Origin of the sequence: Pseudoalteromonas sp. Z9A5 (assembly GCF_011378875.1) — a bacterium.
Lineage (GTDB): Bacteria > Pseudomonadota > Gammaproteobacteria > Enterobacterales > Alteromonadaceae > Pseudoalteromonas.
Genome location: NZ_WTLC01000012.1, coordinates 57,672 through 106,051, shown reverse-complemented (window position 1 = coordinate 106,051; position 48,380 = coordinate 57,672). Strand labels below are relative to the sequence as shown.

The 48,380-nt window shown below is 36.4% G+C and carries 45 protein-coding genes and 3 pseudogenes; 27 read left to right on the top strand and 21 right to left on the bottom strand.

Translation table 11 applies throughout. From position 1 onward, the window contains the following. The first annotated feature begins 187 nt into the window (after positions 1-187). The 3 genes from GQR56_RS08410 (at position 188) to GQR56_RS21640 (ending at position 1,248) form a co-directional block, all read left to right on the top strand. Positions 188-583 (top strand): DNA/RNA non-specific endonuclease, encoded by a 396-nt coding sequence (locus GQR56_RS08410; protein WP_240920922.1) that lies wholly within the window; start codon positions 188-190, stop codon positions 581-583. A 2-nt stretch (positions 584-585) separates the two neighbouring features. Then, positions 586-885, top strand: coding sequence for a hypothetical protein (locus GQR56_RS08405; protein WP_166110323.1), 300 nt, complete (start codon positions 586-588; stop codon positions 883-885). Between the two features lie 240 nt (positions 886-1,125). Continuing rightward, complete coding sequence (locus tag GQR56_RS21640) at positions 1,126-1,248, top strand: hypothetical protein (protein WP_277344302.1); 123 nt, start codon at positions 1,126-1,128, stop codon at positions 1,246-1,248. Between the two features lie 287 nt (positions 1,249-1,535). Here the strand turns inward: GQR56_RS21640 and GQR56_RS08395 are convergent, their stop codons facing one another. Further along, the gene (locus GQR56_RS08395; protein ID WP_166110320.1) at positions 1,536-1,958 is read right to left on the bottom strand and encodes a hypothetical protein; all 423 of its coding nucleotides are present in this window, start codon (positions 1,956-1,958) and stop codon (positions 1,536-1,538) included. 605 nt (positions 1,959-2,563) lie between these two features. On the opposite strand from GQR56_RS08395, the gene GQR56_RS08390 reads away from it, so the two are divergent. Continuing rightward, complete coding sequence (locus GQR56_RS08390) at positions 2,564-5,068, top strand: metallophosphoesterase family protein (RefSeq protein WP_166110317.1); 2,505 nt, start codon at positions 2,564-2,566, stop codon at positions 5,066-5,068. A 210-nt stretch (positions 5,069-5,278) separates the two neighbouring features. On the opposite strand, the gene GQR56_RS08385 is transcribed toward GQR56_RS08390, so the two are convergent. The 10 genes and pseudogenes from GQR56_RS08385 to GQR56_RS08340 form a co-directional block, all read right to left on the bottom strand. Beyond that, a complete protein-coding gene (locus GQR56_RS08385) occupies positions 5,279-5,959 on the bottom strand; it encodes a hypothetical protein (protein ID WP_166110314.1) in 681 nt (226 codons plus the stop codon). Between the two features lie 144 nt (positions 5,960-6,103). Beyond that, positions 6,104-6,351, bottom strand: a pseudogene (locus GQR56_RS21695) (DUF1272 domain-containing protein). A gap of 647 nt (positions 6,352-6,998) precedes the next feature. After that, a complete protein-coding gene (locus GQR56_RS08375; RefSeq protein ID WP_166110311.1) occupies positions 6,999-7,730 on the bottom strand; it encodes a glutaredoxin in 732 nt (243 codons plus the stop codon). A 28-nt stretch (positions 7,731-7,758) separates the two neighbouring features. Continuing rightward, positions 7,759-8,271: a DUF305 domain-containing protein gene (locus GQR56_RS08370; RefSeq protein WP_166110308.1), complete on the bottom strand. Its 513-nt coding sequence runs from the start codon at positions 8,269-8,271 to the stop codon at positions 7,759-7,761. A gap of 134 nt (positions 8,272-8,405) precedes the next feature. Then, complete coding sequence (locus GQR56_RS08365; protein ID WP_166110305.1) at positions 8,406-8,924, bottom strand: DUF411 domain-containing protein; 519 nt, start codon at positions 8,922-8,924, stop codon at positions 8,406-8,408. A gap of 10 nt (positions 8,925-8,934) precedes the next feature. Continuing rightward, entirely contained in the window at positions 8,935-9,423 is a 489-nt protein-coding gene (locus GQR56_RS08360; RefSeq protein WP_166110302.1) for a nuclear transport factor 2 family protein, read from the bottom strand. 23 nt (positions 9,424-9,446) lie between these two features. Further along, entirely contained in the window at positions 9,447-10,355 is a 909-nt protein-coding gene (locus tag GQR56_RS08355; protein WP_166110299.1) for a CopD family protein, read from the bottom strand. An 11-nt stretch (positions 10,356-10,366) separates the two neighbouring features. Beyond that, entirely contained in the window at positions 10,367-10,774 is a 408-nt protein-coding gene (locus GQR56_RS08350) for a copper resistance CopC family protein (RefSeq protein ID WP_010554094.1), read from the bottom strand. Between the two features lie 22 nt (positions 10,775-10,796). Then, positions 10,797-11,660 carry a copper resistance protein B gene (locus GQR56_RS08345; protein WP_024610724.1) on the bottom strand — a complete coding sequence of 288 codons (864 nt, stop codon included), beginning with the start codon at positions 11,658-11,660 and terminating at the stop codon, positions 10,797-10,799. Continuing rightward, positions 11,657-13,480 (bottom strand): copper resistance system multicopper oxidase, encoded by a 1,824-nt coding sequence (locus GQR56_RS08340; protein WP_166110296.1) that lies wholly within the window; start codon positions 13,478-13,480, stop codon positions 11,657-11,659. The genes GQR56_RS08345 and GQR56_RS08340 overlap by 4 nt, the downstream gene beginning before the upstream one ends. A gap of 166 nt (positions 13,481-13,646) precedes the next feature. On the opposite strand from GQR56_RS08340, the gene GQR56_RS08335 reads away from it, so the two are divergent. Further along, positions 13,647-14,333, top strand: a complete 687-nt coding sequence (locus tag GQR56_RS08335; protein WP_024610726.1) for a heavy metal response regulator transcription factor — start codon at positions 13,647-13,649, stop codon at positions 14,331-14,333. Continuing rightward, positions 14,323-15,720, top strand: coding sequence for a heavy metal sensor histidine kinase (locus GQR56_RS08330; protein WP_024610727.1), 1,398 nt, complete (start codon positions 14,323-14,325; stop codon positions 15,718-15,720). The genes GQR56_RS08335 and GQR56_RS08330 overlap by 11 nt, the downstream gene beginning before the upstream one ends. 68 nt (positions 15,721-15,788) lie before the next feature. On the opposite strand, the gene GQR56_RS08325 is transcribed toward GQR56_RS08330, so the two are convergent. Next, positions 15,789-16,418, bottom strand: coding sequence for a hemolysin III family protein (locus tag GQR56_RS08325; RefSeq protein WP_024610728.1), 630 nt, complete (start codon positions 16,416-16,418; stop codon positions 15,789-15,791). Positions 16,419-17,149: 731 nt separating this feature from the next. Here GQR56_RS08325 and GQR56_RS08320 point away from each other — a divergent pair. After that, positions 17,150-17,512 (top strand): hypothetical protein, encoded by a 363-nt coding sequence (locus GQR56_RS08320; RefSeq protein WP_166110293.1) that lies wholly within the window; start codon positions 17,150-17,152, stop codon positions 17,510-17,512. A 418-nt stretch (positions 17,513-17,930) separates the two neighbouring features. Further along, a complete protein-coding gene (locus tag GQR56_RS08315) occupies positions 17,931-19,418 on the top strand; it encodes a cellulase family glycosylhydrolase (protein WP_166110290.1) in 1,488 nt (495 codons plus the stop codon). Between the two features lie 119 nt (positions 19,419-19,537). Here GQR56_RS08315 and GQR56_RS08310 read toward each other — a convergent pair whose 3' ends face one another. Continuing rightward, entirely contained in the window at positions 19,538-21,223 is a 1,686-nt protein-coding gene (locus GQR56_RS08310; RefSeq protein WP_166110287.1) for an alkaline phosphatase D family protein, read from the bottom strand. Between the two features lie 279 nt (positions 21,224-21,502). On the opposite strand from GQR56_RS08310, the gene GQR56_RS08305 reads away from it, so the two are divergent. The 15 genes from GQR56_RS08305 (at position 21,503) to GQR56_RS08235 (ending at position 32,788) form a co-directional block, all read left to right on the top strand. After that, the gene (locus GQR56_RS08305) at positions 21,503-21,775 is read left to right on the top strand and encodes a hypothetical protein (protein WP_024610732.1); all 273 of its coding nucleotides are present in this window, start codon (positions 21,503-21,505) and stop codon (positions 21,773-21,775) included. A 235-nt stretch (positions 21,776-22,010) separates the two neighbouring features. Further along, on the top strand, positions 22,011-22,589 hold the full coding sequence (locus GQR56_RS08300; protein ID WP_024610733.1) for an LON peptidase substrate-binding domain-containing protein: 579 nt from the start codon (positions 22,011-22,013) through the stop codon (positions 22,587-22,589). 69 nt (positions 22,590-22,658) lie between these two features. Continuing rightward, positions 22,659-23,282: a sigma-70 family RNA polymerase sigma factor gene (locus tag GQR56_RS08295; RefSeq protein WP_024610734.1), complete on the top strand. Its 624-nt coding sequence runs from the start codon at positions 22,659-22,661 to the stop codon at positions 23,280-23,282. Beyond that, positions 23,275-23,955 (top strand): ChrR family anti-sigma-E factor, encoded by a 681-nt coding sequence (locus tag GQR56_RS08290; RefSeq protein ID WP_024610735.1) that lies wholly within the window; start codon positions 23,275-23,277, stop codon positions 23,953-23,955. Before GQR56_RS08295 ends, GQR56_RS08290 begins: the two co-directional genes overlap by 8 nt. 8 nt (positions 23,956-23,963) lie before the next feature. Further along, a complete protein-coding gene (locus tag GQR56_RS08285) occupies positions 23,964-24,917 on the top strand; it encodes a DUF523 and DUF1722 domain-containing protein (protein ID WP_024610736.1) in 954 nt (317 codons plus the stop codon). After that, positions 24,917-26,311, top strand: a complete 1,395-nt coding sequence (gene phrB / locus GQR56_RS08280) for a deoxyribodipyrimidine photo-lyase (RefSeq protein WP_166110282.1) — start codon at positions 24,917-24,919, stop codon at positions 26,309-26,311. The genes GQR56_RS08285 and phrB overlap by 1 nt, the downstream gene beginning before the upstream one ends. Before the next feature lies 1 nt (position 26,312). Next, the gene (locus GQR56_RS08275) at positions 26,313-26,741 is read left to right on the top strand and encodes a nuclear transport factor 2 family protein (RefSeq protein ID WP_166110279.1); all 429 of its coding nucleotides are present in this window, start codon (positions 26,313-26,315) and stop codon (positions 26,739-26,741) included. A gap of 2 nt (positions 26,742-26,743) precedes the next feature. Further along, a complete protein-coding gene (locus tag GQR56_RS08270; protein ID WP_024610739.1) occupies positions 26,744-27,454 on the top strand; it encodes an SDR family NAD(P)-dependent oxidoreductase in 711 nt (236 codons plus the stop codon). Next, positions 27,451-28,707: an FAD-dependent oxidoreductase gene (locus GQR56_RS08265; RefSeq protein WP_166110276.1), complete on the top strand. Its 1,257-nt coding sequence runs from the start codon at positions 27,451-27,453 to the stop codon at positions 28,705-28,707. Before GQR56_RS08270 ends, GQR56_RS08265 begins: the two co-directional genes overlap by 4 nt. After that, positions 28,700-29,443, top strand: a complete 744-nt coding sequence (locus tag GQR56_RS08260) for a DUF1365 domain-containing protein (RefSeq protein ID WP_166110273.1) — start codon at positions 28,700-28,702, stop codon at positions 29,441-29,443. The genes GQR56_RS08265 and GQR56_RS08260 overlap by 8 nt, the downstream gene beginning before the upstream one ends. Positions 29,444-29,482: 39 nt before the next feature. Beyond that, positions 29,483-30,745 carry a cyclopropane-fatty-acyl-phospholipid synthase family protein gene (locus tag GQR56_RS08255; RefSeq protein ID WP_024610742.1) on the top strand — a complete coding sequence of 421 codons (1,263 nt, stop codon included), beginning with the start codon at positions 29,483-29,485 and terminating at the stop codon, positions 30,743-30,745. Further along, a complete protein-coding gene (locus GQR56_RS08250) occupies positions 30,720-31,223 on the top strand; it encodes a DUF2878 domain-containing protein (RefSeq protein WP_166110270.1) in 504 nt (167 codons plus the stop codon). Before GQR56_RS08255 ends, GQR56_RS08250 begins: the two co-directional genes overlap by 26 nt. 144 nt (positions 31,224-31,367) lie before the next feature. Further along, positions 31,368-31,763 carry a chalcone isomerase family protein gene (locus tag GQR56_RS08245; protein ID WP_139015432.1) on the top strand — a complete coding sequence of 132 codons (396 nt, stop codon included), beginning with the start codon at positions 31,368-31,370 and terminating at the stop codon, positions 31,761-31,763. A gap of 1 nt (position 31,764) precedes the next feature. Continuing rightward, positions 31,765-32,304: a DUF3833 domain-containing protein gene (locus tag GQR56_RS08240; RefSeq protein ID WP_024610745.1), complete on the top strand. Its 540-nt coding sequence runs from the start codon at positions 31,765-31,767 to the stop codon at positions 32,302-32,304. A 208-nt stretch (positions 32,305-32,512) separates the two neighbouring features. After that, entirely contained in the window at positions 32,513-32,788 is a 276-nt protein-coding gene (locus GQR56_RS08235; protein ID WP_024610746.1) for an HU family DNA-binding protein, read from the top strand. Positions 32,789-32,879: 91 nt separating this feature from the next. Here the strand turns inward: GQR56_RS08235 and ilvN are convergent, their stop codons facing one another. Further along, on the bottom strand, positions 32,880-33,377 hold the full coding sequence (ilvN, locus tag GQR56_RS08230; RefSeq protein WP_024610747.1) for an acetolactate synthase small subunit: 498 nt from the start codon (positions 33,375-33,377) through the stop codon (positions 32,880-32,882). Next, positions 33,377-35,101, bottom strand: coding sequence for an acetolactate synthase 3 large subunit (locus GQR56_RS08225; protein ID WP_024610748.1), 1,725 nt, complete (start codon positions 35,099-35,101; stop codon positions 33,377-33,379). Before GQR56_RS08225 ends, ilvN begins: the two co-directional genes overlap by 1 nt. Before the next feature lie 742 nt (positions 35,102-35,843). On the opposite strand from GQR56_RS08225, the pseudogene GQR56_RS21480 reads away from it, so the two are divergent. Then, a pseudogene (locus tag GQR56_RS21480) lies at positions 35,844-36,088 on the top strand (IS4 family transposase); the annotation flags it as partial. Positions 36,089-36,238: 150 nt separating this feature from the next. On the opposite strand, the gene GQR56_RS08220 reads toward GQR56_RS21480, so the two are convergent. The 6 genes from GQR56_RS08220 to GQR56_RS08195 form a co-directional block, all read right to left on the bottom strand. Continuing rightward, complete coding sequence (locus GQR56_RS08220) at positions 36,239-37,246, bottom strand: isocitrate dehydrogenase (protein WP_024610749.1); 1,008 nt, start codon at positions 37,244-37,246, stop codon at positions 36,239-36,241. A gap of 186 nt (positions 37,247-37,432) precedes the next feature. Then, positions 37,433-39,121, bottom strand: a complete 1,689-nt coding sequence (locus tag GQR56_RS08215; RefSeq protein WP_166110329.1) for a hypothetical protein — start codon at positions 39,119-39,121, stop codon at positions 37,433-37,435. Positions 39,122-39,128: 7 nt separating this feature from the next. Then, positions 39,129-39,515 carry a DUF3192 domain-containing protein gene (locus GQR56_RS08210; protein WP_024610751.1) on the bottom strand — a complete coding sequence of 129 codons (387 nt, stop codon included), beginning with the start codon at positions 39,513-39,515 and terminating at the stop codon, positions 39,129-39,131. A gap of 69 nt (positions 39,516-39,584) precedes the next feature. Further along, the gene (gene xni, locus GQR56_RS08205) at positions 39,585-40,358 is read right to left on the bottom strand and encodes a flap endonuclease Xni (RefSeq protein ID WP_166110267.1); all 774 of its coding nucleotides are present in this window, start codon (positions 40,356-40,358) and stop codon (positions 39,585-39,587) included. A 10-nt stretch (positions 40,359-40,368) separates the two neighbouring features. Beyond that, positions 40,369-41,712, bottom strand: coding sequence for a nucleotide 5'-monophosphate nucleosidase PpnN (ppnN, locus tag GQR56_RS08200; RefSeq protein ID WP_166110262.1), 1,344 nt, complete (start codon positions 41,710-41,712; stop codon positions 40,369-40,371). 72 nt (positions 41,713-41,784) lie between these two features. Next, complete coding sequence (locus tag GQR56_RS08195; RefSeq protein WP_166110259.1) at positions 41,785-43,320, bottom strand: GGDEF domain-containing protein; 1,536 nt, start codon at positions 43,318-43,320, stop codon at positions 41,785-41,787. Positions 43,321-43,524: 204 nt separating this feature from the next. Between GQR56_RS08195 and GQR56_RS08190 the strand changes: the two genes are divergently transcribed. From GQR56_RS08190 to GQR56_RS08180, 3 genes and pseudogenes are all read left to right on the top strand, one after another. Then, complete coding sequence (locus tag GQR56_RS08190) at positions 43,525-45,312, top strand: PDZ domain-containing protein (protein WP_166110256.1); 1,788 nt, start codon at positions 43,525-43,527, stop codon at positions 45,310-45,312. 180 nt (positions 45,313-45,492) lie between these two features. Further along, positions 45,493-47,583 carry a bifunctional diguanylate cyclase/phosphodiesterase gene (locus GQR56_RS08185; protein ID WP_166110254.1) on the top strand — a complete coding sequence of 697 codons (2,091 nt, stop codon included), beginning with the start codon at positions 45,493-45,495 and terminating at the stop codon, positions 47,581-47,583. 79 nt (positions 47,584-47,662) lie between these two features. After that, positions 47,663-47,967 (top strand): annotated as a pseudogene (locus tag GQR56_RS08180) (S46 family peptidase); the annotation flags it as partial. Between the last annotated feature and the right edge of the window lie 413 nt (positions 47,968-48,380).

Here is a 48,380-nt window from a genome sequence, read left to right as displayed (position 1 = left end):
TGCTAATTTTCATGACGGACGTTCCCTTTTAACTGAGTGTGAGTTAATACCAGTTTGGCGCATTGACGCCGTTTTGGGGAGCGTCCATCTCATCATCCATCCTAAATTTGCACTTCCAATTAGAATCTAGGCCACAGTTTTATTTTTTAATTAGAGTGGCTGTCTAGTTTAGCTTTTTGATGATGGGATGACTTACAAGACCGATGACTTAGGTCGAGGGGTAAGTTCTTCAGGTAAATTACGTCTTAATGCAGGAGGTAATCGTTTTTATGATGACCGTAAAATTGGTCATCAAGGTAATACGGATGATATTGCCTTTCATGCCGGAGCTGACCAGTTTGGCTTTCAAGGAGGGGCTTTAAACCTTTCTCCTGGAAATAAATTTTTAAACAACAAGGAGTATGCTGCGTTTGAAAGAGAGCTGAAAGGCCATCTTCAACAGGGAGGGTCTGTATATGCAGATTTCAAAACAGTATTTAATGCAGGAAATAGCACAGTTAGGCCTGATAAATATGTAGTTAAATATCGTTTAGATAATGGCGAATGGCAGAAACGAATATTTTTCAATAAGGAAGGGGGTTGATTTTGCAGTTTAATGATCCGGTAGAGTATTACCAAGCAATTGCGAACGAATTAAATGAAATTATTAATGAACCATGGGTTTCAATTGAAGTTGAAGCTAAATTATTTGCAGATTCAATAAATCTTAAAATTGTATTTTTTCGTACTGATGGTTCGAGAGAAAGTGATGTGGATGAGATCATGCTACCTGAGTATTTTTATGAATTAGCAAAAGTAGTGAGTAATGAGGAGAAAGGTCTCTATAAGCAGTGTGATTTTATATTGAATAATAACGGGAAATTTGACGTTAATTTTGAGTATTAAATAGTCCTCAAAAAATATCAAGGAGTCAGCAAACTTGATTTGATGATATTTTACAGTTACTTGATAAATTCCAAGGGGGGAAGTGTTTTACTTCTTTGTTGATTAAGGAGCTTATTTGATAAAAACAACCTAATTGAAGCACTGTGAAATAACAAAGACACCTACTTTAAATAGTGGGTGTTAATTTACTACTAACACGTTGTACTTAAACAACATAACACTCAAAAAAAGGACATTTCGATGCCAGCAATGAAATTAAGCCAATCTGTAGGGATTGGCGGCGCAAATAAACCAGAAGATGTAAAAGAAGTACAAGTCGCTTTAAATTCACTTCTTTCTCTTATATTACCTACCAAAAAATAGTTGTAGACAAGCGTTTAGGCTCACGCCCTGAAAACTCTAAAACGGTCGCAGCTATTAAGTTATTTCAAAGCAAAGTGGTAAATATGGTACGCCTAGATGGAAAAATAGAGCAAATGGTCGTACACATAGAAAAATCAAAAGTCGCGAGAAGTCGCGAGGGTTAAATCTTGATTTCATATATCATAATTTCTCATACTCTGAGCAGAACTCATAGCCAGAAGCGGTCATTCAAAAGTAGAGTGGCAAAAGGCAAGCGGTGCCCTCCAGTTTCCTGCATTTTTCTACTTTCAGATTACACCTGACTTTTTACCCAAATGGCAAGACCAAGTATCTGAACCATGATGCAAAGCTGGAACATACTTGCAAAATGCACCAACCGTTTTTTGCTGTGAATTCTTATATATTAATTTTGTTGCCGTTTCGCCTTCAAATTCAACGATAACTTTTTCATCTACATTAATAAAGAGCGGTAGGGGTATACCAAGCCCAATAAAAAACCCATTAATGCTTTCGTCTGTAGCTTTGTAGTACCAAACTTCTTTTTTTTGTCCAGACTTTATTTTGATAGGTTCACCAAATTGCTTTTTAACTTCTGATTTAGTTAAAGAAACACTTTCCTCTTTATCATGAGAATACACAACTCCTGCACCGATGCATCCTGAGATAGATATTGCAAAAACAACAGTGAAAAAAATTCGTAAAATAGCCACTTATCAATCCTTAATTAGCTAAAAAGTACCATTATTAAATGGTGGTTAATTAAATATGACATATATTCAACTTGATTAGTACGTTTTAAATTTGAAAAGGTTGTCGAACATTGGTGATAGTTATTGGTTTTGAGCACTCCCAATCTATAAGAATATCATTTCCCTCAAATGATAGAATTTTAAAACTAAATGATGTCAGTCCTTATATTTTGCATGTTGATACAAGTTTTATTAATGCCCGTACTTTGCCTAATTTCGAATGAGTGTCACACGTGTTCGACCCTATAAAAAATGAGAGAAAAGGCACGCCAAAACGATCTTTGCTTTTTACGTCATTTTTATAAACTCTAAAGTCTAAATATTCTCTCTACCATTGAAGACAGTGCAACCTATTGATTTGTTGTCTTTATCTCAATCATTTACTGGTTGGTTTTCACTTTTTATACCATTAATAATTAATGTGGCAGTTGGGTTAATTTTGTTGTTAATTTATATTTCCATAAAATTGTAATATTTCCCCTGTACCTTATTTACTTTATTTCTATTTGGCAGCTGTGAAGCTAAGTTGCCATAAAATTATAATTAAATAATAGGTAAATACCCTAATGAAGGCTTTAACCAAAACCGCTCTAATAGTTGTTATTTCAAATGCTCTTTTTGCGTGTGGTTCTGATAACTCAAATACAACAGAAAGTACTGAGCAAGTTGAAAATGAAACTACGGTAAGTACTACTCTGACGCAAGGTGCTAATAAACTAGCAGAAAACAATAGCGATAATGTTTGGCGTTTTGCTGTTATACCCGATACGCAAGGCCGAGATGATGATGATTATAAACAAACAATTACACACACCTACGATGGTATAACGTTATCTGTCGATATTGGATATGACGTTAATAATGATGACATTTTTGATGGCGAAGGTTGGAAGATTGACGTGTCTGACCCGTATAACGCTATTTTTGTTGATGAAAATGGAGAGCCTCTTGCTACCGGCGACGTGCCTGTTGAAGTCGCAAGTAGCGAACGCGCTGATACGCCTTATGATTTTAAACACCTTCCTGCTTTATTAGTTGACCCTATTGTTTCTAAAATAAAAGAAGAGGGGGTTTCAGTTGTACTTGCTGTTGGCGATATGACTGATGTACGTACAGAAAACGAATACGTCGAATGGATGAACAAAGTAGGCACACCGTTAAGCGAAGCCGGAATGACTGTTTTACCTGTGCGTGGGAATCACGAAATTGTAGACGGTTATGATTGGCTAAGTTGGTTTACTACTTCAGTAGATACGACAGATAATCGCTCTGTTAATAATATGGATAATGGTATTGATGCATATACCGATGCCGATTCACAGCAATACGATCAAGGGTACAATTTGTATCAACAATACCCAGGAACACTGTTAAGCAAAGGGTTAGAAAGTGGCGAGATAGTGGGCTACGAAGGTATTGAAGATCTTATGTACTATACCGTTCAAAACAATACGTTATTTATTGCTATAGACTTTTATGCCAGTGATTTAGTGTCTGTTAACTATGAAGGTACTTGGCTTCTTATTTATGATTGGTTAAAAAATGTTTTAGAAACAAAAGGGACTACGGTTGATCATATTGTAATGTTTGGTCATGAAGCTTTATCAACCAAAAAGCGTCCGTCTGTTTATAATTATGATGAATATTTTGACTATATTAGTTCATTAAAAAGTGATGGCACTAGTGGAGATGAGGATGAAACTGAGCCAGGTATATTAGGGCTTGATACTGGTCAATTAGGTTATTTACAGCTGCAAGATGAGTCTTCTCCTGGCTTAATGGATAACGTCCTTAATTTATTGAGTGAATATAAAGTTAACTATATTGCTGGGCACGATCATCAATACTCTCGTAGCTTAATTCATCCAGACAATTCGAATCCATCCGTTGGCTTTACACAGATTGTTGCGGGTAATGCATCTTGGAAAGCGTATAACAATCGTTATGGTATTCATGATAAATATGAAACGGGTTTAGCGCAGGATAATTTTGCTCAAGTTGGTGACTACGAAGGAACAAATAGTCAGTACACTAAAGATTTAACTAAGTATGAAAAATCAAACAAAATTTCATTTGTGATTGTTGAAGTTAATGGTCGTCAAATTACGTTTAAAAACTATTATGCACCTGTAAATTTCTCAGAAGCTGATATGAACATGGGAACATATTGGGACGAATCTCAAAATGCATGGGTGCAATATGATGTTGATTCAACAGGTAAAACCATTGAAGAAATTATCCCTATTGAATGGAGTGTCGGGGATAGCGCAAGCTATACGAGTGATGCGCTACAGCGTGTTGTTTCTCCTTATGAATCTTATTGGACAACAACAAAAACACCTGATGAAGCAGGTTATATTGGTACTGAAGCGGCTATTTTAGATGGTTTTAATTTAACGTATAACAGTGTTGAAGTGTTAACAACCGATACCCAAGATAAAAAGCAGGTAGGGGTTGATGCAAACTATCAAGATGATTTAGGGACAGGTAAAGGGGAATATACAACGTTTGCTGATGCTTATAGTATTCCTCGTAAAGAACAAGCAATGAACGAATTGTTGTCATTGAGCTGGTTTACTGACGATGATGCTACGACTGTATCTGATATTTTGCACATTAATGGTAACTTAAACCAAGATGGCTCATATAAAAACACCAACGGATTTGTGCAAACACGTTCTCCTTCAGAGTTATTTTATGATAAAGATGCAGTGGAAACTGATAATCCAACAAATGTTATTCGAGATGGCGTAATCACAGCTGAAGATGACGCTGACGCAATGGCGATTGCTATGACTGCTCCAGAAGGAGTTGATTTATCTACTTTAACCATTGGTCGATACAACGAAGAAACGGGTGTTTGGGATACGTTTTTAGATGAAAACTGTTTTACTGCCACATCTTACTCGGATGACTTTAGTGTTATGTTCCAATCGGGTTTTGGTAGTACGCCTAGTGATGTAAGCAGCAGTTGTGGGACTTATTTATGGGGTTATAATCATAACAACAACTCTGTTTGGGGTTTTACCCATAAAGATGGTCGATTTGCGTTGGTTTTAAAAGTGGATTAAGTGACGTCGTTTTTTGTTTGATTTGGTTTCTTTGTAGTAATTAGGGTGAATGCGATCCTAATTACTACATTGTTTTATATATTAGTGTTTTAATAGCGAGATGACTCATTAACGCCAAGGGGAGGGCTATATCAATGGGGAGTCATATTATTTTAAAATGCTCTGCACACATAGCTTAGTTATAAACCGTAAAGTACAGGTAAAAGTATATTACCCTTTTACGCTTTCCATATAGTGAAAAATATCTACGATCTCTTGCACTATTGCTATATTTACCTTCAGGTTTTCAATATTATTTTCTATAAAATCAAAATTGTTTTTTATATATTCATCGTCATTTCTTTCTAAGTAGTTTATGAAATGTTGTTGCAACGTTGTCGGGCTACCGTAATGACCATAATATCTGTTCAAAAAACTAGGAGTAAGAAAATCTTTTTGATTTTCCATTCTCATTTGTAAATTGTTTAGATGTTCAACTTCTAAATCTATATCGTCGATGTACAGTGGATATAAGTCCCTTATTAACGGAACTGCCTTAGATATAATGAGAGACAGACCATCACGTAACGCTTCATCATTTATTTTTCTTTCATCATCATTAAGTTCTAAAAAGTCTTTTTTCGAGCTTTTAATATTTCGTAAATTAAAAAAAGTGACTGCAATCACTCTCCACTCTGCCTTTTGCATGTAGTCAGTATAGTTCATGTACTTATCGAAGTTTTTATCATCTGTGTTATTTGTATAGTTAAGATAAACCGAATAATGGGTTCGCCCTAAGTTGTCCTTTTCATTTTTATCCGCTTTATAATTATCGCCATTTGTTCTTATTTTAGGCACTGATTTTATCAGCTTATTAACTGCCAAATGTAAAGATGCCATTAGTTCATTCATAAAAATTCCTTAAGTAAAATTTTGAGCTCAGTAATATAGCTTTTAAGTAAAACGTGTAGCCTCACAAGGGGCTTTAACGGACTATATAACTGATTGAGAAGCATAAACATAGCTCACTTCTTTGGTGTCTATATTATGTGTTTATTATGTATGTGGCGTACAGCTACGGTCTTTTAAAATACGTTTAGTTGATGCAGGGTGGTCTTTTAATGCTGAAATTGGTCTTATTGGTCGGGTAACAAAATTCCCACCACAATTAGGACATTGATTATTTAAAATTGTTCCACACAATTTGTACAAAAAGTGCATTCAAAAGAACAGATATCCGCTTCTATTGAGTTTGGGGGTAAATCCTTATTGCAACATTCACAGTTAGGTCTTAATTCTAACATTTAAATCTCTATTTTAAGAACATATAGCACTTAGATAATAAGGTAAGTAATGATTGGCTATATGTTGGATTTTACCAACGTTAAGCGGGATGACTCAATTGTGAGTCAATATTTTTGATGTTTCCTCAAAAATATTTATATGTATATTGCTCATTACTTTTAGTGATTGAACAGACGATTTAAGCTTGTTTTTTCATCATCAATTAATAAGAGAAATTTTGAAGAACCTGAAATATAACTTTCAAAATCAAATAACGAAATAGGTTCAACATACCATTTATGCGTAGAGTAAAGCTCTTCGATACTTCGTTGATTTATTTAACCAATAGCTTATTCGTATTTGCTTTAATATTGTTTTTTAATGCCACGCCCATAAACTTTGCTCTCAGAGCTGAAGGTATTTGTAATAGGCGCGCACAAACTATGTAGTGGTCAATAAAATAATTAATGATTTACAGCCCAAAATAATCTTGGAATATAAATAAGATTAGAAATTGTGACACAGTCTGGTTGAAACTAGATGATGCCTTAAAGGTGTCAGAGCAAATTGATGGGGTTTAAGTTCAGGCATATACCAGACTCAGTTACTGAGTCTGGTATATGCTATAAAAAAGCTCGTTATTATATTTTTAAATTAAAGCTGTTGTTTACCTAACAAACATCCAAATACCGGCAGCTATCATAAATAAGTTTTCTGTTAGGGAGATAAACCCTAGTGGTACGTTACTGTCACCGCCTACACACGCACATTTTAGCTCTCGTTTATCTATATAGACTGCTTTTATCACTGAAACAGCCCCAACCCCACCTATAAATAATGAAATAGGGGCAATAACATAGGCTGGTAATCCGGCTATCATTCCAATGCCAACAAATGCTTCTAAAAATGGGTAAACATAAGCGTACCTAACTACTTTCATAGCGACTAAATCATAGGTTATAAATGAATTAGTAAAGCTAAATAAGTCTTGAAGCTTTTGTATTGCTAACACTGCCATTGTTAGGGCTACAAACAGTTCAGCGGTTTGCATTGATAATAAGCTATTATCCGATGCAAAACTAAATGCCACACTAAGCAAAAAACTAACTGAAAAAATCGCAATTACGGGGGTGTAAGTTGTGCCTTGTTGAGCAGCTTGTGGCTTATTAAAGTAATCGCGTAAATCGTCGTAGCCACCAATACGTTTATTATCAATTAATGTTTGAGGTGTAGTTTCTACACTGTGTTGTTTTTTAAATTCATCTGTTTGCTCTCGAGAAGTTAAAAGCTGATCATCAACTGTATATCTCTCTCGCTCTAGTAGGTCTTTTGATTTTAAACCAAACGGACAAATATGCTCATCTGTTGCCATTCTAAAAAGTTGGGCTGATTTACTCATGCTTTACTCCTTATGTTATGTGGTTTATTTATTTATTTGAATTGAAATTTGGAACCGCTCTTAATTGTGCTTGAGCATTGGTTTGTGCAATGCCGTTTTGCTCTATATCTTTTAGGAGCCATTGCATTTCTTTTATTTCTCGCTCTTGGGCTTCAATTATATTTGTAGCTAGCTTTTGAACGCGTTTATCTTTGATTTTTGATCTGTCACTGGTGAGTATGGCAATTGAGTGATGTGGGATCATCGCCGACATCCATGAGCTATCAGCAACAGTCGCTTGTGAGCGAACTAAAAATAAACTTCCCGCAAATACGGCAACACTAGCAATGAGTACTGCTATATTTTTCTTTTTATCTTTATACATATTGAGCATGAAAAGCAGCATTATCACTGCCATCGCGGCTCCCATATAAAGCGCCATATAAGTACGAGTTTCACTAAAATAAACATGACTAAGTTGGTAGGTGTTCAAATACATCAATACAAACATGGTTATTGTGGATGTTGCTATCATTAAACAAAATTTTGAATAGTGTGACATTGTATTGCTCCTTGTAAGTTACCTATTTTATTTTTACATGTGAGTAATTTTTACACTATTAAACTCACAAATTAGTGTTTTCTGGTATGTAAAATAAGTATTTAATAATTAACTCAAAAAATTATGCCGTTAAGCTAAAATTGCTCGTTAGATTTACTTATGTATCTGTAGGTTTCTTCATTTGAGTTGTTAGTGAGTAGTTCAATATTATATTTGTGAAATATACCCTTCATTTCCATTCCTGGAGTGCCAATAGGCATTCCTGGTACACTTAAACCTGTAATGTGCGGTGCGTGTTGCCCAGATAAAAATTGTTTTATATATTTAGCGGGAACATGACCTTCAAATACAAATCCATCGGCTGAAACGGCTGTATGGCATGAACGCATATTAGGTTTTATTTGATACTGAGATTTAATCGACCCCATATCATTAACGTTAATTACTTTTGTTTGAATATTGTTTTCGCTCAAATGAGCAATCCACTTATTACAACATCCACAATTTTTACTTTTATAAACGGTAAGCTCAATTTTAGGTTTTTCTGAATTATCATAAGTTATTAATGCTTTATGTTGTTTTTCGATACTTATTGTAGAAAATGACATAGTTAACGATAAAAATAACGCTGAGGTAATGTAGATTACTCGCATTGTTAACTCCTTAATTTGACCAATGAATATGAGTGATTTTCCAACCTGTATCGGTGTTTTTTAATGTGATTGATTCCATTCCCATAGACTTAATATCTTTTCCTTTGTACTTTCCTTGAGTTTCACTTCTTGAAACTGAGTAAGCTATGTCTCCATTTGTGTAAACTTTATGCTCTAGTAGTTCACTATTAACTGCACTTAAGAATTTCATATCCGCTATCATATGATGGTTCGCGTATTCATCTGCAGAACGCTCAACACTTCCGCCTTCAAAAATGATGACATCGTCGGCTAGTAATTTACGTGCAGCTTCGCGATTGCCTTGTTTTAGAGATGCATGAAATAGGCTGACTGTCTTTGCAGCTTCGCTATCAACATTGACAAAAGCCCAGCCTTTTTTTGAATGTTCTTCATCGCTATGTGCACTAACAGCAAAAGAACTAACAGCGCTAAAAATTAGTAGCAATAAAATTTTTAAGTTAGAGGATTTAATTAACATACGTTTTCCTTTTTTATTAATCGTTAAACAGGCGGACCAACAAGTGTGGTAAATACACTTGTTGTAATAAGCACAAACAGGGCAATTACTATTTCAACAGTAATCGAACGTTTTAATATACTTATATGGTGTTGTTGAGTGATTTGCGGGACTAAAAAAAGCTTATGCCATGCACCTAGTAACAGCATCGCGCTGACGAGTAACAGCTTTAATAAAATTAGTTGCCCATAATTTGATGTAAACAATGCAGAAAATGACTCTAGGTACTGCAGGAGCAGAGTTAAGCCCGAAATAAGCAGTACAAATACAATAACAATAGCGAGTTGACCAAAGTAATGCATTAACCGCTTTACTTCACTGGTAGGTAGTAAAGTGCAGCTTTTGTAAAGCGGCCACAATGACCCTAACCAGCTCGCAATGGCAATAAGGTGAAAGGTTAAAATACTTTTCACTAACCCATTTTCATTTGCACTGTGCCCAGTAAAAGTGAAGCTATAAGCGATAAACCCAAGCATGATTAGTATAACGGCACCGTTTTTATAACCTGCTACGTTATCATCTGATTCCACATTCCACATACATGCGCTAATTAGAGCAATAATAAGCGCTGGTATTCTAAACGTTGCTTGGTCACCTATGACTGATTGCCAAACAATTTCAAGCATAAAGGGGTCAAACATTCCCATAAAGCCTGATTCAGCCATTGCTCCAGCTTCTATTGGTACTTGTAAAAGTGCAGCAATACTACCTGTAACTACACACGTAATTTGCCAACGTTTTAAGAACTGATAAAAGCTAATTAAGTGATGCCCTGCAACATTACTGTTGCCACACATAAAGCGCATTAATAAAGTGCCCGCAAGCCCTGCAATTGCGATATAGCTTGCTAGTTTTAATAATAGTAAGAGTACTGACCATTCACTTAATTGCATTATGTTGCTACTTAATGATTATGTTTGCTGTGGGTATTAGATTGTTCTTGCATCATCTTATGCGATTCACTTTTGTGTACCATAAATCTAAACGTGTCGGTCATTTTATGTCCATCACCACCGAGTGCTGTCCATTTAACCGTGTAAGTGCCTTGGGCTAGGCTCGGTAATGACCAACTAAAGTCTGTGCTTGGGGTGGAGCTGGGTTTGAAATCAAAGTTTATTGATTTATTTTTTTCATCTTTGATGATGACTTTTGCTAGCCTTACTTCACCACCAAAAGTTAACGAAAGTTGCTCTGGGCTTTTCATTAACATGGCTTCTTGCGCAGGTGTTGATTGCTTGAGTGATATATGCGCTGATGCGGAAAATGTAAGCACTAAACCTAAAATGGCTACTGCAGAATTAAAAAACTTCATAATTACCTCTTATTTAAAATGATTAAAACCAAAATTTAATACCCGCAACAAATGCGGTGTTGTTGCTACTTTGTCCACTTGATGTGGCATAGTCGGCGGTATTGCCAAATTTATTGCTCCATTCAACGCCAATATAGGGCGCAAACTGGCGTGTAAATTCATAACGAACCCTAACGCCAATCGCGCTGCTTGATAGGCCACTTCCAAGTTCGTTTTGTTTATCGTTTTTGCCATAAAGTGTAATTTCGGCTCGCGGTTGTATAATTAGCTTTTGCGTGAGTAGTAGTTCGTACTCTGCCTCTAACGTAAATGCGGTATTGCCTCGCTCACCTACGTACGCTGTCATATCAAGTTCAAACCAATAAGGGGCTAAACCTTGTAAGCCAAAAGCCAACCATTGCCGATTTTCACCTTCTTTATTGTAATCAAGACGAACACCTGCTTGAGTATCCCAATATGCTGATACGGCGTGCCCCCATAAAATATCGGTTTGGTTTTCTTCAATACTTCCTTCGCTGAAATCACCCTCGGTTTTAATTACCAATCGATCAAAGGTAGTGCCGTACCATGCTTGTAAGTCAAACACACCTGCGTTTGCTTGCTCGTTATATTCAAGACGATCGCCTAGTAATGCGTAAAATGGATGCTCATCAGCGAGTGTTAATCGCTCATTGCCCTCAAGCGCATATGGGCCTTCTGTTAAAGTTGTTCCCGCAGAGTAAGCATGAGGGTCTCTTGCATCTTTAGGTGCACTTCCTCCTTGTGGTTGCATCTTAGCGCTATTCATTTGTGCCATTTCACTTTGCGCTAATAAAGGGAAACTAATTAATGAAGCCCCAGTTAACATTAATAAACCTAATGATTTAGATAGTTTTAATTGTTTCATGATACGACTACCTCTCTAAACATACCGGCATCCATATGGAATAATAAATGGCAATGCCAAGCCCAGCGACCTACATCGTGAGGGGTGGTTAAAAAGCTGATTCTTTGTGCGGGTTGAACAGGAATCGTATGACGTCGCACTTGAACATCACCTTGCTCGTTTTCTAAATCACTCCACATACCATGCAAATGCATAGGGTGCGTCATCATGGTATCGTTTTGTAAAATAACTCTTAAACGTTGGTTATGCTTCATATGCACTGGCGTGCTGTTACCAAATTCTAAGCCATCAAATGACCAGCTATAACGCTCCATGTTGCCGGTTAAATGCAGTTCAATTTCAGCTTCTGGCTCTTGCTGGTTAGTGATCCCTTCAAGTGAGTGTAAATCTGCAAGTGTTAAAACACGGCGACCATTTTTACGTAAACCAATACCAGGATCATCAAGATTTGTTCTAGGCATATCAACGCGCATATCAACTGAAGCTCCATACTCCGTTTTTGCATGACGCACTTTAGAGCTGGCAACCGCCAATGGGTTTTCAGACATACCATGTTTGCTATGATCCATCGCCATTGCACCGTGCCCCATAGCGCTATGATCCATTTCTTTAGAGTTCATACCTGACATGCCAGCCATACCAGCCATTGCAGAATGCTCACCGCCGTGGGTCATATTGCCCATCATATCGGTCATCGTTAACCATTCAACAGGGTCAAGTGCAGGTACTGGCGCATCAATATTAGGCGAGCTTGATAAAGTTCCTTTTGCGTAACCAGAGCGATCCATACTTTGAGCAAAAATAGTATAGGCATCATTTTTAGGCTCAACAATTACGTCGTAGGTTTCACCAGGGCCGAATCTAAATTCATCAACTGTCACTGGTTCAACGTTTTGCCCATCTGCTTGTACAACCGTGAGCTTTAGCTCGGGGATACGCACGTCAAAAAAGCTATTACTAGAACCATTAATAAACCTTAACCTAAGCTTTTCACCGGCTTTAAATAATCCACGCCAGTTTGCCATTGGAGTACTACCGTTCATTAAAAAAGTCATTGCTGATGCAGATAAATCAGCTAAATCTGTAGGATTCATTCGCATCTGATTCCACATTTTTCGGCGCTGTAGAGCATTTGAAATACTGCTGCTTGAAACGTCATCGAAAAACTCTGGGACAGTGGGTTGATTGAAGTTAAATACATCACTCTGTACTTTTAATTTACGGAACAGCGCCATTGGGTCATCATCAGTCCAATCAGATAATTGAATAACATGCTCGTTATCTGCACTAATAATATCGTTTTCTCGCGGTTCAATAATTAATGCACCGTACATGCCTGTCATTTCTTGAAAGCCACTATGTGAGTGATACCAATATGTACCGCTTTGTTGCAGTTTAAATTTATAAACAAAGGTTTCGCCCGGCATAATGCCTTTAAAGCTGACACCTGGTACGCCATCCATTTGATACGGTAAAATAATGCCATGCCAATGAATTGAACTCGGTACTGATAACTTATTTGTTACTCTAATAGTAACGTCATCGCCTTCTTTTAGGCGCAAGGTCGGGGCGGGTATAGATCCATTGATAGTTGTCGCCATACGTACTACGCCAGTAAAGTTAACCGGCGATTCATCTATAACCAGATCAATTACTTTGCCGCTAAGTTCGGGCACAGTGCCTGTTATTGTTCCTGCTACTAAAGATGATGCAGCATGTAATACACTCGGAAAAGCAGCAAGTACACCTCCTGCAATTAAGCCTTGAACAAATCGTCTTCGTGGTGTGCTAACCTGTTGTGATGACTTTTTAAACCCCATTTCCTTACTCCTTCATAGCAGAATATGTATTGAGTATAGAAAATAGACCTGTCTTTAACATGACGCGAACATTACAAAGTTGTAATCTTGGTGTCATGTTGCTGTAGTGACAGATACTGCATAATATTTGCAGAGGTAGTTGTTAGGACTTTAATGAAGGAATTGTATGCGCTTATTAGTTGTTGAAGATGAAGCAAAAACGGGAGATTATTTAAAACAGGGACTAAGTGAAGCTGGTTTTCAGGTTTCTTTGGCACGCAATGGTCTTGACGGTCATCACCTAGCAATGACCGAATTATTTGATGTAATAATACTTGATGTCATGTTACCTGACGTATCCGGTTGGAAAATTTTACAGTCGCTACGTGAAGCAGATAACAAAACCCCAGTACTATTTTTATCTGCTCGCGATAGCATAGATGATAGAGTAAAGGGGCTCGAACTTGGTGCTGATGACTATTTAATAAAGCCTTTTGCTTTTGCTGAAGTTTTAGCAAGAGTACGCACTCTTATTCGCCGTGGTGCAGTGCAAACAGTTGACGATATACTGATCGTTGCTGATTTAGAAATGGATATTCCAAAGCGAAAAATACAACGTGCAGGCAAGCGTATTTTATTGAGTAATAAAGAGTTTAGCTTACTTGAACTATTGTTACGGCGCGAAGGTGAAGTACTGCCACGTTCGTTAATTGCTTCTCAAGTATGGGATATGAATTTTGATAGTGACACCAATGTGATTGATGTTGCCATTCGTAGGCTAAGAGCAAAAGTTGATGATGACTTTACTGTTAAATTAATTCATACAGTTCGTGGTATGGGCTATAAATTAGAAGTTGAAACTGATGACTATTAAGTCACGACCTTTATCACTTACGATGCGTGTTGTGTTGTTTGTGGCTGTAACCGTTATTGCGTGCTTAACTTTAGTTGCCTCTTTAATAAATAGTTCGATAAAACATCATTTTTTTCAGCAAGATAGCAGTGAACTACATGTTATTAATCAATCTATTGAATTTGTTTTAACACAACAGTATAAATCAAACCTGAAACTTAAAAATGAATTATCTAACGCTGTAGCGGGTCATCACGGTGTTTACTATCAGGTAAATACCGCAAAAGGAGAGCTGATTTTTCAAAGCTCTGAACGAGATTTTAGTGATTTTGCAATGAGTGCAAAGGCTTCAACTGGCTTTAACCGTAACAACATTATCTCATGGCAAAATGATACTCACACCTACCGAGCTCTGGTGAGTAATTTAAGTACTGGGCAACAGCAATACAAGATTACTACAGCGATAGATATGAGCTTTCATTTACACTTTCTCAATCAATTTCAGCAAAGCCTTTGGGCTATTATGTTTGGTTCAGCGGTACTCATTTTATTGGTGGCTTGGTTTGCTATACATCAAGGATTAAACCCTTTACGAGGTTTAAGTCAGAAAATGCATGATATCCAAACTAATAAAATGGATGTAAGGCTTGATGAAAATAAAGTGCCTATTGAGCTTGTTAATATGGTGCAGTCGTTTAACTCAATGCTCGACAGGCTCCAAGGTGAATTTATTCGCTTATCAAATTTTTCTAGTGATATTGCTCATGAACTACGAACTCCACTCACAAATATAATTACTCAAACACAGGTTGGATTATCTAAAAAAAGGCAGTTGGAAGAGTATCAAGAATTATTGTTTTCTAACTTAGAAGAACTTGAGCGATTAACTAAAATGGTTAGTGATATGCTTTGGCTCGCAAAAACTCAAAATGGGCTAATTAAACCCGTTCAAAACACTCTAAAAAGCCATGATGAAATTGAAGCGTTATTTGAGTATTTTGACGCTTTGGCTGAAGACTCATTGATTGCATTTGATAAAAAAGGTGAAAACCTTTGTTTTTATTGTGACAAATTACACTTTCGCCAATTATTATCAAACTTACTATCCAATGCAATTAGGTACGCCCCAAAAGGCTCATCAATCACAGTAAACAGTGAGATGATCACTGCTGAAAAAATATGCATTTCAGTGATTAATACAGGGGAGAGAATACCTTCTGAGCATTTACCTTATTTATTTGACCGCTTTTATCGACCCGATAAGTCGCGCCAACGACACAGCGATGGAGCCGGTTTAGGGCTTGCAATAGTGAAAGCTCTAGCGCAAGCAAACGGTGGCGGTATAGAGGTCAGTTCAAACAATCAAACTACCAGCTTTAAGGTTTATTTAAATTTAGCTAAAAGCTAAATATTAAAATCGATTAACTCAATGTTTGCTTGTTGCTCAAACCAGACCATTTTAATAGCTAAATCAGTTTAATAAACGTAATTACTAATTGAAATATAATGGCAAACACACCCCGCTATAACAAATAAATGCCAAATTGCGTGGCTAAATTGCGTATTTTTAGCACTGTAAAAAAAGGTGCCTAAGCTGTAAAACACACCACCGGCAAGTAACCAATAAAGTGCTTTTACATCAACTATTGAATAAAGCGGATATACAATGGCAAGTGCAAACCAACCCATTAGTAAGTAAGTTGCGAGTGATATTTTTTTATTACCATTTTTTACAAGTACTTTATAGGCAACGCCTGCCAGTGCCACAGTCCAAATAAAGGTAAGCGTTGCCCATGACCAAGTACCGCTTAACGAAATTAATAAAAAGGGGGTGTAGGTGCCTGCTATTAATAGATAAATAGCGCTATGGTCGCACTTTTTATAAAAGGCTCTTAAGCGAGGTTGAATACTGGCATGGTATAGGGTTGATGATAAAAAAAGTATGAATAAGCTACTGCCATAAATAGCAGTACTTATATAAGCTTTAGTGCTGGTGGCTTGATTAAATAAATCCCACATAACAAACACAGCAAAAATAATACCTAGGGCGTGGCTAATTACGTTTAGTTGTTCTTCTTTTTGAGAATAGGGCGCTTGAAGCGACATAAAGGATACCACCACTGTTTGAATGAATTTAAGTGTACAAGTGTGCGCTGAAAGTTTCAATGCTCGATTTAGAGCCTTTATGCATATTTTTATTGTTTTTCATAAAGTTAAAATACTTGTAAAAGGACCTCGTGAGTAATGAGGGAAAATGGTCATTGTACTCTAACTCAAAGCACTCTAACTCATAGTACTCTAACTCATAGTACTCTAACTCATAGTACTCTAGCTCATAGTACTCTAGCTCAAAGTAGTTATAGCGAAGCCGATAACTTAACTTGGTGTGGTTGATGTTTACTTTAATTTATTAAATTATTTTTATTTGTTCTTAGGGCGTGTTAATCGTCTCTAGAAAGAACCCTTCGAGCAGTGCATGTTTGGTATTTATGCTGCATTATCGCCTATTTATGGGGAATAACCACACTACATAGACTCTGCCTTGCCTAAAAACCAAACATACTGCTGTAAACTCAACCACCAAAGAACAACACGCCCTTGTGCTAAATTAAAAAGTAATTACTCAGAGCTAAGTAAAATAAAAGTCAGTAAAACATACCGTGCTATATAGGGTAGTGGTTTTATATTTGTTACAGATCAGCTTGTTTTGTTGGTATAGCGTTAACACTTGGGTTTGATGAACAATAATACATTTAACTACTTGATATTTTAATTGAGCCACTGCAAAGTGGCTTTTTTATGTGATCACTTTAAAGTGAAATTTATATTAGGTAAAAATGAAACAAGATATTAAAGCTGCGCTATTAACCGCTGTTATTTATCCGGGAGCAGGGCATTTTTTTCTAAAAAAGAATCTTATAGGTGCTATTTTTTCGGGTGTATTTTCGCTTCTTTTAATTTTAACGCTTAAAGATATATTTGCTATTGCACAATGCACAGCCAATGAGATTGTCTCGGGGAAAATACAGATGTCGGTAACTGCTATTTTAAACGCGGCGCATGAACCCTCTGCCGCTTGTGCTAAATTAGCAGAATATAAGTATGTACCTACTATGGTTGTTGTGTGGGTGTTAAGTATTGTTGATGCGTATCGCTTAGGTAGAAAGTTACCTGCGATTAAAGCCGAAGTTAAATCATAAATAATTTGAAAGCTAAGTTTCAAATCTATTCAGTAATAAAGACTAAAATTTACTCAAAGTTAAGTTAGCACTAATCATATTCCTTCTAAATATTAGTGGTTATTTTTATTAGATAACCATTAATTACCATTTATACATTTAATTATTACTTTTTTTTAACGTGTTTTTGTTTCTAAAATGTGTATAAAAAGCATGAAAACCTACTTAAAATCTTTAATCTCCTCTGAAAAGTTATTTTTTAATTTACTTTTTAAAACATAACGTTTTCATTTGTACCTATTTATTCATTTAATGTTAATAGTGTTCTGATACTTTACACCGGTAAAAAATTGAGACTACACTCCTTTAGTGCTTGGTTTTTATGAATGCTCTAATACATTAGGCAAAATGCCTGATTATTTTATTTAAGGAAAATATTATGAATAATAGTTTAAGTAACCACAAGAAAGGGACCTTTAAGGTTACGAGTTTATCTTTAGCTTTATTATTAGGTTTTTCAAGCCTTGCGAATGCAGCCGTTGAGCCATTAAACGTGAGCGGAAATCAAATATTAGCTGATGGAGAAAGTGTTAGCTTTGCTGGTACTAGTTTATTTTGGAGTAATACCGGTTGGGGTGGCGAAGATTTTTACACAGCAGACACCGTTGCCAAGGCTAAGTCAGAATTTGGTGCAACAATAATTCGTGCTGCAATTGGGCATGGAGCAAGTGCTGGTGGAAGTTTAAATTATGATTGGGATGGGAATATGAACCGTCTTGATACTGTTGTTAATGCTGCTATAGCACAAGACATGTACGTTATTATTGATTTTCATAGCCATGAAGCCCACACAGATCAAGCAACAGCCGTTCGCTTTTTTGAAGAAGTTGCAACTAAATACGGTGAATACGATAACGTTATTTACGAAATTTATAATGAACCACTGCAAATATCTTGGGCTAATGCCATAAAACCATACGCAGAAACCGTTATTGATAAAATTAGAGCAATTGACCCAGATAACTTAATTGTTGTAGGTACGCCAACGTGGTCACAAGATGTTGATGTTGCGTCGCTAGATCCAATTGATCGGGCTAATATTGCATACACTCTTCATTTTTATGCAGGTACACATGGTCAATCTTATAGAAATAAAGCACAAACAGCTTTAGATAATGGAATTGCTTTATTTGCTACCGAATGGGGTACAGTTAATGCCGATGGTAATGGCAGTGTAAATGTAAATGAAACTGATGCATGGATGGCATTTTTTAAGACAAATAATATTAGCCATGCTAACTGGGCTCTTAATGACAAAAATGAAGGCGCTTCTACTTTCACTCCAGGTGGAAGTTGGGACTCATTAACTGCTTCTGGTACAAAAGTTAAAGAGATTATTAAAGGTTGGCAAGGCAGTGGTAATGGTAACGTAAACCTAGATAGCGATGGTGATGGCGTAATAGACAGCGTTGACCAATGTGATAACACACCATCAGGTACAACTGTTGACAGCATTGGTTGTGCTATAACAGTTGCCGATAGTGACGCTGATGGCATTAATGATAATATTGATCAATGTCCTAATACACCAGCAGGTACAAGTGTCAATAATGTTGGTTGTGCTGTTGAGGTACCTGTTGCTGATAGTGACAATGACGGCGTTAACGATAATATTGATCAGTGCCCTAATACACCAACGGGGACTACTGTTGACGCTAATGGTTGTACGGTTGTAAGTTCTACTGATTGTAATGGTATTAACGCGTATCCTAACTGGGTTAGAAAGGATTATTCAGCAGGTCCTTATACTCATAACAACACAGATGACAAAATACAATATCAAGGCAAAGCTTATAGCGCTAACTGGTACACAAACAGTGTTCCGGGTAGCGATGGTTCATGGACACTTGCCCATAGCTGTAACTAAGTAAATTTTAGTTAAATATTAGAAGTAATACAGACTGTGAGAAGATGAATATTTTACTTATATTAAATATTCATCTTCTCTATTTAATAAAATACAGCTAATTTAAAATGGCTAATCTTTTAACCTTTATAAACACTTTGATGTTCATTAACGATGTTGTAATTTGGTGAGTCGATGTTATCGACATAGCGCCAATCAGCTACTATTTGATCATGAGTTAATGTAAGTAACATATAACCTCGGTGTGATAAATTACAGTAATTTAAATCATTTATAAGTAATGAAAGTGCATCTGCCATTTGCTTTGCTTGTTTTGTGTTTAGCGATAAGTAATGCTCCATTCCAGGTGATGTTACACCTGGTGTCGCAAACTCAACGCCAACGTTATTTCCCTTTATATCTATTAAATCTCCATGCCATGCATTATGTGTATCACCAGCAACGACTACCAATTTTTTATTTAACTCATTAGCGCTTTTATATAATGCTTCGCGTTCACTGGGGTAGCCATCCCATGCATCTAAATTGTATGGCATTAAGGTGTTTACTCTTGCCAGTTGTGCTGGCGTAACCGTTTTATTTATTAAAACGGCTTGTTTAATAGCAACGAGTTCTTTAATTACGGATGGAATTTTAGTGCGGTCTGATTGCGAGAAAATTTCAGTTGGTAGCCACATTTTTGTCATCAGTACTTGTTGACCCAATACTTGCCATTTAGCATTTGATTTAGCCATTGCACAGATGAGCCAATTTAGTTGTGTGTTGCCCAGTAATTGCCTTTGTGGATTATTTAAATCGTTAACAAAACCAGTAACATCCATTTTTTTTGTATCGGCATCTTTATAATCGCTGTACGCCAATTGTTTATCGCGCGCTATAACACGGGTATCGAGCATGTGGAGGCTTAATAAGTTAGCAAAGTTAAAGGTGCGGTAAATTTGTGGATTTTGCTCACCCATTGGCGGTCTAATCGGAAGCCATTCGTAATAAGCTTGAATGGCAGCAGCACGTCGTTTTAAAAAGTCACCTTCATTGCTACTGTGGTTTTCAGCGCCACTTTTATAGGTGTCATTCGCAATTTCGTGATCGTCCCATACAACTATAAAAGGCGCAGCTGCATGGAGGGCTTGTAAGCCTTTATCTGTACGGTAAATTGCATAACGTTTGCGGTAGTCACTTAATGTAATTATTTCCCCACTATTATCAGGTGCTAGTGAGCGACCAATTTTATCGGCGTTGTTAGTTGCATAACCGCCCATTGGGTATTCGTAAATGTAATCCCCTAAGTGTAATACTACGTCTAAGTTTTTTTGTTTAGCAGCATCAGAATACGCATTAAAGTAGCCCGCAGGGTAGTTTGAACACGAGACAACCGCTATCTTAACTTGTTCTATGTTATTGATTGGCAGTGTTTTAGCTCGTCCAACTGGGCTTACTGTTGTTAAACCAATAAAGCGGTAAAAGTACTGCGTATTAGCTTTGAGCTCTTGAACATCAATTTTTATTGTGAAATCGCGGCTTTTATTTGTTTCTGCGTATCCACGTCGAACAATATTCGTAAATTTTGCATCGCGGGCAAGTTCCCATGCGACAGTAGCATTTTCTTGTTCTGTTTGAACGTGTGTCCAAATTATTAATGCATTTTCTAGTGGATCGCCACTGGCAATACCATGTTTAAATTCGACAGGTGTTAATGATTTTTTTTGAAAAGTTTGCATGCAACCAGTTAAAGAGGTCGAAACTGCAATTGTAAATACACTTGCAATTGATGTTTTTAAAAATTGACGACGGGATGAATTAGACATACTGCACTTTGTTCAAGTTATTAATAGTAACGAACTACAGTACGCAGGAAATGTGACGTTTTTATAAACACTTTATGTATCTACTATGAAGTTAATTATTAACTAAAAAGTAGTCAAAAAATAAAGTTAAGTGGTTAAATTAACGAGAGGTGAATTTTTGAAATAAAGTAAATGTAATAAAAGTACTTTAAATACAGTTGGTTATTTTTTGTTTTTATGTTGGCACAACCCTTGAGTATATAACTACGTCTAAACAATACACAAACAAGGAATACCATTATGAAACGTTCAATTAAAATCGCTATGGCAAGTTTATTAGTATTAGGTTCTACGCAAGTACAAGCTGCAGAAGTAGACCTAGATGTAACTAATATAATTACTCAAAGTGTAACTAGCTATGTTAAACAAAGTACTTTAGAGCTTGAAAAATCATTAAAAGAAGCGTTCTCGTTTAACTCTCAAACAGTATTAGATGGCTTATTAAAAGAGTTTGAACTTGTTGAAGATAGCAAAAATAAAAATGTCATAAAGACTGATAATAAAGCCCTATAAACTGTTTAAAAGGATTAAGACGATGAGTAGTGATTTTGGATTATTTGCCTTAATGTTGGCTCCTGTAGCAAGTATGATTACTGCTTACTATTCCTTACAGATTTTAAAGTGCATGGGGAATTGGTTTAATATTTAGCCTGCAGCATAATAGGCAGTTAATTCGATTAATATAAAGCTGATCGACTTTGTAAAGGCGCACGTAAATAAAGGCAGAATGTTTAAAGAAGTAGACTTTATGAAACGTGCGATTTTTCCATTACCATTATTTATATTACCTGAAGGTTATACGCGATTACGCATATTTGAACCTCGCTACCTACATATGGTTAAAAGCGCATTAAAAGACAATACAGGCTTTGTACTTTGCACTTTTGAGCATGACACACCATTTAATATCAGTGCTCAAGGCTGCTTAATGGACGTGATTGACTTTGATCAAGACGACAATGGTACATTGCTAATTGATGTTTTTGCATCGCAAAGTGTTCAAATAAACGATGTTTATCAAGACGAACAAGAATTGCGTCACGGATTAGTGTCAGATTGTAATGCACCTTATTGGTACAAAGACAGTAATAACGAAATTGGTAAGCACCAACGCTTACATGATTCCCTCAAAGATGTTTTTTCTGGAAACCCAGAACTCAGAGTCTTATACAAACAGACTCATTTTAATAGACTACCGTGGATAGCTGCTCGTTGGCTTGAACTTCTACCTATATCTATTGAGAAAAAACAGCAACTTGCGTTTGAAACTAACTTTGATAACTTGCTAAGTTTCCTCCATACTGTGATTAACAATGAATTTGCCTAATTTAATTTGATCCAACTCTTAATATTGCTCGTATTTATAAATACAAAAGCAATAACGGGATTAATTATAATGGTAAGTCAACAACAGTCACCACGTTGTGAACCTAAAACAGGTAAGTATACTGCCATGCCAGACACGCCAAGTACTGAACTTATGCAATCGCTTATTGCGGTCGCAGAAAGTCGCGATAAAAAAGCGTTCGCCTTTTTATTCGAATATTTTGCGCCGAAAATTAAACGCTTTGGAATTAAACAATTTGGCGTTGAAGCGCAAGCAATGGAGTTAGTTCAAGAAACATTAACTTCGGTGTGGCGTAAAGCGCATTTATACAATAGCAGCAAAGGTGCCGCAACTACTTGGGTTTATACGGTAATGCGTAATGCCTCTTTTGATATGCTTCGTAAAATGAAAAGCAATAAAGAAGAAAACATAAGCGAAGATATTTGGCCGTTATTAAACGAATCACAAGATACTAATCACGAATACAGTGATCATTTAGAAGATAAACAAATTAAGCGTTACCTCGACAAGTTGCCAATAGCGCAAAGAGAAGTGGTTCGCGGTGTTTATTTTCAAGACATGTCGCAAGAGCAACTCGCTATGCAACTTAATATTCCAGTAGGCACGGTAAAATCTCGGTTACGTTTAGCCTTGCAAAAATTACGTAATGAAATGGGAGATCAGCATGATTAAACATCACCCTAGTGAAGATTTACTAGTACAACATTGTTCTGCATCGCTAAATGCATCTTTAAGTTTAGCTGTGTCTATACACCTTGACATGTGTCCTATATGCCAAGAGAAAGTTGCTAAGATTGAAGCGGCCAATGCAAATGTAGTGTTTAACGATAAACAAGTTTTATCGCCAAATGAAGATAAAGATAATCTTGAATTACTTGAAGAGTTTGAATCGAATGTGTTTGATTTAATTACTTCAGATTCGGGCATTGATGAAGTATACGAAGTTGAGCCAGTATCTATTAAAGTTAATGCACATGACTATCAACTTCCGCGAGCCTTAACTCGTATATCGCATAGTAAATTTACCCAAGTTGGTAAAATTGCTCGCTCGCGTGTTGCACTAGATGACGGCGCTTTACGCTCTAGCTTATTGCATATAGACGCAGGCGGCGAAATTCCTGAGCATACTCACACTGGTTTTGAAGTAACTTTATTATTAGATGGTGAATTTAGCGACGAGGAAGGTAATTACGTACCAGGCGACTTTATTTGGCAAGATGGTAGCCATTTACATACTCCACTTACGAAAGATGGTTGTTTATGCTTTACAGTTGTCAGTAGTGCGCTACATTTTAATAAGGGCTTCAGCAAGTTACTAAATCCAATAGGTAATTTGATCTACTAAGAGAATATATGCAAACTGATATAATAAAAATAGGTATAAGCGCCTGCTTAGCAGGCGAAAAAGTTAGATTTGATACGGGTCATAAAAAATCAAATTTTTGCATGGATGAGTTAGGTAAACACGTTGAATACACACGTTTTTGTCCGGAGGTAGCAGTAGGGTTACCTATACCTCGTCCAACTATTCGCCAAGTTAAAGTGGGCGATACCATTAAAGTATGTCGCCCAGATGGAACCGGTGAAGTAGGACAGCAGCTTACCGAGTACGGTAAAAAAGTAGCAACTGAGCAAGCTAAAGAATTAAGTGGATTTGTATTTTGTGCAAAAAGTCCGAGTTGCGGTATGGAACGAATTAAAATATATAACGAAGCTGGAACCGGTAATACATCAGAAGGCGTTGGTTTTTTTGCTGAGCAAATAATGAAGCACAACCCATTATTGCCATGTGAAGAAAACGGACGTTTAAATGACATGCATTTACGTGAAAACTTTGTAATGAGAATTTATGTATTTAAAAATTGGCAAAAGTTAGTACAAGAGCCGCTTACTGTTCACAAACTTACGCAATTTCATTCTCAGTATAAATACTTGCTAATGGCTCATAATTATCAAGCCTATCGTGACTTGGGTAAGCTACTAGGTACTTATGTAGGCGACGATATAAATGCAGTTGCTGATGATTATATTTTAGGCTTGATGACAGGTCTTAAAAAACCGGCTTCTCGCAGAAATAATTGCAATACGTTAATGCATTTACAAGGTTACTTTAAAACAGATTTATCGAAAGTTGAAAAACAAGAACTTCGTGATGCAATAGATGAATATCGCGAAGGATTGGTGCCATTGTATGTACCACTCACTTTATTAAAACATCATTTGAAGGTTCACCCAAATGAGTACCTTGAAAAACAGGTGTTTTTTAACCCTTACCCTCACGATTTAAAACTACGATTTGGTATTTAATGGATACATTATTTTGGTTTAGGCGCGATTTGCGCCTTTTTTCTAACGAAGCGTTAATTCAAGCGCTAAACAATGGCGCTAAACACGCCATTTTTTTTGTGTCTGAAAAACAGTGGCAACAACACCAAGTTGCGCCTATTCAGATTGACTTGCTTAAGCGCCGAGTAGCGTATCTTCAATCACAGCTTGGTGAGTATGGTATTACTTTACATGTAATTGACGCGCCAAGCTTTGTAGATTGTGAAAGCAAAATTATTGATTTTTGTAAATCAAATGATGTAAAGCATGTAATTGCTAATACAGAGTATGAGCTTAATGAAGTTAATCGCGATAAAGCTATTTTAAATAAATGCGATGAGCTTTCTATTACGTTTACATTATATGAAGGGGATTTAATTGCGCCGGCAGGCTCAGTTAAAAACCAAAGTAATGAAATGTATAAAGTATTTACTCCGTTTAAGCGCGCTTGGTTAAAGCAACATCAAGATACGCATTTTAGTTTGCCACAATGGCCTTTAGGTTCTGAGCCGATAAAGTGTAACGAAAGTGATTTACTTAAAAGTGATGGTTGCTCAGATAAGTGGCCGGTTGATGATGAAACCTTAGCAACCGTAGTTGATAACTTTATATGCGACAAGCTTACAAGTTACGATGATCAACGTGATATTCCAAGTATAAAAGGCACTTCGGGTTTAAGCCCTTACTTAGCTCTTGGAATTGTAGGTACTAAGCAGCTACTTATTAATATTCAGCAGCGTTATCCCGATATTTTAACTACATCAAAAAGTAAAACGTTTACGTGGATTAATGAACTCATTTGGCGCGAATTTTACAGACACTTAATAGCTGAATTTCCCAAGCTTTCGCGTGGTGATAACTTTAACGAAAAATATAACGCTGTTGTGTGGCGTAAAAGCGAAGATGATTTTAATGCTTGGTGTGAAGGTCGTACTGGTTATCCGCTAGTTGATGCTGCAATGCTGCAATTAAAGCAAACAGGTTGGATGCATAATAGATTGCGTATGGTTGTTGCCAGCTTTTTAACAAAGCATTTATTAATAGACTGGCGTGAAGGCGAGCGCTTTTTTATGCAGCACCTAATTGATGGCGACTTGGCATCTAATAATGGTGGCTGGCAGTGGGCTGCAAGTACTGGGTGCGATGCTCAGCCTTACTTTAGAGTCTTTAATCCTATAAGGCAAAGTGAACGTTTTGATCCAACAGGCAAGTTTATTCGTAAGTATTTACCAGAGCTTGAAAACGTGCCAGATAAACAGATTCATTTTCCACATACTTATTTAGCTGCAACAGGGCAAGATAAGCAGTGTTACTGGCCAGCTATAGTTGATCATAAGGCTGCACGAGAGCGTGCTTTAGCTGCATTTAAGGTATGATATGGATAACCAGTTACCAGTAGATAAATTTGTAGATATATACCAGCAACTCAATAGTAGTAATCTTGATTTGTTGAGTGAAATTTATAGCGACAATATTCAGTTTATAGATCCGATGCATGAAATTAACGGCATTGATGAATTGCGTCGATATTTTGCTAATTTATACAGTAACGTTAAGCATTGTCAGTTTGACATAACAGACACTTTTAACGTTGATAGCAATGCGTTTATCTACTGGACCATGCACTACTCCCATCCTAAGTTAGCATCGGGTAAAACAATATCAGTTAAGGGACATAGCAAGCTTATTTTTGATAGTGGTAAAATAACCAAGCATCGCGACTACTTTAATGTTGGTGAACTTTTATATAAACACATTCCTTTATTGGGTAGTGTTGTTAAGTTTATAGATAAAAGGGCAGGTTAATTATGATCACATTAATTACAGGCGCTACATCGGGAATTGGTGAACAGTTAGCTATTAAATATGCTGAGCAAGGCGATACTGTTATAGCATGCGGTCGTAACAGCGAAAAGCTAGCTGAGCTTGCAAAGCACACCAATATTCAAACATGCCAATTTGATGCAACTGATTTACAAGATATAAAGCAATCGACAATAGGTTTTGCTCAATTTGACAGAGTGATCCTAAATGCAGGTAATTGTGAGTATGTAGATGATGCACGTAACTTTGATAGTGCTCTGTTTGAAAGAGTTGTATCGGTTAATTTACTTGCAATGGGATACTGCTTAGAAGCCTTACTTCCTAAAATAAACGTGGGTGGGCAACTCGTTTTAGTAAGCTCTAGTGTTACTTATTTACCGCTTCCACGCTCAGAAGCTTACGGGGCATCAAAAGCGGGTGTAAGTTACTTAGCTAAAAGTTTAGCTATAGATTTAAATGACGTTGATGTAACACTCGTCCATCCTGGTTTTGTTAAAACACCTCTAACTAATAAAAATGACTTTCCAATGCCTATGGCTGTATCTGCAAGCGAAGCTGCAGATTATATGATTAAAGGAATACATAAGCGCCGTAAAGAAGTGCATTTTCCTTATCGTTTTACCCTTATTTTAAAAGCACTGCGAATACTCCCTTTACCGCTTTGGCTTAAAATTGCAAAAGGATTAACCCGTTGAAAAAAATAGCAATAATTGGCTCAGGTGTATCTGGTTTAACATGCGGGCATTTGCTGCATAAGCATTACGATGTAACTCTATTTGAAAAAAATGATTATATTGGAGGACACACTGCAACGGTTGATGTTGATGTAAGTGGTATCAAATACGCAATAGACACCGGCTTTATTGTATTTAATGATAGAACATACCCTTACTTTGAAAAGCTGCTAAAGCATATTGGCGTTGATAAACAAAAAACAGAAATGAGTTTTAGTGTTCATAATGATGCAACAGGTTTTGAATATAACGGGCATACGTTTACAAGCCTATTCGCACAGCGTCGAAATATTTTTAGACCTAAATTTTGGCGTTTGCTTTACGACATTGTTAGATTTAACAAGTTATGTAAAGCAATACACGAACAAGAAAAATATAAAACGGATCAATCGTTAGGGCAGCTTTTAGATGAACACCATTTTAATGACTTTTTTAAGTATCATTATATTTTACCAATGGGCGCAGCTATTTGGTCATCTAGCATAAAAGAAATGGAAAATGTAGGCGTAGAGTTTTTTGTTAAGTTCTTTTTTAATCACGGACTTTTAGACGTTACAAACAGACCTCAGTGGTATGTAGTACCAGGTGGTTCTCGCCAGTACATTAAGCCATTGATTAGAGGCTTTGCCGATAAAATTAAACTCAATACAAATATTAAATCTGTTACGCGTCAAGATGATGAAGTAACAATAGAGTTTGAAAATGGTGAGCAAAGCAAGTTTGATAAAGTAATATTTGCTTGTCATTCAGATCAAGCACTTGCGCTGCTTGGCGATGCTACAGAGCAAGAAAAGTCAGTGTTAGGTGCAATCGCTTATACCGAAAACTCAGTGGTGCTGCACACCGATATAAACCTTTTACCAGATAGAAAAGCGGCATGGGCAAGTTGGAACTACCTGCTTAACAACAATACAAACAAAGCTGCTGTGGTTACATACCAAATGAATATACTTCAAGGTATACAGTCAGATACTCAATTTTGTGTAACGTTAAATCACCTTGAAGGGATTAACCAAAGTAAAATATTGCGCGAATTTACTTACCATCATCCTGTATTTAATCAAGAGTCTATTGCTGCTCAAAAACTTAAACATAGTATTGATGGGCAAAATAATAGTTATTTTTGTGGAGCGTATTGGTATAACGGCTTCCACGAGGATGGTGTACACAGCGGTGTAGATGTTGCAAAACAACTTGGGGTTGAATTTGACTAGTGCAGTTTATTTAGGCGATGTTAAACATCGCCGTTTTGCTGTTAAAGAGCACCGTTTTAGTTACCCGTTATATATGATGTGGGTAAATTTAAATAACCCTCAGCAGTTAAATGGTGTACACAAGCACTTGGGTACATCGGGCTTAAAAGCCTTAAAGTTTAATGAAGCTGATTACCTGCAAAATACAGAACAAGCAAACAAAGCAAAGCAAACACTTATACAGCGTGCTCAGACTAAGCTTAATGAGTTAGGTGTTAAAGATGTTTTTGAAAATGTGTATATGCTTGGGCAGTTACGTTGTTTTGGGATTTACTTTAGTCCTGTTAATTTTTATTTTTTTGGTCACGGTGAAGGTGACTTTACCTACATGATTGCAGAAGTAAGTAACACACCTTGGAATGAACGACATTATTATTTAGTACCATTAGAAAAAAAAGTGAACTTTAAGAAGGTCTTTTCCGTATCACCTTTTATGAACTTAGATATGAACTATCATTGGCATGTTCAACTTAAATCAAATAAAACGCTAATACACATTGAAAATAGACGCGATAAAGAGCTTTTATTTGACGCATCGCTAAGATTAAAGCGTCATGAACTTACCAAAGATGAAGTAAGTAAATTGCTTAGGTGTTTTCCTGCAATGACATGGTCGATTTTTAAAGGTATCTATCACCAAGCGTTAAAGTTATTTATAAAGAGAGTGCCTTTTTTAGGTCATTCAGGTAAGCCATAAAACATATACAGATAGTTAGAACAATAAATAGGTATTTTAATGGAAAAAGTGTCGAGCTTAAATTGTGCACAAAGCACTGGATGGTTTGCTAACGTATATAAAAAGTTAGTAACGAAAGCGTTTTCTTCGATTGAAACAGGTCAGATAGTTTTAGATGACAATAATGAACGAACTGTTTTTGGTGACGCATTGTCCGAACTTAAAGTTACTATCACAGTAAACGATAAGGCAATGTACAAGGCCTTTGCACTCTCTGGCAGTGTTGGGGCTGGTGAATCCTATATTTTAGGGCAATGGTCTTGCGATAATTTAACGCGCTTCATCGAAATATTCGCAGTAAATGAAAAGCAATTAGATAAATTTGAAAAGAAATTTGCATTTTTTAGCAACATAGCCCACCGATTTAATCATGTTAAAAACAAAAATTCTGAGTCAGGTTCAAAAAAGAATATTGTTGCCCACTACGATTTAGGTAACGATTTATACGAGTCATTTTTAAGTAAAGAAATGCTTTATTCTAGTGCTGTTTATCCTAAAAAAGATTCTACACTTGAAGAAGCACAGCAATTTAAGCTTAAACGTATTTGTGAGCAGGTCGAGTTACAACAGGGCGACTCAGTTATTGAAATTGGTACTGGTTGGGGGGCTTTTGCAATTTATGCTGCTACTCATTACGACTGCCACGTAACAACGACAACCATTTCTGATGAGCAACACGACTACGTAGCCGAAAAAGTTAAAGAGCTTGGACTTGATAATAAAATAACACTGCTTAAACTTGATTACAGATTGCTAAAAGGTAAATACGATAAACTTGTTTCCATCGAAATGATTGAAGCAGTTGGTCATGATTATTTGCCGAGCTTTTTTACTCAATGTGGAGAACTTTTAAAAGACAATGGTGCAATGCTTATTCAAGCTATTACTATTGGCGACCAACGTTATCAGCATTATTTAAAAAATTCTGATTTTATACAGCAATACATTTTCCCAGGTGGTTGCCTACCATCACTTAATGAAATGAGCGAACAGATCAAAAACAACACTGATATGGTTATACACACTATAAATGATATTGGTGCTCACTATGCGCGTACGCTGGCTGATTGGCGCTCTCGCTTTATAGAAAGCTGGCCTGATTTAGACCGTTCTAAGTTTGACGAGCGTTTTTATCGTTTATGGTTGTTCTACTTTGCTTACTGTGAAGGTGCATTTAGAACACGCGCAACGAGTACCGTGCATTTAATGGCACGTAAACCAAGATTTGTTAGTGATAATGACGAGATTGCACTCGCTTATTAATTTTATATTGTTTCAAGCAGTATGGTTTTTATCATTACTGATTGAAGCAAACTCAATCGTTTTTTCAAGCGCTATAATTGCTTTGATGTTTTATTTGTCAAAGCAAAAAAAACAGGATGTTTTGCTTGTTTTAAAAACACTTCCAATCGCTCTGCTTTGTGAGTTTATTGCAGTAAAGCTTGGTTTATTTGAATTTAAGGTTTTTCCTTTTCCACCGTGGCTTGCTCTTTTGTGGGTAGCTCTACTTCTATGTATCAATACTTCAATGTCGTTTTTAACTGGGCTTAAACTATGGCAAGCATTTTGTGTGTGTTTGGTTTTTGCACCTTTAAGTTATTGGGGTGGTGCACGCTTTGAAGTATTAAGCTTAGGATTACCACTTTATCAGTTTTGGTTTTTTTATGGCGCACTTTGGGCTGCAACATTCACGTTGATTTTATTTATAAACAGTAAAATAAAGCTAATGATCTCTCGCTAATTTGCATCTTGGCTATTCATAATATCTAACATTTATTAATAAGGTTTTACTTTGAAATATATTTTATGTGGCGCTATTTTATGCGTGTTTAGTAGTACAGCAGTGCTTGCCAATAGCGACTTTAATAAGGTTGGTGAAGGTAAAATGGAATATTTGCTTTGGGATGTTTACGATGCAACGTTATCTACGTATTCGGGTAATTACGTATTGGGTGATAATCCGGTTAAATTCAAACTTACCTATTTACGTGATTTTGAGGCAAAAGATATTGTTAAAGCAACGCAAGAGCAATGGCAACGTTTGGGCAAAGAGCAGTCGTCAAAAACTTATAGCGACAAACTATTACAAATTTGGCCTGATATAAAAAAAGGTGAATCGCTTACTTTAATAACAAATGAGCAAGGTGGAAGTATTTTTTATCATAATGATAAAAAAATTGGTGAAATAAATGAGCCTGAATTTGCTACTGATTTTTTGGCTATTTGGTTAGATAAAAATACCTCTGAGCCTGAACTCAGAAAGCAATTACTAGGAAATTAATATGAAAATCGCGAATCTAGTTAAAAGTATTTTAGTCGGTACATGTGCTTTGTTTCTAATAAGCTGTTCTGCACCTAGCGTAGATCATTATAAAAATACATCACCTGAGTTTGACTTTAAAACATTCTTTACAGGAAATTTGAAAGCCTATGGCGTTGTACAGGATTTTAAAGGCGAGCTAACCCGCAAGCTAGTGGTAGATATGCATGCGAGCTGGGAAGGTAACCAGGGCATTATCGAAGAAGATTTTGTTTATGATGATGGTGAAACACAAAAACGCATTTGGAAAGTAACTTTAAACAACGACAATTCATTAACCGGCACCGCAGATGATGTTTTAGGTACAGCTAAAGGTAAAAGTGATGGCAGTGTATTTCATTGGAATTATAATGTTGAACTGCCATACGATGGCAGTACTTTAGAGGTTAACTTTGACGATTGGATGTACTTGGTTACACAAACACGCTTGATAAACCGAACATCTATTGTTAAGTTCGGTGTTGAGGTTGGGGAAGTGACCTTAGTAATCGAAAAAATATAGTTTATCTTAAGTTGCGTAACGTGCGCCAAAATTGTACTCAAATTAAGTCTTTGTTAACCCAACGTGCTGTATTTTACCGAGAATTATTTTAATTTTACGTGTTTTTTAAGATTTTAAGCAAAAAATGCAATTTGCTGTTGCTAACTCTTCAAAAATACATAAAGATAGGTTTTGCGAAGGCAAAATAATAACGAATAGGAATCTAAAAATGAATAAAGCTCAATTAGTTGAAAAAATTGCTACTGATGCAGAAATTTCTAAAGCTGCTGCTACTCGTGCACTTGACGCGTTTACAGGCGCTGTAACTTCTTCTTTAAAAGAAGGTGATTCAGTAGCATTAGTTGGTTTTGGTACTTTTACAGTAAAAGAACGTGCAGCACGTACTGGCCGTAACCCACAAACGGGTGCTGAGATCCAAATCGCAGCGGCAACTATCCCAAGCTTTAAAGCAGGTAAAGGTCTTAAAGACCAAGTAAACCTTTAATAGGTTTAACAAATTAAATAAAAAAAGGGCTAATTAGCCCTTTTTTTTATATCTGTAAAAAGCCATAAAATATGGCTTATATACAATAAAGTTATGCTTTTAAGGCTTTATCCCCTCGACCAATGCCAACAGCACCAGAACGTACAACTTCAACAATGTCAGTTTCATGGCGAAGCGTGTCTAAAAATGATTCAATTTTGTCAGTGCTACTTACTAATTGTAGGCTGTAGGTTTGCCTGCCCATATCTAAAATAGCACCTTGAAATACATCTACAACACGAGTAACCGCAGCGCGAGTTGACTCATCTTGAGCAAATACCTTAACAAGTAATAGTTCTCGTTCTATATGACTCATTTCAGTCAAATCTATGATTTTTAATACATCGACAAGTTTATTAACTTGCTTAGTTATTTGTTCTACTACGCGGTCATCGCCCATAGTTGTAATAGTAATACGTGATAAAGACTGATCGTCGGTTGTACCTACAGTCAAGCTGTCGATGTTATAAGCGCGTTGTGAAAAAAGTCCGACAATACGCGACAATGAACCCGGTTCGTTTTCTAATAATATAGATAAAATACGACGCATTATGCTTTTACTCCTTTACGTAGCCACATCTCATCAATGCTACCTAACTTAATTTGCATTGGGTATACATGTTCTTTTTCATCGACAAGAATATCTAAAAATACTAAACGGTCGGTAATTGACATCGCTTTATCAATAGCGGGTTGTAGTTCAGCAAGCGTATTTACTTGGATACCTACGTGACCATAGCTCTCAACCAATTTAACAAAGTCAGGCAGTGAATCCATATATGATGAAGAGTGACGACCTCCATAAACCATGTCTTGCCATTGGCGTACCATGCCTAAAGAGCGATTATTAAGAGAAACCACTTTTACAGCTAAGTTATATTGCAAACAGGTAGAAAGTTCTTGGATATTCATTTGAATAGAACCGTCGCCCGTAATACACACCGATTCTTTATCAGGAAACGCGAGCTTTACACCCATAGCGGCAGGTAAACCAAACCCCATTGTTCCTAAACCACCTGAATTTATCCATTGACGAGGATGTTTAAACGGATAGTACTGCGCTGCAAACATTTGATGTTGACCAACGTCAGAGCTTACATAAGCATCGCCATTTGTTGCTTTGTATACCGCCTCTATTACAGCTTGAGGTTTAATTTTGTCGCCATCAGTATTGTAATTTAAACACTTTTGTTCACGCCAACTAATAATTTGACGCCACCAATCCTCTTGAGCGCTGCGATCAATTTGAATAGGGCTTTTATCTATACCAGCTTGAAGCTGTTCAAGTACAGTCGCTAAGCAGCCTACAACGGGAATATGCGCTTTGATTGTTTTAGAGATAGATGTTGGATCTACATCTACATGTACAATAGTGGCATTAGGGCAAAACTTTTCAACATTATTAGTGACGCGATCATCAAAGCGAGCACCAAGTGCCAAAATTACATCTGCATTCGCCATTGCTTTGTTTGCTTCAAGCGTACCGTGCATGCCTAGCATACCAACAAAGTTAGGGTGAACACCTGATATACCACCAAGTCCCATTAACGTGTTTGTTATTGGCGCATTTAACGATTCAACCAAGTGAGTTAATTGCTCTGATGTATTTGATATAACAATACCGCCACCAGAATAAATAACGAGCTTTTTAGCTTCTAAAATAGCTGTAACGGCTTTACGTATTTGTTTGGAGTGACCCTTAGTATTAGGACTGTATGTTCTAAGTTCAGTTGTTTTAGGAAATTCGTATTCAAATTTAATCGCAGGATTAAGCATATCCTTTGGCAGTTCAACTACAACAGGCCCTGGGCGACCAGTGCTGGCAATATAAAAAGCTTTAGCTAATATAGTTGGAATTTCCTTAGCACTTCTACAGTTAAAGCTATGCTTAACTACAGGGCGAGAGCACCCAACAATATCGGTTTCTTGGAATGCATCGTCGCCAATAAGATTTGTAGGCACTTGACCTGACAACACAACCATAGGAATTGAATCCATATAGGCTGTTGCAATACCTGTAATACAGTTTGTAGCGCCAGGACCTGAGGTGGCAAGTACTACACCAACATCGCCTGTTGCACGAGCGTAACCATCAGCCATATGAGTAGCTGCTTGCTCGTGGCGTACTAATATATGCTCAATGTCGTCTTGTTGAAAAAGTGCATCGTACAAATCTAATACCGAACCACCGGGATAGCCAAATATGTATTTAACCTTCAGCTCTTTTAATGCCTGAACTACTAATTCAGAACCATTATATTCTTGTTTGCTCATCCTCATTCCTCTGTGCGCTATTTTATGCATAAAAAAACCCCCGCGTAGTGCGAGGGTTTTTAAAAAGCAGTATCACTTTTTAATACATCCCCGCTGGGCTTATAACTAAGACCAGTACGAGTACGACTAAAAGACGAATCTGCAATTTCATAATTTGTTCACTCTTTTAAAAAAGTAAAATGTTTACTTTAAATTAAAATTTCTCTATGAGGTTATTTTTAAGGGTTTTGAGTGTGCATGTCAACCGTGAATTGGCTTTTTTGGATTAAAATTCTAAATTTAGTTGTTTTTTAATTTGAAATCACAGTTTTGTCGTTTTTATGTCATTAAGTGAGAAGAAATTATGCGTTTAATATTTTTGCCTATATTTATTTTCGGCACTAAAAAGCCAACATAATTTTAATACTGATCAGTTAAGAAGTATTTAACGATCCATTGGCCAAACTTCTGGTTTGTTTATTAAGGTATCTAATGTCTTCAAGAGCCTTTTTTATGCAACTTACTCCAGTACTTTCTTTTGCTAATGGTTATGCCACAACTCAGTCGATTTAGGTTAGCTGAGTGATTTTTAGGCATACATTTCATCAAAGAATGCGCTGAAACTATCGAAGTTGCAAAGATAAAACGAATTCCTGTCGAAAGGGCTGTTTGGACAGTTATGTGTATGTCGTTTTATCGTGATGATCTTATATGGCGCATTGTCAGTAAATTAGGGGGCGACTGGTAACAAAAACGCTCAAGGGTAAAAGGTAAAGAGGTGAATATCATCACACCACTGACCGATTTATTGCGTTTCCCTAAATCTGATATTGTTGATTTTTATAATGAGCGATAGAGATTAGAACTTGGGTATAGAGTAATGAAGCAGACCTTACTCAATAGCCATTTCACGCTACGTAGTAAAAACCTGAAATAATTGTGTAAGAGTTATGGGGTGTGATTTTCTGTTATAACTTGCTGAGATACCAGATGATGAAAATGGCGAAGAAAAAGCTTGGGATATATGCAAAACATCTAAGTTTCACGACGTGTGCGAAACTAAAATCCAAAAAATAGCCCAATAAAAATGCCAGTCAGCTGTAACTGACTGGCATTAAGCATAAACAGGCTTTATATAGAGCTTATTAGTACTTTAAATTATAGACGGTCAATAACTGCTTGAGTGAAATCAGTTGTTCCGTGATTACCACCTAAATCGCGAGTTGTACGATCGCCTGATTTAATTACATCAGCAACAGCACTTCTAATGCGTTCTGCAGTGTCGCCCATATCTAAATGTTCAAGCATTTGGATAGACGCTAAAATTACAGAAGTAGGATTAGCTAGGTTTTTACCTGCTATATCTGGTGCACTGCCGTGCACAGCTTCAAATATTGCTGCATCTTCACCAATGTTAGCACCTGGAGCCATGCCTAAGCCGCCCACTAAGCCAGCACAAAGATCAGATAGAATATCACCAAATAAGTTTGTAGTTACAATTACATCAAACTCTTCAGGTGTCATTACTAGTTTCATACACGTAGCATCAACAATCATTTCAGTTGATTCAATTTGTGGGTAACGCTCAGCTACTTCACGAGCAACCTTTAAAAATAAACCAGAAGTTGATTTTAAAATGTTCGCTTTATGAACTGCAGTTACTTTTTTACGGCCTTCACGTACAGCTAGTTCGTATGCAAAAGTTACAATTTTTTCAGCGCCTTCGCGAGTAATTACTGATTTTGCTTCTGCTTCGTTACCATCTTCACTCACAATTTGGCCTGCACCTGAGTACATACCTTGCGTGTTTTCACGAATAGTAATGATATCGATATCATCGTAACGTGCTTTAGTACCTACAAACGATTTAACTGGACGAACATTTGCGTATAAACCAAACTGTTTACGTAAAGTTACGTTAATAGAAGTAAAGCCTTCACCTACAGGAGTAGTTAGAGGACCTTTAAGAGTGATTTTGTTTTTAGCAATTGTATCAACAGTTTCTTGTGGAAGTAGCTCGCCAGTTTTTTCAAGCGCTGCTAGGCCAGCATCAACAAATTCATAATCAAAATCACATCCTGCTGCTTTTAGAATTTCAAGTGCTGAGTCTATAATGCTAGGACCGATGCCGTCGCCTTTGATCACTGTTATGGTACGTTTGGCCATTAACTTTTCCTTTAAATAGTTTGATTTGCACATAATTTATTACTCTGAGAGAGTAACTGCTTGTTAGGTCATTTATGTGAATGAGGTAGAAATTTAAGGGCGCATTTATACCAACTTATCGCCCATTTTGCCAGTTTATACTATAAATAACGGGTATAATTTGTATTTATAATGGTAATAAACTTACTAAATAGTATTCGAGAGGTTTAGCTCTTGTAATTGCTGATAAAAAGAATGCTTATCTTTCCAGCCCTGAGCTGTTAATTGATCACTAAGCGTTTGTTGCTGCCAAGGGCTCAATGCTAACTCAGGCTTAAAGACATATTGCGCTAACGTTTTTAATGCAACCCACAATTTATGGTGTGAGTTAAGTTGTTTTTTAGGTGTTTGTTCTGCTTCTAAAAGGGCTGCAGTCCATGGGTTATCACTTAAAAGTTGTTTAAGTTGTACGTTTAACTGCTCATTATTAAGTAAGTTAACGCCAAAAAAAGCATAAAAAGGAATACTCAATGTTTTATTTGGGGTTTCGTCTATTAAAATTTTCCTTGATAAACGAGTGCTACATTGAGTTAATAAAAAATGTGTGTAGGCATATAAAGGTAATGTAATGTGTTCAAATTGAAATTGCTTATTGTGACTCACTAATAAAGACATTATTTTTACTAAGCAATCTAAACGGTTTAATATAAACGCTTGTAAAGGGTGGGGGGTCACACAAACTAGCTGCTCAAACACTACGCGTTGAATAATAGCTGGCGCATTGAAGTATCCCACCATAGATAAACTGTGCTTTAAATCTTTAGCGGGCTGATGTTCTTTATTATACGGTTTTACAGCTTCACAAAGACTGTTAACTATTTGAGGATGAGGCAATATAATTTGGCTTAACCCTTTATAGCTGTATTCGTGCTGTAATTTTATACGGCTGATTAAATCGAGCAGCGTTAATGACTCGGTAGTTAGCGTACTTTTTCTTTTAGTTATATGCTCGCTATTCCAAACACTAAGATGCAGCTTTGAGTCAGTGCAGAGCCATTGTTTAGCATTATCATTAAGTGATGCTTTGACTCGATGCCATGTCATTTTATCTTTATTTTCTGTATTAACTAATACGTGACGTTGTTCTGAATCGGTTGCTAAGTAGACCATAGTGCGTTCAAAATAGATTACTCGACTACCTGGTAATAATGGACCGATATGAGCAATAAGTGACTTTATTAATTTTTGAGCAAATAAGTTTGGGGTACGTATATATAAGTCGGCTAATGCTTTGTAAAGGTCGATATGTTTTTTAGGAGTATTGTAGGTAATATTCATCGCAATGATATTAGCAAGTGCTACAAGCGTTATGCCGCCATCGTAAAGCATAATTTTAGGTGTACTGACCAGCGCTTGTTTATATTTATTTAATTTTGCTAAAATTTGTGTGATTGGTTTTACAGGCTCACCACCGGTTAATATTATTTTTCCCGCTAATTGATGACGTAATTTCCACGTTCTTTTTTCATTTTCGTTAAAGCTCACTTGTTCTGAAAGTTTGTTTAACTCTTGGCAAACACATAAATGCTCAACCAGTGCGGTGCTAATATAGAGCTCAGATAATTCTTCATTATATTTTTGGCTCTTACAAAGCGCAGCCGTTAATACGCATTGGCTAATTATTAAGTTAGTAGCGAAGTCATTTTTAGTATTAAAAAGAGTTAATTGAGCTTGAAGAGCAAATGGATGCTCATCATACAAAAGCCTGTATTGCTCAGCGAGCTTACATATTACGGGGTAGAGTGTTTGCCATTGTTTTTTATTATTATAGGATGCTAAAAATAGATGAGTATTTTCAAATAACTTATTTAGCTTTACCGAAACAGGCTCATCCATTATGGCATCACTTAATGATTTCTTGATATTTATTGTAGGCACTTGGTCCCCATAGCATAAGTTGACCATTTTTAAATAAAAGCCCAGTACATTCATCCATAGTCGTTATACCATCAGACGTAATATGCTGCGTGCGATAAAAAACAATTTGCAGTACTTGTTCTCCATCACGTTTTGCGTAAGTAAGATCTGGGCTACCTAAGTAATCAAGTACATTATTAAGAGTAGTTTGTTTTTCAAGAGTTAGCTTTTCAATAAAGCGTTTATTAAAGGCTTCACGATCTTGCCATATCATTGCCTGAGGATCGTCTTTATAAAAGGTAATTACCAACGTTGCTATAAGCGCATAAAGACCTAAACCTAAAATTAAATACCTAAAAAACTTTTTCAACATAGATTACTCTAACTGCCGTGACTAATAATAGTATACGTATTGCGTATACTACGTGCTATTAACTTGCGACTAATTAAGTCTTAACTGCTTTAAACTAAAGCCTAAATTTATATCTGTTCGCAAACTGACCAGCTGCTTTGAAATAACATACATATCCATACCAGCGTCGAGCTTTTTATGAATGCTTGGGCTAAGTGATTTATCCTCTAAGGCGTGCTCAATTGATTCATAATTATTAATAAGCTGCTGAGCTGATTTTGTACCAATACCTTTTATACCAGGGATATCATTTGTTTTGTCACCGGCTAAAGCCCAAAAATCAATAAGCTTGGTTTGCTCAACCCCAAAACGCTCTTTTATACTATTCTTATCAAGATATTGTTTTTTAAAATAGTCGTAAACAGTGATGTAATCACCCAAATGAGGTAAAAAACCTTTATCGGTAGATACTACGGTATTACTTATATTATTGCTTGCTGCCTTAGATGCAAGGGTGGCAATAATATCATCTGCTTCGTCGTTTATTGGCTCGAATACTACAATACCAGTTTCTTCAATCGCATTTTTAAAATGCAATAAAGCGTCTTTTAAGGTTTGTGGCATAGGTGCGCGCGAATGTTTATAGTCTTTATAAAAATGATAACGCCAGCTTCTATCACCATCAAATACCGCAATGGCGTGTGTTGCATTGGTTGTATTTAAAAGTTTTTTGCAAGCATGAGCAACACGAGCACTGCATGTTTGTATCATTTGCTCATCACTGTGATGTTTTTGATTTACGTCAACTGCGTAAATGCGCCTAATTAAGTTAAGCGCATCAATAAGGAGTAAGTGGGGCTTCAAACTATATAACTCATGCTTTTATTTTGTAACACGGAATATATTTACTACCAGGGAGTTTCATACGACCTTGGACAACAAATGCTTGTAATAACTTATCCATACTTTTCATCAGGGCAGGCTCGCCGCTTAAAATGTATGGACCATTCTGTTTAATGGCTTTAACACCTTCGTCTTTTACATTGCCGGCAACAATGCCTGAAAACGCTCGTCGTAAATTAGCGGCTAATAGCTGCTTTGGCTGATTAAGGTGTAAATCAAGACCTGCCATATTTTCATGTGTAGGTACGAAAGGTTGCTGAAAATCGTTATCAATTTTTAGCGTCCAGTTAAAGTAATATGCATCACCTTCACTTTTACGATAATTACGTACATTAGACATTGCTGACTTTAGCTTTTGACCAACAAGTTCAGGGTTATCAATAATAACTTCAAACTTATCGAGAGCTTCTTTACCCAGTGTCATTTCAACAAATTTACAGAGCTCTTTAAAATAGGCTTCACTTTCTTTAGGTCCGGTCAAAATAACGGGTAAACACTGCTTAGTATTATCGGGATGAAGTAATATACCTAATAAATACAAAAGTTCTTCGGCAGTACCTGCACCGCCAGGGAAAATTATAATTGCGTGGGCGGTTCTAATAAATGCTTCAAGGCGTTTTTCTATATCAGGTAAAATAACTAATTCGTTAACAATAGGGTTTGGTGGTTCGGCTGCTATAATGCTTGGCTCTGTTAAACCTAAGTAACGATTATCTGTAATTCGTTGTTTGGCATGACCAATAGTAGCGCCTTTCATTGGACCTTTCATTGCACCTGGTCCACACCCGGTACAAATATTTAAACCGCGTAAGCCTAATTCGTAACCTACTTGTTTAGTGTATTTATATTCAACTTCGTTAATAGAGTGCCCGCCCCAACAAACAACCATATTTGGTTCTATGTTAACGCGTAATGCATCAGCGTTTCTGAGCATATCAAATACCATATGAGTAATGGCTTTTTGTTCTTTAAGGTTTTTTTCGTATTTTTGACAAATAAATAAAATATCACGGATGACTGAAAATATATGTTCGTGAATACCTGTAATTATTTCGCCGTCAACAAAAGCAGTAGATGGTGGGTTTTTAAGCTCGATTTTAATGCCGCGTTCGCGGCTTACTAATCGTATATCAAAGTCTTTGTATTTATCGTAAATGTCGTTACTTTCGTCTGTATGACTACCCACATTAAGAACAGCAAGCGCGCAATTTCTAAATAGTTTGTAGCGCTCACTGGCTGAAGATTGCTCTAATAAATCAACTTCTAATTGCGAGAGTAAATCTAAAACACCAGTTGGGTTTAATTGTATTAGCATCGGTATTCTCCTTGCTATTTTTACGTAAATTAACTACTTAGCCATAATATTTCTTAAATAAGAAAGATGACATTATTTACTCATACAAAGACGATCTCTACCTGTATTTTTTGCTTCATAAAGTGCATCGTCAGCTCTATCAAAGGCGATAATTGGTGTATCTCCTTTTCTAAATTGAGTTGCCCCCAAAGATATTGTTATCTCAATTTGCTTATCTCTAAACTTAAAAGGAATGCTTTTAATCGCTTTTCTCAATTTGTCTAATGGGACGGCAGCATTTTCAATTGTCATATCGGTCATTAGTAATACAAACTCTTCACCGCCATAACGGGCGATAAAATCTGATTTTCTAACTGATTTTTGTAACGCTTTTGCAATAACCTGCAATGTGATGTCGCCGGCTGTATGTCCAAACCTATCATTAATAGATTTAAAGTGATCAACGTCAATGACTACAAGGGTAACATCTGAAGCTTGGACATTAAATAGGTGAATTTCGTGATTATATCGTTCATCAAATGCAGCACGGTTAGGTAGTTTTGTTAGACTGTCTAGCAAGCTTTTAAAGCGTTGTTCGTTTAGTCGCTTTTTATACTTAGTGAGTTTGTTTTCGAGGGTACCAATACGGCTATTTATTTTATCAAAGCTCGATACCAATACTTCTCTATCAGCGCGTTCTAGCTGCTCTTTTGCAATAAAGTCTTTACTGAGTGATTTTAGTTCGTTGTCTACAAGCTCTTTTAAAGATGAAATTGAGGTCGCATTTTGCGTTTTTTCGTTAAGATTTTTTATCTTATCTTTAATATTTTTATTTAAAGTATCAAATTCCAGTCCCATAGACTGCGAGTGTTTGCTTGTAGAAACGATTGAATTGTGAAGTTCTTCAAGTGTTTGATTAAGAGAAGCTAAAAAGCTTTGCGCTGACTCTCTCTCTTTATTAATATTTTTAACAATAACGCTAATTATATTTATTGCAGCGTCAAGCAATGCACTCATTGTATCGCTTTTTGTAATTTTGTTTTTAATTATTTTAATTTCTTCAGCTGCTTCATCTTCAAGAACTAATGCGTTAGCTAGTTCAAGTAGCTCTTGGGCTAACGCCGGGGTTGCTGTTGATTGGTCGTTAGAACCGCTATTTAGTTTAGAATTTAAAGCATGATGATAAAAAGTAATCAGTTGGTTTAATAAAGGAAGAAAGTCGTGCGTAGATTGAATGTTATTAATTTCGTTATCTAATAAGTTTCTTAGTGATCTGCGAGTATCATCTGGTAATCCAATGATTTTTTGTAATTGTTTTCCCGCGTTAAGTACACTTGCATATAAGTCACGTTGTTGCGCTAATTGTACAGATTCTTGATTTTTTAATAACGTAATGATTTCGGTTATTAAAGGTGATAGATATTCAAAACTAACTCCCTTAGTAAGAGCATTTCTAAATTTAGCGAGTCTATTATCTAGCTCAGTGTCAAGCCCTTTACAACTTAGCGATAATTTAGCTGATAAATTAGACAGGGTATCTACTTGATATTTACGTGCATCCTCAATAGCCATTCGAGCATCGATTGCTTGTTTGAGTTTTTTATCTGTAGCTTTAGATTTTTCAGACACCTAAGCATACCGCCATCGAGTTAGTTATATTACCCTCAGTTTACAACAAATTTTTATTATGTGTAGCTATCTAGCTAAAAACTTAGCATTTTTAATAATGTAATGCGCATAAACTTATATACACAGCCATTTATCGTATTTAATTCACTTTTAAATAAGGGCTTGTTAGTCTTGTAAGTAATTAAGTTTCCACTAAGAGTCTCTATGAAAAAGTTATTAGCCCTTTCTATTTTAGCTTCATGTTCAGCACCTGTTTTTGCCGATGTAAATTATTCTTTAGCAATATCGCAACCACAACACCATTTAGGTGATGTAAGTGTTGAGTTTCCTAAAACAGCGCAATCACATCTTGATATAAAACTTCCAGCATGGCGAACAGGTCGCTATGAAATGCTAAACCTTGCCAACGGCGTTCGCTATTTCAAAGCTAAAGATGAAGATGGCAAAGAGTTAAAGTGGGAAAAAATAGACCACAGTACGTGGCGTGTACACCTTAATGAGCCAACAGAAGTTAATGTTGACTATCAAGTGTATGCAAACGAACTTGGTAAGCGTGCTCGCCACATAGATGATAGCCATGCATTTATAGATGCGTCAGGCTTTTTTATGTTTAGTGAATCATTTCGCCAAGAACCTGTAACCGTTAATTTAGAAGTGCCTAAAAAGTGGCGCTCGGTATCGGGTATGGACAATTTAAAAGGTAAAAATTCATTTAAAGCCGCCGACTACGACGTGCTTGTTGATTCGCCAATCGAAACTGGTATAAATCAACTACACACATTTGAAGTAGATGACCGTGAATATGACTTAGTAGTATGGGGTGATGGTAATTACGATGTAGATCTAATGCTTACAGACCTTAAAAAATTAGTTGCTACCGGTAACGTAATTTGGGAAGGCTATCCTTATGAACGTTATGTATTTATGGTACATGCAACGTCGGGTGCTGGTGGTGCAACTGAGCATTTAAACTCAACTATTATACAGCGCCCACGCGATCGATTTGGCAGCCGAGAAGATTACCTCGCATTTATAAGCACAGCTGCACACGAATTTATTCATACATGGAACGTAAAAGCGTATCGCCCTCAAGGTTTAGTACCATACGACTACACTAATATGAACTATTCAAAATTGCTTTGGATTGCGGAAGGTTCAACAAGTTATTTTGAAGATCATTTATTAGTGCGTTCAGGCATTGAAACAACGGATGAGTTTTTTAAAGTGATGAGTAAAACTATTAATCGTCATTTACAAACACCAGGACGTGAAGTACAAAGCGCAAGCGAAACAAGCTTTGATAAATGGATTAACCAAGGTGGCGACCATGCACGTAACTACAGCACCAATATTTATTCAGAAGGCTCGTTACTTTCACTTGCTTTAGATATCGACTTGCTAGAAAAAAGCCAAGGTAAAATAAGCTACCGCGACGTGCATAAAGCACTTTATAACAATCATAAAATGCCAGCAGGTTTTACAGACGTAGATGTGCTTAACATTTTAAAAGATTTAACAGGGCGTGATTACTCAAGCTGGTGGCAAGAAAATGTAGAGTCGCCTGCAAATATTAACTTTGATGAATTGCTTGCTAAAGTGGGTTTGAAATTTGAGCGCCCAGAAAAAGCAAAAGCGCTTGCAAGTATTGATGCTACGGCTAAAAATACAGGCGAGCTACTTACGCTAAGTTACGTTCGTCGAGGCGGAAGCGCATGGAAAGCTGGTTTAACTACCGATGATAAAATTGTTGCTATAAACAAGCATCATGTAGGTAAAGATTTAAAAACTAGCTTAGAAATATATAAAGCAGGCGATAAAGTAACCGTTGACTATCTTCGTCGTGATGCACTTGAAAGCTTAGCATTAGTATTATCAGAAGATTTTGATAAGCCTAAAGCAGTTGCTGCTGATAAAGAAGCAACACCGGAGCAAAAAGCGCTGTTTAAAGCGTGGATTGGTGTGGAACATCCAAATGATGTGACAAAAAAATAAATTCAGTTTTTATAGAGTTTAAATATAGTTAACAATTATTAAAAAAGAGCTTCGGCTCTTTTTTTGTTTTGCATAATGACGTATATAATGTACATGGAAATTTAATATTAAAATTAAATTTAATTATTATTTAGTATTTTTCTATTATTAAATAAAGTTATTTATGGATATAACCTCAAAATGAAATTAGATAACGAGACTTCAAACTTAACCCATCAATTTGTAATTAACGACTATTTGCATCAGTTATTTGATGCGGTAAATGTTATTTCTGTTCAAGGTTATGACAGTGAACGTCGTGTTATTTATTGGAATGAAGGGAGTGAGCGACTTTACGGATATACCAAAGAAGAAGCCATAGGGCAAAAAATAGAAGATCTTATAATTCCAGAATCAATGTGTGAATTTGTAATTGACGCACACAGTGATTGGGTAAAAAAAGATATAGAAATTCCAGCATCTGAAATTACCTTACAAGACAAAGATGGAAACAATGTACCGGTTTTTTCTAGTCATGTTATGTTTACAAATCAATACAATACAAAACAAATGTACTGTATTGATATTGATTTATCGGATGTAAAAAAGGCACAAGCAGATGCGTCATTTAATGAGCATATGCTAAAAACTATTTTTGAGGCAATTCCTGACTTATTTTTCTTGATGGAAAATGATGGAACTATTATTGAGTATCATGCGAGTAACGAGACCGATCTTTACACCAAGCCAAAGCAGTTTATCGGAAAAAAAATGGGTGATGTACTCCCTAACGATGTAGCCAAAAAATTTGAAACCTATATCAGTCTTGTATTAGAAAAAGAGCAAATGATGAGCTTTAAATACGAGCTAGCTTTGCCTCATGGACTCGTTTTTTTTGAAGCAAGAATAAATAAAATAACAAAACATAATCAGTTAATGGTTATTATTCGAGATATTACAGAGCAGCATAAGTCAGATGAACTAATTAGACATCAAGCGTATTACGATAGTTTAACTTCACTTCCAAATCGTTTTTTAGCACTTGATCGTTTGTCGCAATTACTTATTGAAGCACAAAGAAATAATGAGAAAGCGGCAGTACTGTTTTTGGATTTAGATGATTTTAAAAAAATAAATGATTCTTTAGGTCATGAAACTGGAGACAAACTTTTAATTGAATCAGCGCAAAGGCTGCAAGAGACACTGCGAAAAGAAGACACGGTAGGGCGCCTAGGTGGAGATGAATTTATCATATTATTACGAGGTGTAACTGATGATCATGCTGCGTTAAAAATTACTGAAAAATTGCTCAACAATTTTAGAACCCCTTTTAAAATTGAGGGGCGGGAACTCATACTAACAGCGAGTATTGGTGTAGCCATATACCCAGAAAATGGCACTACAGTCGATGATTTATTACGAAATGCTGACACCGCAATGTATCAAGCTAAATCATATGGTCGTAATACTTATTCATTTTTCACTAAAAAAATGAATGTAATTATTCAGCGCCAACTAGTAATAGAAGAGCAAATGCGTGGTGCCCTTGAACGTAATGAATTCGAGCTATACTACCAACCTCAAATTGATGTTAAAAATAAACACATAATTGGCGCAGAAGCGTTATTACGCTGGCATAACCCCGTGTTAGGTAATGTAACTCCCGATGAATTTATACCTATTGCCGAAAATACAGGACTAATTGTACCCATTGGCAAATTTGTGATTAGCCAAGCTTTACACTTTTTAAACACATGGCAAAGCACCTGTAAACGCCAACAAAAATATACAATGGCTGTTAACTTATCTCCTCGTCAATTTAGAGATGTAAGATTACTTAGCTTTATTCAAAACTCACTGAGTGAAGCAAATGTAAATCCCGAAAGTTTAGAACTTGAAATCACAGAGGGAGTATTGATGAGTTGTCACACTAATGTTGTTGATATACTGACTGAGATTACTGCATTAGGCATTAACTTATCAATGGATGACTTTGGTACCGGTTATTCATCATTAAGTTATTTGAGAGAATACCCTTTTAATGTACTAAAAATAGATAGAAGTTTTATTGATGGTATTGTGCTAAACAATGAAGATTGTAATCTCGTAAAGGCAATTATTGCCATGTCGCACAGTTTAGGACTGACAGTTGTAGCCGAAGGGGTAGAAACAAAAGAGCAGCATACTTTATTGAACGAATTGGGCTGTGATTTTATGCAAGGTTTTTACTTTAGCAAACCAATACCAGCAAAACAGTTCCTTGATTTATCGATGAATTTTGATAAAAAATAAGATTAAGTACTCGATTGTAATAAATCATTGCACGGCTATTGACCTTATTATCCCATGTTTGAATCGCCAGAAGACTTAGAGGTTACAAGAGTAAATTAAAGCCAAGCTTTATGGTGATTACACCGGTGGCATGAATACAGTACCAGTTAACTTTTTATCAAATGTAGACACTACCGGTGGTATTCAGGTTCGCCAACACTTAACGGCAAAGCAGAGCTTGTAGGCTTACTGTTTGACGGTGTTCACGAAAGTATTATTGGTGATTGGGATTACAACCCTGAGCTTAACCGCTCAATTCACGTTGATTCGCGCTACATGCTGTGGGTAATGGATAAAGTAGATAATGCACAAAACTTGTTAGACGAAATGACAATCGTAAAATAAGTAATTAGTGAGATAAGAGAAGGGCGCTTACCGTAAAGGAAGCGCCTTTTTTATTGATGTTTGATTCGCTTGTTTATGACTGCAAAGTGCTAGCTGCTGAACTTCAAGGCGTGAATCGATACTCTGTTGGGTGGCGTCTTCGGCTTAACCAACCTACCTTTTGACGTAGGTCGGATAAGTGGCGAAGCCACGCCATCCAACACAGTAAAATACCTTGCCAATTATTATCAATATTTTATGTTGTCGAGTAGCTGGAGTGTGCCAACAGCAGACATTGACATTACTTTTCAAAAACCTCGGAATTGGACAGCTAAGCCACCAGAGCGGTCATTCAGGTTATTTCTGAGCATGACCTAAAAATGTGAGAAACAGAAGGTCTCCAAGTTTTACCTCTATGGCTCTAAAGAAGGTAT

Bases quoted from the DNA above. Each gene is read 5' to 3' on its own strand.
- GQR56_RS08410 (WP_240920922.1), top strand. From the start codon at position 188: ATGACTTACAAGACCGATGACTTAGGTCGAGGGGTAAGTTCTTCAGGT.
- GQR56_RS21640 (WP_277344302.1), top strand. From the start codon at position 1,126: ATGCCAGCAATGAAATTAAGCCAATCTGTAGGGATTGGCGGCGCAAAT.
- GQR56_RS08390 (WP_166110317.1), top strand. From the start codon at position 2,564: ATGAAGGCTTTAACCAAAACCGCTCTAATAGTTGTTATTTCAAATGCT.
- GQR56_RS08385 (WP_166110314.1), bottom strand. From the start codon at position 5,959: ATGAATGAACTAATGGCATCTTTACATTTGGCAGTTAATAAGCTGATA.
- GQR56_RS08375 (WP_166110311.1), bottom strand. From the start codon at position 7,730: ATGAGTAAATCAGCCCAACTTTTTAGAATGGCAACAGATGAGCATATT.
- GQR56_RS08370 (WP_166110308.1), bottom strand. From the start codon at position 8,271: ATGTCACACTATTCAAAATTTTGTTTAATGATAGCAACATCCACAATA.
- GQR56_RS08365 (WP_166110305.1), bottom strand. From the start codon at position 8,924: ATGCGAGTAATCTACATTACCTCAGCGTTATTTTTATCGTTAACTATG.
- GQR56_RS08360 (WP_166110302.1), bottom strand. From the start codon at position 9,423: ATGTTAATTAAATCCTCTAACTTAAAAATTTTATTGCTACTAATTTTT.
- GQR56_RS08355 (WP_166110299.1), bottom strand. From the start codon at position 10,355: ATGCAATTAAGTGAATGGTCAGTACTCTTACTATTATTAAAACTAGCA.
- GQR56_RS08350 (WP_010554094.1), bottom strand. From the start codon at position 10,774: ATGAAGTTTTTTAATTCTGCAGTAGCCATTTTAGGTTTAGTGCTTACA.
- GQR56_RS08345 (WP_024610724.1), bottom strand. From the start codon at position 11,660: ATGAAACAATTAAAACTATCTAAATCATTAGGTTTATTAATGTTAACT.
- GQR56_RS08340 (WP_166110296.1), bottom strand. From the start codon at position 13,480: ATGGGGTTTAAAAAGTCATCACAACAGGTTAGCACACCACGAAGACGA.
- GQR56_RS08335 (WP_024610726.1), top strand. From the start codon at position 13,647: ATGCGCTTATTAGTTGTTGAAGATGAAGCAAAAACGGGAGATTATTTA.
- GQR56_RS08330 (WP_024610727.1), top strand. From the start codon at position 14,323: ATGACTATTAAGTCACGACCTTTATCACTTACGATGCGTGTTGTGTTG.
- GQR56_RS08325 (WP_024610728.1), bottom strand. From the start codon at position 16,418: ATGTCGCTTCAAGCGCCCTATTCTCAAAAAGAAGAACAACTAAACGTA.
- GQR56_RS08320 (WP_166110293.1), top strand. From the start codon at position 17,150: ATGAAACAAGATATTAAAGCTGCGCTATTAACCGCTGTTATTTATCCG.
- GQR56_RS08315 (WP_166110290.1), top strand. From the start codon at position 17,931: ATGAATAATAGTTTAAGTAACCACAAGAAAGGGACCTTTAAGGTTACG.
- GQR56_RS08310 (WP_166110287.1), bottom strand. From the start codon at position 21,223: ATGTCTAATTCATCCCGTCGTCAATTTTTAAAAACATCAATTGCAAGT.
- GQR56_RS08305 (WP_024610732.1), top strand. From the start codon at position 21,503: ATGAAACGTTCAATTAAAATCGCTATGGCAAGTTTATTAGTATTAGGT.
- GQR56_RS08300 (WP_024610733.1), top strand. From the start codon at position 22,011: ATGAAACGTGCGATTTTTCCATTACCATTATTTATATTACCTGAAGGT.
- GQR56_RS08295 (WP_024610734.1), top strand. From the start codon at position 22,659: ATGGTAAGTCAACAACAGTCACCACGTTGTGAACCTAAAACAGGTAAG.
- GQR56_RS08290 (WP_024610735.1), top strand. From the start codon at position 23,275: ATGATTAAACATCACCCTAGTGAAGATTTACTAGTACAACATTGTTCT.
- GQR56_RS08285 (WP_024610736.1), top strand. From the start codon at position 23,964: ATGCAAACTGATATAATAAAAATAGGTATAAGCGCCTGCTTAGCAGGC.
- phrB (WP_166110282.1), top strand. From the start codon at position 24,917: ATGGATACATTATTTTGGTTTAGGCGCGATTTGCGCCTTTTTTCTAAC.
- GQR56_RS08275 (WP_166110279.1), top strand. From the start codon at position 26,313: ATGGATAACCAGTTACCAGTAGATAAATTTGTAGATATATACCAGCAA.
- GQR56_RS08270 (WP_024610739.1), top strand. From the start codon at position 26,744: ATGATCACATTAATTACAGGCGCTACATCGGGAATTGGTGAACAGTTA.
- GQR56_RS08255 (WP_024610742.1), top strand. From the start codon at position 29,483: ATGGAAAAAGTGTCGAGCTTAAATTGTGCACAAAGCACTGGATGGTTT.
- GQR56_RS08250 (WP_166110270.1), top strand. From the start codon at position 30,720: ATGACGAGATTGCACTCGCTTATTAATTTTATATTGTTTCAAGCAGTA.
- GQR56_RS08245 (WP_139015432.1), top strand. From the start codon at position 31,368: ATGGAATATTTGCTTTGGGATGTTTACGATGCAACGTTATCTACGTAT.
- GQR56_RS08240 (WP_024610745.1), top strand. From the start codon at position 31,765: ATGAAAATCGCGAATCTAGTTAAAAGTATTTTAGTCGGTACATGTGCT.
- GQR56_RS08235 (WP_024610746.1), top strand. From the start codon at position 32,513: ATGAATAAAGCTCAATTAGTTGAAAAAATTGCTACTGATGCAGAAATT.
- ilvN (WP_024610747.1), bottom strand. From the start codon at position 33,377: ATGCGTCGTATTTTATCTATATTATTAGAAAACGAACCGGGTTCATTG.
- GQR56_RS08225 (WP_024610748.1), bottom strand. From the start codon at position 35,101: ATGAGCAAACAAGAATATAATGGTTCTGAATTAGTAGTTCAGGCATTA.
- GQR56_RS08220 (WP_024610749.1), bottom strand. From the start codon at position 37,246: ATGGCCAAACGTACCATAACAGTGATCAAAGGCGACGGCATCGGTCCT.
- GQR56_RS08215 (WP_166110329.1), bottom strand. From the start codon at position 39,121: ATGGATGAGCCTGTTTCGGTAAAGCTAAATAAGTTATTTGAAAATACT.
- GQR56_RS08210 (WP_024610751.1), bottom strand. From the start codon at position 39,515: ATGTTGAAAAAGTTTTTTAGGTATTTAATTTTAGGTTTAGGTCTTTAT.
- ppnN (WP_166110262.1), bottom strand. From the start codon at position 41,712: ATGCTAATACAATTAAACCCAACTGGTGTTTTAGATTTACTCTCGCAA.
- GQR56_RS08190 (WP_166110256.1), top strand. From the start codon at position 43,525: ATGAAAAAGTTATTAGCCCTTTCTATTTTAGCTTCATGTTCAGCACCT.
- GQR56_RS08185 (WP_166110254.1), top strand. From the start codon at position 45,493: ATGAAATTAGATAACGAGACTTCAAACTTAACCCATCAATTTGTAATT.